General features: G+C 70.8%; 37 protein-coding genes (1 of these 37 only partly in view). 17 read left to right on the top strand and 20 right to left on the bottom strand.

Annotation, left to right across the window (positions count from 1 at the left end):
* Positions 1–1001: 1001 nt before the first annotated feature.
* Genes ABTZ59_RS26305 through pdhA (ABTZ59_RS26295) form a run of 3 tightly spaced genes read right to left on the bottom strand, consistent with a single transcriptional unit; the run spans position 1002 to position 4638 of the window.
* Positions 1002–2459, bottom strand: a complete 1458-nt coding sequence (locus ABTZ59_RS26305) for a dihydrolipoamide acetyltransferase family protein (RefSeq protein WP_351417024.1) — start codon at positions 2457–2459, stop codon at positions 1002–1004.
* A 14-nt stretch (positions 2460–2473) separates the two neighbouring features.
* Entirely contained in the window at positions 2474–3454 is a 981-nt protein-coding gene (locus ABTZ59_RS26300) for an alpha-ketoacid dehydrogenase subunit beta (RefSeq protein ID WP_351417019.1), read from the bottom strand.
* Positions 3455–3456: 2 nt separating this feature from the next.
* Complete coding sequence (pdhA, locus tag ABTZ59_RS26295; protein WP_351417016.1) at positions 3457–4638, bottom strand: pyruvate dehydrogenase (acetyl-transferring) E1 component subunit alpha; 1182 nt, start codon at positions 4636–4638, stop codon at positions 3457–3459.
* A 324-nt stretch (positions 4639–4962) separates the two neighbouring features.
* Here pdhA (ABTZ59_RS26295) and ABTZ59_RS26290 point away from each other — a divergent pair, with 324 nt between their 5' ends.
* From ABTZ59_RS26290 to ABTZ59_RS26280, 3 genes are all read left to right on the top strand, one after another.
* Positions 4963–5619 (top strand): response regulator, encoded by a 657-nt coding sequence (locus ABTZ59_RS26290; protein ID WP_351417062.1) that lies wholly within the window; start codon positions 4963–4965, stop codon positions 5617–5619.
* Positions 5620–5741: 122 nt separating this feature from the next.
* Complete coding sequence (locus ABTZ59_RS26285) at positions 5742–6158, top strand: pyridoxamine 5'-phosphate oxidase family protein (protein ID WP_351417012.1); 417 nt, start codon at positions 5742–5744, stop codon at positions 6156–6158.
* Positions 6159–6467: 309 nt separating this feature from the next.
* Complete coding sequence (locus tag ABTZ59_RS26280; RefSeq protein WP_351417057.1) at positions 6468–7487, top strand: phosphotransferase; 1020 nt, start codon at positions 6468–6470, stop codon at positions 7485–7487.
* A 26-nt stretch (positions 7488–7513) separates the two neighbouring features.
* On the opposite strand, the gene ABTZ59_RS26275 is transcribed toward ABTZ59_RS26280, so the two are convergent.
* On the bottom strand, positions 7514–9160 hold the full coding sequence (locus ABTZ59_RS26275) for a protein kinase domain-containing protein (protein ID WP_351417007.1): 1647 nt from the start codon (positions 9158–9160) through the stop codon (positions 7514–7516).
* Between the two features lie 424 nt (positions 9161–9584).
* Between ABTZ59_RS26275 and ABTZ59_RS26270 the strand changes: the two genes are divergently transcribed.
* The 6 genes from ABTZ59_RS26270 to ABTZ59_RS26245 all read left to right on the top strand — a co-directional run bounded on the left by ABTZ59_RS26270 (position 9585) and on the right by ABTZ59_RS26245 (position 17599).
* Positions 9585–11309 (top strand): protein kinase domain-containing protein, encoded by a 1725-nt coding sequence (locus ABTZ59_RS26270; protein WP_351417001.1) that lies wholly within the window; start codon positions 9585–9587, stop codon positions 11307–11309.
* Positions 11310–11458: 149 nt separating this feature from the next.
* Complete coding sequence (locus ABTZ59_RS26265) at positions 11459–12082, top strand: hypothetical protein (protein WP_351416994.1); 624 nt, start codon at positions 11459–11461, stop codon at positions 12080–12082.
* Between the two features lie 209 nt (positions 12083–12291).
* Positions 12292–12993 carry a PadR family transcriptional regulator gene (locus ABTZ59_RS26260; RefSeq protein WP_351416990.1) on the top strand — a complete coding sequence of 234 codons (702 nt, stop codon included), beginning with the start codon at positions 12292–12294 and terminating at the stop codon, positions 12991–12993.
* A 288-nt stretch (positions 12994–13281) separates the two neighbouring features.
* Entirely contained in the window at positions 13282–13998 is a 717-nt protein-coding gene (locus ABTZ59_RS26255) for an ABC transporter ATP-binding protein (protein WP_249951682.1), read from the top strand.
* Complete coding sequence (locus ABTZ59_RS26250) at positions 13995–16850, top strand: FtsX-like permease family protein (RefSeq protein WP_351416985.1); 2856 nt, start codon at positions 13995–13997, stop codon at positions 16848–16850. The genes ABTZ59_RS26255 and ABTZ59_RS26250 overlap by 4 nt, the downstream gene beginning before the upstream one ends.
* A gap of 206 nt (positions 16851–17056) precedes the next feature.
* Positions 17057–17599, top strand: coding sequence for a bacterial proteasome activator family protein (locus tag ABTZ59_RS26245; RefSeq protein ID WP_283958873.1), 543 nt, complete (start codon positions 17057–17059; stop codon positions 17597–17599).
* A gap of 143 nt (positions 17600–17742) precedes the next feature.
* Here the strand turns inward: ABTZ59_RS26245 and ABTZ59_RS26240 are convergent, their stop codons facing one another.
* The 7 genes from ABTZ59_RS26240 to pdhA (ABTZ59_RS26210) all read right to left on the bottom strand — a co-directional run bounded on the left by ABTZ59_RS26240 (position 17743) and on the right by pdhA (ABTZ59_RS26210) (position 25933).
* Complete coding sequence (locus ABTZ59_RS26240; RefSeq protein WP_351416976.1) at positions 17743–18732, bottom strand: NAD(P)H-quinone oxidoreductase; 990 nt, start codon at positions 18730–18732, stop codon at positions 17743–17745.
* An 82-nt stretch (positions 18733–18814) separates the two neighbouring features.
* Positions 18815–19870, bottom strand: coding sequence for a potassium channel family protein (locus ABTZ59_RS26235; RefSeq protein ID WP_351416971.1), 1056 nt, complete (start codon positions 19868–19870; stop codon positions 18815–18817).
* A 20-nt stretch (positions 19871–19890) separates the two neighbouring features.
* Positions 19891–21354 carry a molybdopterin molybdotransferase MoeA gene (locus ABTZ59_RS26230; RefSeq protein WP_351416967.1) on the bottom strand — a complete coding sequence of 488 codons (1464 nt, stop codon included), beginning with the start codon at positions 21352–21354 and terminating at the stop codon, positions 19891–19893.
* The gene (locus ABTZ59_RS26225; protein ID WP_351416962.1) at positions 21351–22226 is read right to left on the bottom strand and encodes an NTP transferase domain-containing protein; all 876 of its coding nucleotides are present in this window, start codon (positions 22224–22226) and stop codon (positions 21351–21353) included. The genes ABTZ59_RS26230 and ABTZ59_RS26225 overlap by 4 nt, the downstream gene beginning before the upstream one ends.
* 70 nt (positions 22227–22296) lie before the next feature.
* Positions 22297–23718, bottom strand: a complete 1422-nt coding sequence (locus tag ABTZ59_RS26220) for a dihydrolipoamide acetyltransferase family protein (RefSeq protein WP_351416958.1) — start codon at positions 23716–23718, stop codon at positions 22297–22299.
* Complete coding sequence (locus ABTZ59_RS26215) at positions 23718–24722, bottom strand: alpha-ketoacid dehydrogenase subunit beta (protein ID WP_351416955.1); 1005 nt, start codon at positions 24720–24722, stop codon at positions 23718–23720. The genes ABTZ59_RS26220 and ABTZ59_RS26215 overlap by 1 nt, the downstream gene beginning before the upstream one ends.
* Entirely contained in the window at positions 24719–25933 is a 1215-nt protein-coding gene (pdhA, locus tag ABTZ59_RS26210) for a pyruvate dehydrogenase (acetyl-transferring) E1 component subunit alpha (protein WP_351416946.1), read from the bottom strand. The genes ABTZ59_RS26215 and pdhA (ABTZ59_RS26210) overlap by 4 nt, the downstream gene beginning before the upstream one ends.
* A 188-nt stretch (positions 25934–26121) precedes the next feature.
* Here pdhA (ABTZ59_RS26210) and ABTZ59_RS26205 point away from each other — a divergent pair, with 188 nt between their 5' ends.
* Entirely contained in the window at positions 26122–26661 is a 540-nt protein-coding gene (locus ABTZ59_RS26205) for an Lrp/AsnC family transcriptional regulator (RefSeq protein WP_503003678.1), read from the top strand.
* An 87-nt stretch (positions 26662–26748) separates the two neighbouring features.
* Here ABTZ59_RS26205 and ABTZ59_RS26200 read toward each other — a convergent pair whose 3' ends face one another.
* Positions 26749–27354: a TetR/AcrR family transcriptional regulator gene (locus ABTZ59_RS26200; protein ID WP_351416941.1), complete on the bottom strand. Its 606-nt coding sequence runs from the start codon at positions 27352–27354 to the stop codon at positions 26749–26751.
* Positions 27351–28871, bottom strand: coding sequence for a 3-hydroxyacyl-CoA dehydrogenase (locus ABTZ59_RS26195; RefSeq protein ID WP_351416937.1), 1521 nt, complete (start codon positions 28869–28871; stop codon positions 27351–27353). Before ABTZ59_RS26195 ends, ABTZ59_RS26200 begins: the two co-directional genes overlap by 4 nt.
* A gap of 247 nt (positions 28872–29118) precedes the next feature.
* Between ABTZ59_RS26195 and paaN the strand changes: the two genes are divergently transcribed.
* Entirely contained in the window at positions 29119–30852 is a 1734-nt protein-coding gene (gene paaN, locus ABTZ59_RS26190) for a phenylacetic acid degradation protein PaaN (RefSeq protein WP_351416934.1), read from the top strand.
* 77 nt (positions 30853–30929) lie between these two features.
* Here the strand turns inward: paaN and ABTZ59_RS26185 are convergent, their stop codons facing one another.
* From ABTZ59_RS26185 to ABTZ59_RS26175, 3 genes are read right to left on the bottom strand one after another with little or no spacing between them, the layout of a single operon-like run.
* The gene (locus ABTZ59_RS26185; RefSeq protein ID WP_351416927.1) at positions 30930–31718 is read right to left on the bottom strand and encodes a TrmH family RNA methyltransferase; all 789 of its coding nucleotides are present in this window, start codon (positions 31716–31718) and stop codon (positions 30930–30932) included.
* A gap of 51 nt (positions 31719–31769) precedes the next feature.
* Positions 31770–33071: an HTTM domain-containing protein gene (locus ABTZ59_RS26180; RefSeq protein ID WP_351417045.1), complete on the bottom strand. Its 1302-nt coding sequence runs from the start codon at positions 33069–33071 to the stop codon at positions 31770–31772.
* A 35-nt stretch (positions 33072–33106) separates the two neighbouring features.
* Positions 33107–33889, bottom strand: a complete 783-nt coding sequence (locus ABTZ59_RS26175; protein ID WP_503003675.1) for a DUF5819 family protein — start codon at positions 33887–33889, stop codon at positions 33107–33109.
* A 41-nt stretch (positions 33890–33930) separates the two neighbouring features.
* On the opposite strand from ABTZ59_RS26175, the gene paaA reads away from it, so the two are divergent.
* Genes paaA through ABTZ59_RS26150 form a run of 5 tightly spaced genes read left to right on the top strand, consistent with a single transcriptional unit; the run spans position 33931 to position 37620 of the window.
* Complete coding sequence (gene paaA, locus ABTZ59_RS26170; RefSeq protein WP_503003673.1) at positions 33931–34953, top strand: 1,2-phenylacetyl-CoA epoxidase subunit PaaA; 1023 nt, start codon at positions 33931–33933, stop codon at positions 34951–34953.
* Positions 34950–35240: a 1,2-phenylacetyl-CoA epoxidase subunit PaaB gene (gene paaB / locus ABTZ59_RS26165; protein WP_249951422.1), complete on the top strand. Its 291-nt coding sequence runs from the start codon at positions 34950–34952 to the stop codon at positions 35238–35240. Before paaA ends, paaB begins: the two co-directional genes overlap by 4 nt.
* Positions 35237–35983 carry a 1,2-phenylacetyl-CoA epoxidase subunit PaaC gene (gene paaC, locus ABTZ59_RS26160; protein ID WP_351416912.1) on the top strand — a complete coding sequence of 249 codons (747 nt, stop codon included), beginning with the start codon at positions 35237–35239 and terminating at the stop codon, positions 35981–35983. Before paaB ends, paaC begins: the two co-directional genes overlap by 4 nt.
* On the top strand, positions 35977–36555 hold the full coding sequence (paaD, locus tag ABTZ59_RS26155) for a 1,2-phenylacetyl-CoA epoxidase subunit PaaD (RefSeq protein ID WP_351416906.1): 579 nt from the start codon (positions 35977–35979) through the stop codon (positions 36553–36555). Before paaC ends, paaD begins: the two co-directional genes overlap by 7 nt.
* The gene (locus ABTZ59_RS26150) at positions 36556–37620 is read left to right on the top strand and encodes a 2Fe-2S iron-sulfur cluster-binding protein (protein WP_351416903.1); all 1065 of its coding nucleotides are present in this window, start codon (positions 36556–36558) and stop codon (positions 37618–37620) included.
* 110 nt (positions 37621–37730) lie between these two features.
* Here the strand turns inward: ABTZ59_RS26150 and ABTZ59_RS26145 are convergent, their stop codons facing one another.
* The 4 genes from ABTZ59_RS26145 to ABTZ59_RS26130 all read right to left on the bottom strand — a co-directional run bounded on the left by ABTZ59_RS26145 (position 37731) and on the right by ABTZ59_RS26130 (position 41343).
* On the bottom strand, positions 37731–38075 hold the full coding sequence (locus tag ABTZ59_RS26145) for a rhodanese-like domain-containing protein (RefSeq protein ID WP_351416899.1): 345 nt from the start codon (positions 38073–38075) through the stop codon (positions 37731–37733).
* Between the two features lie 187 nt (positions 38076–38262).
* Positions 38263–39120, bottom strand: coding sequence for a J domain-containing protein (locus ABTZ59_RS26140; RefSeq protein WP_351416895.1), 858 nt, complete (start codon positions 39118–39120; stop codon positions 38263–38265).
* Between the two features lie 50 nt (positions 39121–39170).
* Complete coding sequence (locus ABTZ59_RS26135; protein ID WP_503003669.1) at positions 39171–40655, bottom strand: DUF2252 domain-containing protein; 1485 nt, start codon at positions 40653–40655, stop codon at positions 39171–39173.
* 340 nt (positions 40656–40995) lie between these two features.
* Positions 40996–41343, bottom strand: coding sequence for a winged helix-turn-helix transcriptional regulator (locus ABTZ59_RS26130; protein WP_351416890.1), 348 nt, complete (start codon positions 41341–41343; stop codon positions 40996–40998).
* 120 nt (positions 41344–41463) lie between these two features.
* On the opposite strand from ABTZ59_RS26130, the gene ABTZ59_RS26125 reads away from it, so the two are divergent.
* Positions 41464–41981, top strand: partial view of an FMN-dependent NADH-azoreductase gene (locus tag ABTZ59_RS26125; protein ID WP_351416883.1) — the 5' portion only. 100 nt of this gene lie beyond the right edge of the window; only the first 518 of its 618 coding nucleotides appear in the window; the start codon lies at positions 41464–41466; the stop codon falls past the right edge of the window.

Below are 41981 nucleotides of genomic sequence, written 5' to 3'. Positions count from 1 at the left end.
GACAGGTGCACCCGTCAACGGACTGTCACCAGCGGGGCATGAGTCCCCACCACCCACCCACATCAGCTCGCTGAGCCGGTGCCGGGCCGCCCCACTCCACTCCCGCGCAGCCCCGCAGGGCCCACCCACCCAAGGCCGGGACCCGGCCCCCGGAACAACGCAGCCCCTCCGGGGACCCCTCCCCCCGGGCCGCCCCCCTCAAAGCAGCACTTGCGGTGGAGGGTTGGGGGTCAAGGGTGACCGAAGGTCATCGGCTTGCCGACGCGACGAAGGAGCGCCCTTGACACCCAACCCGCAACCGCGAAACTGAAACCTAAGAGCGGCCCCCACCCGCCATCCAACGCACCGGCCCACCCCGACTACCCCTCGGCACGAACCCGCACCTCGCCCCCCACCACTGACCCGGAGGGGGCGATGCGTCCTGGGGCCCGGTTAACCGAACCCAGGACACATGACCCGCCGGAGCACTCCCCAAAGCCCCTTCCAAAATGGGACATTGGGGGCAGGTGGCAGGCTCGTCCGCCCCAGTCGACAGGTGCACCCGTCAACGGACCGTCACCAGCGGGGCATGAATCCCCACCACCCACCCACATCAGCTCGCTGAGCCGGTGCCGGGCCGCCCCACTCCACTGCCGCGCAGCCCCGCAGGGCCCACCGACCTGCGGTCGGCAACAGACCCCGACGGAAAGGAAGCCCCTCCGGGGACCCCTCCCCCCGGGCCGCCCCCCTCAAAGCAGCACTTGCGGTGGAGGGTTGGGAGTCAAGGGTGAAGCGAAGCGGAATCGGCGCAGCCGACGCGACGAAGGAGCGCCCTTGACGCCCGACCCGTAACCGCGAAACTGAAACCTAGGGGCGGCCCCCACCCGCCATCAAACGCACCGGCCCACCCCGACTACCCCTCGGCACGAACCCGCACCCAAGAGCACGCGAAGAACCCGAAGAGCCCCACAGCCATGTGCTCGCCGTGGGGCTCCGTCGTTCGGGCGCGCGGCCCTGGGGCGCTATCCCCAGGTGATCAGGCGCTTCGGCTGTTCCAGGATCGCGGCGATGTCCGCCAGGACCTGGGAGCCCAGTGCGCCGTCGACCAGGCGGTGGTCGAAGGAGAGCGCCAGCGTGGTGACCTGGCGGGGCTTCACCTGGCCCTTGTGGACCCACGGCTGGAGCTTGATCGCGCCGACCGCGAGGATCGCGGACTCGCCCGGGTTGAGGATCGGCGTACCGGTGTCGACGCCGAAGACGCCGACGTTGGTGATCGTCACCGTGCCGCCCTGCATGGCCGCCGGGGTCGTCTTCCCCTCGCGGGCCGTGGACACCAGCTCCCCCAGCGCTTCGGCCAGTTGAGGCAGCGTCTTGTCGTGCGCGTCCTTGATGTTCGGGACGATCAGACCGCGCGGGGTCGCCGCAGCGATGCCCAGGTTGACGTAGTGCTTGAGGACGATCTCCTGGTTCGCCTCGTCCCAGGCCGCGTTGACCTCGGGGTTCCGCTTGATCGCGACCAGCAGCGCCTTGACGACGAGGAGCAGCGGGTTGACCCGCAGGCCCGCCATGTCCTTGTCGGACTTCAGCTCCTCGACCAGCTTCATCGTGCGCGTCACATCGACGGTGATGAACTCCGTGACATGCGGCGCGGTGAACGCGCTGCCCACCATGGCCGCCGCCGTGGCCTTCCGTACGCCCTTGATCGGGATACGGGTCTCCCGGCCGGTCGCCACACCGACCGCCTGGGCCGTCGCCGGCTCGGCAACTGGCGTCGGAGCGACGGCGGCGGGCGCCGGGGCGATCGCCGGTGCGGTGGCCGTGGCCGGAGCCGTCGCCGCGTGGACGTCCTCGCGCGTGATGATCCCGCCGGGACCTGTCGGCGTGATCGTCGCCAGGTCCACACCGAGGTCCTTGGCGAGCTTGCGTACCGGGGGCTTGGCCAGTGGACGGGACTGCGCGGGCGCGGACATGGGCGGGGCCGCGTGCCCGTTCATCTCCGCCTGAATGGCCGCGCCGGCCGTCTCCGCGGCCGTCGCCTGCTCCGGCACCGAGGCACCCGGAGCGCCCCTGCGGGCGCGCCGCTTCGTGGACGCCTCGGCGACCCCGTAGCCGACGAGTACCGGCGTACGCGTCGCCGGTTCGGCGGGCTCGGCCGGTTCCTCGGCGACGACAGCGGCGGCGGCAGCGGCGGGAGCGGCAGGCGCCGGTTCCGCGCTGCCCGGTGCCACGTCCACCGTGATGATGGACGCGCCGACGTCGACCGTCGTGCCCTCCTCGAAGCGCAGTTCGTGCACCACCCCGTTGTACGGAATGGGCAGTTCCACAGCCGCCTTCGCGGTCTCGACCTCGCACACCACCTGGCCGTCCACGACGGAATCGCCCGGCTGTACGTACCACTTGAGGATCTCGGCCTCGGTGAGCCCCTCGCCCACGTCGGGCATCTTGAATTCGCGGTAGCGAGTGGAAGTGTCAGCAGTCATGGTCACGGCACTCCTCAGTACGCGAGCGAGCGGTCGACGGCGTCGAGCACCCGGTCCAGGCCCGGGAGGTACTCGTCCTCCAGCCGGGCCGGCGGGTACGGCGCGTGGTAGCCGCCGACCCGCAGTACCGGGGCCTCCAGGTGGTAGAAGCACCGCTCCGTGAGGCGCGCGGCGATCTCCGCGCCGGAGCCGTAGAAGACCGGCGCCTCGTGCACCACGACCAGTCGGCGCGTCTTCTCCACCGACGTCTGGATCGTGTCGAAGTCGATCGGGGACATCGAGCGGAGATCGACGACCTCCAGCGACTTGCCCTCCTCCTCGGCCGCCGCGGCGGCCTCCAGACAGACCTTCACCATCGGGCCGTACGCCGCGAGCGTCAGGTCCGTACCCTCCCTGGCGACCCGCGCGCCGTGCAGCGGACCTGGGATGGCCTCGGTGTTGACCTCGCCCTTGTCCCAGTAGCGCCGCTTGGGCTCGAAGAAGATCACCGGGTCGTCGCTCTGGATGGCCTGCTGCATCATCCAGTACGCGTCCGACGCCGTGGACGGCGAGACGATCTTCAGCCCCGCGACATGCGCGAAGAGCGCCTCGGGGGACTCGCTGTGGTGCTCGACCGCGCCGATGCCGCCGCCGTACGGGATACGGACCACGACGGGCATCTTGATCTTGCCCAGCGCGCGGGCGTGCATCTTCGCGAGCTGGGTGACGATCTGGTCGTAGGCGGGGAAGACGAAACCGTCGAACTGGATCTCCACCACCGGCCGGTAGCCGCGCAGCGCGAGACCGATGGCCGTGCCGACGATGCCCGACTCGGCGAGCGGGGTGTCGATGACGCGGTCCTCGCCGAAGTCCTTCTGGAGTCCGTCCGTGACCCGGAAGACGCCGCCGAGCTTGCCGACGTCCTCGCCCATGATCAGGACCTTGGGGTCGGTCTCCAGCGCCTTGCGGAGCGACTCGTTGATCGCCTTGGCGATCGGGAGCTTCTGTACGGCCATGGCTACTTGCCCTCCCCGGCGGAACCACTCTGGGTGTCCTCGAACGACGCCTGGTACGCGGCGAACTGCGCGCGCTCCTCGTCGACGAGCGCGTGCCCGTCGGCGTAGACATGGTCGAAGATCGCCATGGGATCGGGGTCGGGCATGGCCCGCACTACCTCTCGTACCCGCTTTCCGAGCGTCTCGCTCTCCTCGTCCAGAGCCGCGAAGAACGCCTCGTCGGCATGGCCCTCCCGCTCCAGATACCGGCGCAGCCGCAGGATCGGGTCCTTGGCCTCCCAGGCCTCCCGCTCCTCGTCCGCGCGGTACTTGGTCGGGTCGTCGGAGGTGGTGTGCGCGCCCATCCGGTAGGTGAAGGCCTCGACCAGCATGGGCCCCTCGCCCCGGCGGGCCCGCTCCAGCGCGGCACGGGTCACGGCGAGACAGGCCAGTACGTCATTGCCGTCGACCCGGACGCCGGGGAAGCCGTACCCCTGCGCGCGCTGGTAGAGCGGCACCCGGGTCTGCTTCTCGGTCGGTTCGGAGATGGCCCACTGGTTGTTCTGGCAGAAGAAGACCACCGGCGCGTTGTAGACCGCGGCGAAGGTGAACGACTCGGCGACATCGCCCTGGCTGGAGGCGCCGTCCCCGAAGTACGCGATCACGGCCGAGTCCGCGCCGTCCTTGGCGACGCCCATGGCGTAGCCGGTGGCGTGCAGGGTCTGGGAGCCGATGACGATGGTGTAGAGGTGGAAGTTGTTGCTGCTGGGGTCCCAGCCTCCGTTGTTCACACCACGGAACATGCCCAGCAGATTCGTCGGGTCGACGCCGCGGCACCAGGCCACGCCGTGCTCACGGTAGGTGGGGAAGACATAGTCGTCGTCGCGCAGGGCGCGACCCGAGCCGATCTGCGCGGCCTCCTGGCCGAGCAGTGATGCCCACAGTCCCAGCTCGCCCTGGCGCTGGAGCGCCGTGGCCTCGGCGTCGAAGCGGCGGGTCAGGACCATGTCGCGGTACAGCCCGCGCAACTCCTCCGGGGTCAGATCGATCCCGTAGTCCGGGTGCTCGACCCGCTCGCCCTCGGGGCTGAGCAGTTGTACGAGCTGGGGCTCAGAACTCTGGGGCTGCGGCGTCCTTTTGGCGCTTGCGCGCTTGGTGCCGCTGCTGCGTCGCGGTTTGCGCGCGGCAGTGCTCTCCACGGTCACGTGCTTGCTCCTCCGTCTGTCCGGCTCCCGGGATCCGCCGGGTACCAGTGCGGCTCGCCTGCTTCCGCAGCGTGCACGGGGTGGGTGCGACGCGTCCGGGACAGGCGTGACAGGTGCCCCGGCGAGCGCCCTGTCACAGGCACGTTACCCAGTGGGGGGCACTCCTGCGAAACCCCTTCTGACCTGCAATTTTGCTTGGATTTCCAAGTAAATCGCCAAAGCCTGGAACAACCACTGGTCACAGCCTTGCAGGCCGCCGGAACAACGGCACGTTATCCCGCTGATCTGCGGCAGGGAAGGGGTGAATGTGTGAGACTGGATTCTGTGTACAAGGACGGAAAAATTACTGTATTCCTTGTTGATGACCATGAAGTCGTCCGCAGGGGCGTCTTTGAGCTTCTTTCCGTCGAAGACGACATCGAGGTCGTCGGGGAGGCCGGCACGGCGGCGGACGCCACGGCCAGAATCCCGGCCACCCGACCCGATGTGGCGGTGCTCGATGTCCGGCTGCCGGACGGCAGCGGTGTGGAGGTCTGCCGGGAGATCCGCTCGCGGGACGAGTCGATCAAGTGCCTGATGCTCACCTCGTTCGCCGACGACGAGGCGCTCTTCGACGCGATCATGGCCGGGGCCTCGGGTTATGTGCTGAAGGCGATCCGCGGCAATGAGCTGCTGACGGCGGTACGGGACGTGGCGGCGGGACGGTCGCTGCTCGACCCGGAGGCGACGGCGCGGGTGCTGGAGCGGCTGCGTACGGGCAACCCCCCGAAGGATGACAAACTGGCCGGCCTCACCGACCAGGAGCGCAGGATCCTGAATCTGATCGGCGAGGGCATGACCAACCGCGCGATCGGCGAGCAACTGCATCTCGCCGAGAAGACGATCAAGAACTATGTCTCCAGCCTGCTCTCCAAGCTGGGGATGGAGCGCCGGTCGCAGGCGGCGGCGTACGTGGCGCGGCTCCAGGCGGAGAAGCCCTGACGTACCGCGTCGGACCCGGTCGACGTACCGCGTCGGACCCGGTCCTAATCGGGACCTACGTCCCCTTCATCCGGGGCCGCCTCCTCTGTTGGCGGGGTCTTCGGTAACGCACAGTGGACACCATGTTCACCGAGGAACTCCGAGCCATCGATCTGCTCAGCCGGGTGTCGTACGGGCGGGTGGCGACGAGTATGCGCGCGATGCCGTTTGTGGCGCCCGCCCGCCATGTCGTGGCCGGCGGATCCGTGCTGCTGTGCATGCACGCGGGCCTCGGCTACCACCGGGCGTGTGGCGGCGGCGTGGTGGCGTACGGAGCGGACAACTTCAGCAGCGACGAGATGGACCAGTGGTCGGTCGAGTTCACCGGCACCGCCGAGATCATCGAACCGACGGCCCCTGAGCTGGAAATGTTCGGCACGGGCCCCCACCGCGTGGACGGTGAGCCATTCGATCCGGTCTATATGCGACTTACGCCCCAGTTCGTCACCGTACATACGCTCGACTATTCCTTGGAGCGACGAAGCGAACACGTTGCGTGATCTAACATCTGACAAGTGCCGCGCTCATATGAATTCGCCGCACCTGCTGCGACCGCCGTGATCCCCATCCCCGCGCCTGCCGCCGCTCGTGCACCTCGTACCGTGCTCCCTCCCGCGCTTCCTCCCGTGCATCCCTCCGCACCACCACCGCAACGCTCCGCACCACCGCACCCCTCCGCACCACCGCACCCCTCCGCACCACCGCACCCCTCCGCACCACCGCACCCCTCCGCACCACCGCACCCCTCCGCCCCGCTTCACCCGTCAGGCCCGCCACACCCGTCAGCCCCGCCGCACCCCTCCGCCCCACTGCACTCCACCCTCCCGCTCCACGCCGCCGCTCCGCCCGTCCGGACCCTGCTCCGCCGCTACCGGAACGCGGGCGAGCCGCTCTCCTGCGAGCCCGTCGCCCAAGGGCTCCTCAACCGCGGCTACCGGCTCCGCACCACCCGGGGCGCCTACTTCCTCAAGCACCATCTGGACGGCGACCGCGACATCATCACCCGCCAGCACCGCGCCACCCAGCGGCTCCAGACGCTCGGCGTGCCCGTCGCCCCGCCCGTCGAGAACGCCGACGGCGACACCGTCGCGGTCATCGGCGGCCACTGCTACGCCCTGCACCCGTGGATCGACGGACGCCATCGCGACGGCTCGCAGCTCACCACCGGCGGGTCGGGACACCTCGGAACGCTCCTCGGGCTGGTGCACACCTGTCTGGAGCGGGTGATGGAGCCGGATCCACCGACGCTCGCGTATGTCAGCCCCGACCCCGCCGACACCTTCGACCTCATCGAGGAACTGCTCGCCCTGGCCCGCGGCCGTACCCGCAGGGACGTCTTCGACGCGCTGGCAGAACACCGCCTCCTGGAACGCCGGGACCTGCTGGAACTCCACGCCCATCGCCGACCGCCCCCCGGCGCGGAACCGGCCACGGGCTGGGTGCACGGCGACTTCCACCCGCTGAACCTGCTCTACCGCGGCGACGAACCGGTCGCGATCATCGACTGGGACCGGCTCGGCGTACAGCCGCGCGCCGAGGAGGCGGTACGGGCCGCGGCGATCTTCTTCGTCCGGCCGACGGGCGAGCTGGAGCTGACGAAGGTACGGGCGTACGCGCGCGCCTACCGCCGGGCCGCCGGAGCCCGCGCCTCCGAACTCGCCGCGGCCGTGCACCGGGTGTGGTGGGAGCGGCTCAACGACTTCTGGATACTGCGCTGGCGCTACCAGCTGGACGACCGAAGGGCCGACCCGCTGTTCGCTGCGGTGTCGGCCCTCGCGGTGTGGTGGACGCGGGAGTACGAGGCGGTACGCGAGGCCTTCGCCGGCTGATTCCGGCTCAGGGAGCTGCCCGCCGGTCAGGGAGTGGTGCCTCCGGCGGCGTCGGCGCCGGTGATGGTGCCGCCGGGGACACCACCACCCGTGGTCGTGCCGCCGTCGGAGGTCCCTCCGTCGGTCGTGCCGCCGTCGGCGGTGCCTCCATCGGTCGTACCACCGTCGGTCGTGCCGCCGTCCGTCGTACCGCCGTCGGAGGTGCCGCCGTCCGAAGTGCCGGTACTCGTCCCACTGCTGGAGCCGGTCGAACCCGTCTCCGAGGGGGGCGTCGACGGGTCACTCGACGATTCGGAGTCGCTCGGCGACTCCGACGGCGTATCGCTCGGCTTGTAGCTGGGCCAGTGGTCGTCGCCTCCGGTGGAGGTGTCCGTCTCCGAGGTGTCCTCGCTCGGGGAGTCCGAGGGCGAGGGCGAATCGCTCGGCGTTGTTTCGCTCGTGCTGACCGACGGCTTGTTCTCCGACTTGTCGCCGTTGCCCGTATCGCCGATGCCCTGAAGCGCGTAGGCCGCTCCCGCCACGATCGCGATCACCGCGAGCGCCACGAAGAGCCACATCTTGCCGCGACCGCGGCCGTTCCGCTGCCCGCCGTCGTATCCGCCGTCGTCCGGATTCCGCGGCGGGAGGATCGGGCCCTGTGAGGTGTCGCCGTGCGGCGGGTGCCCCAGCGCGGTCGTCGCGGCCATGCCCATCGCCGGGGTGTTGCCGCCCATGTGGGGCTCGACAGCCCCGGTGTTCCACGTGCCCGTATGGCTGCCCTGCTGCTGGAGCATCTGCAGGCCGTACTGGATCAGCCCGCGCATCTCCTCGGCGCTCTGGAACCGGTCGTCCGGCTCCTTCGCGAGCGCGCGCATGACCAGGCCGTCCAGCTCCGGCGGCGCCACGTCCGAGACCTCGGACGGCGGGACCGGGATGTCCTGGACATGCTGGTAGACGACCGAGAGCGGGGTCTCACCGGTGAAGGGGGGCCGCAGGGCGAGCAGTTCGTAGAGCAGACAGCCCGTGGCGTACAGGTCGCTGCGGTGGTCGACGGCCTTGCCCAGCGCCTGCTCGGGCGAGAGGTACTGCGGTGTGCCCATGACCATGCCGGTCTGGGTCATCGTCGACTGCGCGCCGTGCAGGGCGCGCGCGATGCCGAAGTCCATCACCTTCACCGCGCCGGCGTCCGTGATGATCACGTTCGCGGGCTTGATGTCCCGGTGCACAATGCCGTGCTGGTGCGAGTAGGCGAGCGCTTCGAGCACCCCGGAGACGATGATCAGCGCCTGCTCGGGCGGCGGGGCCTCCGCGCTGACCAGCAGATCACGGATGGTGCGTCCCTCGACCAGCTCCATCACGATGTACGGCACGGTCTGACCGTTGACCGTGTCCTCGCCCGAGTCGTACACCGCCACCACCGCGTGGTGGTTCAGCCCGGCGACCGACTGCGCCTCGCGGGTGAAGCGGGCCTTGGACACCGGGTCCTCGGCGAGATCGGCCCGGAGCAGCTTGACGGCGACGATGCGTCCGAGCCGTACGTCCTCGGCCGCGAACACCTCGGCCATGCCGCCACGACCCAGCCGGTGGGTCAGGCGGTAGCGGCCGTCGCCGACCATCTGGCCGACCAATCCGTTGTCGCCCCAGGAGTCCGCCGCATCCGGCACTCCGCCGCCTGCTTCGGGTTCGGGTGCCATCAGTCCTCGCCGTCGTTTCTGTCCGCGGAGTGGCCGCACGCGCGGTCCGCGGTATGTCTGTGTGTCTCAGGGGATGTCTCAGGAGTGGCTATGCCACATCACGCTACAGCCTCCATGTGACACGCCGGTCCAGGATGGACCGGTCATGAAACCCGTTCACTCGACGCCCACGCAAATTCCATGCGTTTCCTGTAACGCTTCCGAGACGCTTGTTGTGCGTACGGTCACGGAACGGGCACCCGGCTTGACGTGTCACTGCCCTGGGGCAGACTTGGCGCGTATTCGCGTCATCGCGGGATCTCCGACAACGCGGGATCCCGGACGACGGGATCTCCGATAAGGCGGGATCCTCGACAACGGGATCTTCGACAACGGGTCATCGCGTGGCACCACCGCGTCAGCGCGCCGAGGGGGAAGCACAGTCATGAGCCAGGACGGCGCACGGGGCCGCTATGCGGGCGGTTCGGTCGCGGGGGGCCGGTACCAGCTTCGCGACCTGCTCGGCGAAGGCGGCATGGCGTCCGTATATCTGGCGTACGACACGGCCCTGGACCGTCAGGTTGCGATCAAGACACTCCACACGGAGCTGGGGCGCGAGCAGTCCTTTCGCGAGCGCTTCCGCCGTGAGGCCCAGGCCGTGGCCAAGCTGTCGCACACCAATATCGTCTCCGTCTTCGACACCGGCGAGGACACGCTCCACGAGAGCGGCTCCGCCGCGGGCTCCGGCGCGCTGATGCCGTACATCGTCATGGAGTACGTCGAGGGGCAGCCGCTCGGCTCCGTACTCCAGGCGGACATCGCCCAGTACGGCGCGATGCCGGCCGACAAGGCGCTGAAGGTGACGGCCGATGTGCTGGCCGCGCTGGAGACCAGCCATGAGATGGGGCTGGTCCACCGGGACATCAAGCCCGGCAACGTGATGATGACCAAGCGCGGCATCGTCAAGGTCATGGACTTCGGCATCGCGCGCGCCATGCAGTCGGGTGTGACGTCGATGACACAGACCGGCATGGTCGTCGGGACGCCGCAGTACCTGTCGCCCGAGCAGGCGCTCGGGCGCGGTGTCGACGCGCGCTCCGACCTCTACTCGGTCGGCATCATGCTCTTCCAACTGCTGACGGGCCGACTGCCGTTCGAGGCGGACTCGCCGCTGGCGATCGCGTACGCGCATGTGCAGGAGGAGCCGGTCGCTCCGTCCAGCATCAACCGTTCGCTCACCCCCGCGATCGACGCCCTGGTCGCGCGGGCGCTGAAGAAGAACCCGAACGAGCGCTTCCCCAGCGCGGAGGCGATGCGCGACGAATGCGCGCGGGTGCTGCCCGGCGGACAGACGGGCGCGCCGGTGATCGTCCAGGGAATTCCGCAGAACAGCGGCGCGGGCGTGGGCTCCGCGGTCTTCCCGCCGGTGGACCAGTCGCCCCAGGGACCGCCGAGCGGGCAGGGCGTACAGACGCCGTACCAGCCGGGTCCTTACGGGCAGCCGACGCCCGCCCCGGCGCAGCAGCAGATGCAGCCGCCCGGGCCGATGCACACGCCGGCACCGGGACCCGGTACCGGCCCGGGCGCCGTGGCCGGCTACGGCTATCCGCAGAACCCGCAGCCCGCGTACCAGTCCCCGTCGCCGGCTCCGCGGCCGTACACGGGCTCGCCCCAGCCCCAGACGACCCCCGGTTACGGGGGGCATGGCGGGGACGGCCGGCGCGACGGCCGACGCAACACGCCGGTCATCGTGGGCTCGATCGCGGTCGCGGTCCTCGCGATCGGCGGGCTGATCCTCGCGCTGTCGATGAACAAGGGCTCGGACGACAACACGAACGCGGATCCGGGCACCAGCGACTCCGCGGCGCCGGTCGCGGGCCACCGGGACCCCGAACGGAACCGCACCATCGACGCGACGAAGTGCTCGGACGCCTCGGAGGACGGCCTCGACCCGACCAAGGTGGTGGTCCCCGACCTGCGGTACAAGGACATCCTCTCGGTGAAGGACTGCCTCCGCGCGGCCGGCTGGACCTGGTCGGAGCCGAAGAAGCAGAACGACGGCACGCAGGCCGAGGACATCGTGATCGGCCAGTACCCGCGCCCGGGTGCCGCCGTGCTGCCCGAGGAGCAGGAGTTCGAGCTGACGATCTCCACGGGCGACCCGGAGTAGTACCCGCTCCACGGGGGGATCGGAGTAGTACCCGCCGCACGGGGGGATCGGAGTAGTACCCGCTCCACGGGGGATCCGGAGTAGTACTCACGACGGATGGACTGACCGTCCGGGATGCCGGAGTTGTCCCCCCATGTGACGCTGGATCGGTGACTCCAAGGTTCCGCACCTCTTGCGCGATCGCGGTCGCGTCCCTGTTGCTGACCGCACCCGCCGTGTACGCCGAGGAGTCCGCCCCGCCCCCGCCGCACGCGTCCGTCGCCCCGGAGCCCGAAGCTTCCTCGCTGGCCGGGCGTCTCGCGGGGGAGGGGAAGATCCGCCCGGGCAGGCCGCCGGAGCCGGATGCCGAGGCCGCGACGCCCGAGGACGTGGACCCGAGCGCGAGTACGCAGAGCGCGGAGAGCGCGGACCCCGCGCGACCAGACCGGCCGTCCTCACCGGCGAAGCCGCCCGCCCCCTCCCGTAAGCCGTCACCCTCCTCCAAACCCGCGAAGCCGTCCGCCTCCGCCCCCGCGCGTACGGACGAGGAGACGGCGGATGAGTGGGACACGGCCGACGCGCCGGGGGAGGGCCTGCGGCCACCGGAGGAGCAGGCGAATACGGGAGAGCCGACGGCAGCCGACTCCGCGCCCCCCACCGATCCCCGCAGACCGGACGCGACGGCACTCGACAGATCGGCCACGCGGCCGGTGCCCGTACTGACCCTGGGCGCCGGAATCACGCTGCTCGGCCTGGGGCTCGGCTTTCTCGGGCTGCGCCTCCGACGTCGCTGAAACCGCGTGCCGGTGGGTCTTGACGGCTCCCGACGCTCTCCCGGCGCTCCCCGGCAGTCCTCGGGCGGCCCGGCGGACCCCGGGCGGGGTCGCCGGACCTCGGCGGTGCCGCCGCCCTCGGACGATTCCGCGGTCCTCCTTATGGCGTACTTATGAAGTCCGTCTCAGGTCGCTTGCGGGCCACGACTTACGCGGTATACATACTGAGTATGTCCATTCGCCACGGGCTTCTCGCCCTCCTCGAACGCGGTCCGCGTTACGGCTCTCAGCTCCGTACGGAGTTCGAGTCGCGCACCGGTTCCACCTGGCCGCTCAACGTCGGCCAGGTCTATACGACCCTGAGCCGCCTGGAGCGCGATGGCATGGTCGCGCAGGAAGGCGAGGACAAGGCGGGTCACGCGCTCTACGTGATCACGGAGACGGGCCGCGCGGAGCTGCGGTCCTGGTTCCGTACGCCTGTCGACCGCGCCAGTCCCCCCCGTGACGAACTGGCGATCAAGCTCGCCATGGCGGTCGGGGCTCCAGGGGTCGACATCCGGGAGGTCATCCAGTCGCAGCGGCATCACACCATCCAGGCGATGCAGGACTACACGCGGCTGAAGGCACAGGCCCTGGAAGCCGTCCCGACCGACCGGGACGAGGTGGCCTGGCTCCTCGTTCTGGAACAGCTCATCTTCCAGACCGAGGCCGAGGCCCGCTGGCTCGACCACTGCGAGATCCGGCTGATCCGGCTCGCGATGGTGCCGGGGCGGAGCGGCGAGACCTCGAAGACGCCCTCGGGGAGTCCGGACGCCGGGTCCACGCCCGCGCCCACCCCAGCGCCCGCCCCCGCGTCCGCCTCGGCCTCGGCCTCGGCCTACGCCACACCGTCTTCCGTGTCCGAACCCTCCGTCGGCTCGACCGCCGACTGACCACGGCCGCGGGCATCACCGCCCGCGCGGCTCCGGCCCTCACCCGAACCACGTGGCCGGGGCCCGCGCGGCCTCCTGGGGCTGACCGCACCAACTCCCGCCCCACCTCGCTCGTCATACCGAACCGCTCGTACGTGCGCGTACGCCCAATGGGGGGACCTCATGGCTCGCAAATCACATCAGCCACAGCAGTCACAGGCGTCACATCCGGCGCCACAGCAGCATCAGTCGTCGCAGCAGCAGCCCCGGTCGTCGCAGCAGTCGCAGCAGCACTCGTCGCGGCGGCCCGTGCTTCAGCTCCAGGAGCTGACCCGGGTCCACGGCAGTGGAGCAACCGAGGTGCACGCGCTGCGCGGGATCAATCTCGATGTGTTCCCCGGCGAACTGGTCGCGGTCATGGGCCCGTCGGGCTCCGGCAAGTCCACGCTGCTCACCATCGCGGGCGGGCTCGACACCCCCACCTCGGGCCGGGTGATCGTCGAGGACACCGACATCACCACCGCCGACCGCAAGAAGCTCGCGGCCCTGCGCCGCCGCAGCATCGGTTATGTCTTCCAGGACTACAACCTGATCCCCGCGCTCACCGCCGCCGAGAACATCGCGCTGCCCCGCGAACTCGACGGAGTCTCCGCGCGCAAGGGACGTGTCGAGGCCCTGGCCGCGCTGCGGGAGATGGGTCTGGAGGAGCTTGCCGACCGGTTCCCCGACGAGATGTCCGGCGGCCAACAGCAGCGGGTGGCGATCGCCCGTGCCCTGGTCGGCGAACGGCGTCTGGTCCTCGCGGACGAGCCGACCGGCGCCCTGGACTCCGAGACCGGCGAGTCCGTACTCGCGCTGCTGCGCACGCGCTGTGACGCGGGCGCGGCCGGCATCCTGGTCACCCACGAGCCGCGCTTCGCGGCCTGGGCGGACCGCGTGATCTTCCTGCGGGACGGTGCGGTCGTCGACCAGACGCTGCGCAGCGAGGCGGACTCGCTGCTGACGGGCCAGGCGGCCGAGCTGTGAAGAACTGGTTCCACTCCTGGCGCGCCGCGGTACGGATAGCCCGCCGCGACGCCTGGCGCTTCAAGGGACGCAGCTTCCTCGTCCTCGCCATGATCGCGCTGCCCATCCTCGGGGTGAGCGCCTTTGATCTGACCGTGCGCAGCTCGGAACTCTCCACCACGGAGAGCCTGAGCCGTGACATCGGCCGGGCCGACGCGCGGATCACCGACCCCTCGTTCGCCGGTGAGCCCCTCAATCAGGACCCGACGGGCGAGCAGTACGCGCCGGTGGGCGATTTCGAGAACAAGCCGTGGCCCGATGGCCCCGCGGACGTCGAGAAGGCCGTCCCGGCGGGCGCGACCGTCCTGGAGGACACGGTCGGGTCCGGAAAGCTGCGCACCACACACGGGTTGCTGCACACCGAGATCCGTGAGCTCAAGGCATCGGACCCGATGGCCCGGGGCATCATGCGTCTCCTCGACGGCCGCTTCCCGGAGAAGGGCGGCGAGGTCGCCGCGACCACGCACTTCCTGGAGTCCAGCGGACTGCGGGTGGGCTCGAAGCTCACCGCCCGGGGGCTCGATGCCGACTACCGGATCGTCGGCGAGTACGAACTCCCCAGCTCCCTGGAGACCGACCAGGTCAACGCGCTTCCCGGCGCGTTGCTGGCTCCGCTCGACAAGGCGCTGAAGGCCGACGATCTGCCGGGCACCTCTCCGACCACGACACAACTGGTCGGCATCTCCGGTGGTTTCACGTGGAACATGGTGCGAGAGGCCAACGCCCAGGGTCTGACCGTCACCTCGCGTGCCGTACAGCTGAACCCGCCCGCCGACTCGGACGTCCCGCTCTATCAGCAGGACGGCTGGCAGAAGTACGAGGAGAGCACGGCGGCCAAGACCGCCGCGATGGCCGCGCTCGGCACCATCGTCGGTCTCGCGATGCTGGAGATCTGTCTGCTGGCGGGGCCGGCTTTCGCGGTCGGCGCCCGGCGCTCGCGCCGTCAGCTCGGCCTGGTCGGGGCGAACGGTGGCGAACGGCGTCATATCCGGGCCGTCGTGCTCGCCGGCGGTCTGGTGATCGGTGTCGCCTCGGCCGTCATCGGTACGGCCCTCGGTGTCGCCCTCACCTTCGCCCTGCGTCCGGTACTTGAGGACTACATGGGCCAGCGCTTCGGCGGCTTCGAGATCCAGCCGCTGGAGCTGATCGGCATCGCGGCACTCGCCGTGGTCACCGGTCTGCTGGCCGCGATCGTCCCGGCGGTCACCGCCTCCCGTCAGACCGTCCTGGCCTCGCTCACCGGCCGGCGCGGGGTGCGCAAGACCAGCAGGGTGCTGCCGATCCTCGGACTGATCGCGTTCGTGCTCGGTGCCGCGATCGCGCTGTACGGATCGACGATGACCGACCAGTTCGCGATCGTCGCGGGCGGCAGTGCCCTCGCCGAGCTGGGTGTGGTCGCGCTGACACCGGCCCTGGTGGGTCTGTTCGGCCGGATCGGCCGCTGGATGCCGCTCTCACCGCGGCTGGCGCTGCGCGACGCCGTACGCAACCGGGGCCGCACGGCCCCCGCCGTGGCCGCGGTACTCGCCGCGGTGGCGGGCACGGTCGCGGTCGCGACATACGCCGCAAGCATCGACGCACAGGGCCGGGCCGGGTACACGCCTCAGCTGCCCCACGGCGCGGTCTCCGCCATGCTCCTCGACGAGGGCGGCGGCCGGGATGTCCCGACCGTCCGTACGGCCGTCCAGAAGAATCTGCCCACGGAGATACGGGCCGATGTGGACCGGATCTCCGTCGGGAAGCCCGGCTGCTCGATGTACAGCAGCGGCGCGGAGGGCTGCGGCCGGTACGAGGTGGTCGTACCGAAGGCCAACCAGTGCCCGCTGTGGATGACCAGCGGGACCGAGGACCCCGCGGAGAAGTTCAGCAAGGCCGAGCGGCGCAAGCTCGCCAAGGACTGGCGCTGCCAGGAGAGCGAGGTCTACCTCAGCGTCGAAGGTGGTGTGCTGATCGGGGACGCCAAGCTGCTGAAGGTCCTCGGGATCAAGGACGCGGGCGCCGAGAAGGCGCTGGCGGACGGGCGGATCGTCTCCTTCGACAAGCGGAACATCGACACGAACGGCAAGATCGGCATCCGCCTGGTCACCGACATCGAGGCAGCCGACGCGGCCATCCAGAAGGGCGAGGATTCGCCGGGCGTCGTCAAGTCCGTCACGGCGCACCAGGTCGAGGGGTCGCCCCACGCGTACGGCGTCTCGATGATCCTGACCCCGGCCACCGCGAAGGCGGCGGGCTTCAGCACCGTCCCGCTCGGCGCGTACTACTCGACCAGCGCCACGCCGAGCGACGCCCAGAAGCAGAAGCTGGACAGTGAGCTCGCCAAGACCGGCAGCGATGTGAGCCTCCATATCGAGCGCGGCTACATCAGCGAGAACAACATCGTGCTGCTGGCGCTGACCGTCTTCGCCGGGCTGATCACCATCGGTGCCGCCGGTATCGCCACCGGTCTTGCCCAGGCCGACGCCGAGGCAGACCTCAAGACACTCGCCGCGGTCGGCGCCCCGGCGCGGGTCCGCAGGACGCTGAGCGGGTTCCAGTGCGGGGTGGTGGCCGTGATGGGTGTGCTGCTCGGCACGGCGGCCGGGGTGCTACCGGCCGTCGGGCTACGGCTGACGGACCGGCGCGGGCAGTGGAAGTGGTACGAGGAGGCGCTCGACGAGGGCTGGGGCGCCGTCAGCCCGCCCAACGTGCCGATCGTGATCCCGTGGGGGACGCTGGCCGCGCTGCTGATCGCCGTCCCGCTGGGCGCCGCGATCCTGGCGGCGCTGGTCACCCGCTCGCACCGGGTGCTCGGCCGCCGGGCGGCGACGTAACCCCACGGGCCCGCCCGCTGACCGTGTGATCACGCGCAGGCCCTGTTCCTCGCGTAGTCCGTGATCCCCGCGTAGTCCGTGATGCCGCGCGGGCCCTGGTCTCCGCGTGTCCGTGGTCCCCGTATCCGTGCCCCCGTACGAAGGTCATCCGCCTTCGTACGGGGGCACGCCATGTGGTGACGCACATGTGCGAGACAATGGGCCGCATGGAGATGCCGAGGAACGAACGGTCGCAGGAGAGCCCCCATGTCCTCGTGGTGGGACAGGACGGGATGGCGCTCGGCGGCGGTGGAACCGACGACGGCGCACGTGAGATGCCGGTGACGGAGATGGTCGAGCAGCCGGCGAAGGTCATGCGGATCGGCAGCATGATCAAGCAGCTTCTGGAGGAGGTGCGCGCGGCTCCCCTGGACGAGGCGAGCCGGGTACGGCTCAAGGAGATCCACGCCGGCTCGGTGAAGGAGCTGGAGGACGGCCTCGCCCCCGAACTGGTCGAGGAGTTGGAGCGGCTCTCGCTCCCCTTCACGGACGAGGCCATTCCCTCCGAGGCGGAGCTGCGTATCGCGCAGGCTCAGCTGGTGGGCTGGCTGGAGGGCCTTTTCCACGGAATCCAGACGGCGCTGTTCGCCCAGCAGATGGCGGCCAGGGCCCAGCTGGAGCAGATGCGCCGCGCGCTGCCGCCGGGCTCGGTCCAGGAGGACGACGGGGAGCAGGGGCACGGCGCGATCCGCTCGGGCCCGTACCTGTAGCTCTCCGGACCACTTAGGTCCGGACCCACTCAGGTCCGGACCGCTTAGGTCCTGTCCGGACCGCTCCAATAACTCTGTCCGGGGCGGCTGACCCTGTTCGGCGCGGCCCGGCGCACCGTGTGGTGTGCCGGGCCGCGGGCGTGTCAGGCGCTCGCCGATGTGAGCAGCAGGATCTTGCCGACGTGAGTGCTCGCCTCCAGGGCCCGGTGCGCCTCGGCCGCCTCCGACATCGGCAGGGTGCGGTCCACGATCGGCTTGACCTGGCCGTCGGCGATCAGCGGCCAGACATGCTCCCGTACGGCCGCGACGATCGCCGCCTTCTCGGCCAGCGGCCGGGCGCGCAGCGAGGTCGCCGTAATGGCCCCGCGCTTGCTCAGCAGGGCGCCGAGATTGAGCTCGGCCTTCACGCCGCCCTGGAGACCGATCACCGCCAGTCGGCCATTCACGGCCAGGGCCCGTACATTCCGTTCCAGATACTTCGCGCCGACGATATCGAGAATGACATCCGCGCCCGCGCCGTCCGTGGCCTTGCGGATCTCCTCCACGAAGTCCTGCTCGCGGTAGTCGATCAGGATGTCCGCGCCCAGTTCGGCGCAGCGCGCCAGCTTCTCGGGGCCGCCCGCCGTGACCGCGACACGCGCGCCCACCGCCTTGGCCAGCTGGATCGCCATCGTGCCGATCCCGCTCGCCCCGCCGTGCAGCAACACCGTCTCGCCCGGCCGCAGATGGGACACCATGAAGACGTTCGACCAGACCGTGCAGGTGACCTCGGGGAGCGCCGCGGCCGTGGTCAGGTCCAGGCCGCGCGGTACGGGAAGCAACTGCCCGGCCGGGACGGCGACCTTCTCCGCGTACCCCCCGCCGGCCAGCAGCGCGCACACCTCGTCGCCGACGGCCCAGCCCGAGACCCCGGCGCCGAGCGCGGCGACCGTGCCGGCGCACTCCAGGCCGGGGTACGGGGAGGAGCCTGGCGGGGGATCGTAGAAGCCCTGCCGTTGCAGCAGGTCCGCGCGGTTGACAGCGCTCGACGCCACCTCGACGAGCACCTCGCCCTCGCCGGGTACGGGATCGGGCACCTCGGCCCATACAAGCGCCTCGGGGCCACCGGGTTCCGGAATCGTGATCGCATGCATGGCCGCGAGGCTACTCCGGCGGACCGCCCAGTGGGCCACTACGCGTGGCGCCGAGCGGGCCGCGGGACGGCCCCGGGCGCGGTCAGTTCGAGGTGTCCGGCACCGAAGGGCTCTGCGCCCGGACGATGGTGATCAGACGGTCGGTCAGCTGGAGCGGGCTGGCGGCGGGGTCGTCGTACCCCAGCAGCCGATGGCCCCGCAGTACGCTCACCACCAGGTCTTCCGTCTCCCGTACATTCCGGCCCACCTCCGCCTTTATGACGGGGCGTTCGATGATGTCGAGACCGCTGCCCTGCTGGATCAGATCCTCCATCACCGTGCCCGCGCTCGGACTGAGCACGGACAGCCCCAGCAGCCGGCCGGCCGCGCTGGCGCTGGTGATGACCGCGTCGGCCCCGGACTGACGCAGGAGCGGTGCGTTCTCCTCCTCGCGCACCGCGGCGACAATCTTCGCGGCGCGATTGAGCTGACGTGCGGTCAGCGCCACCAGCACGGCGGTGTCGTCGCGCTGGGTGGCGATGACTATCTGACGCGCCCGCTGCAACTCGGCGCGGATCAGCACATCGCTCCGCGTCGCGTCGCCGATCACGCCCACGAACCCTTCCGCGTTCGCCGCGTCGATGACCTTGCTGGACGGATCGACGATAACGATCTGTTCCTTCTTGAGACCCGTGGCACAGAGGGTCTGCATCGCCGAGCGCCCCTTGGTGCCGAAGCCGACGATGATGGTGTGGTCACGCAAGTTGGACCTCCAGCGGTTCAGCCGCCACTCCTCCCGGGTGCGCTCCGTGAGCACTTCGAGAGTGGTACCGACCAGAATGATCAGGAAAAGCACCCGCAGCGGGGTCACCAGCAGCACATTGGCCAGCCGCGCGCTGTCGCTGTACGGAACGATGTCGCCGTACCCCGTCGTCGAGAGCGTGACGGTCGCGTAGTAGACGGAGTCGAGGAAGTCGACCGATTCGTCCGCGTTGTCGTGATAGCCCGTTCTATCGACATAGACGATAAAGACCGTCAGGGCGAGGACGAACAGCGCCATCAACAGGCGTCTGGTGACCTGACGCAGCGGCTGAACGGCGGTACGGCGCGGAAGCTTCACCCGCGCCGAGACGAGATGTTCGTCGGCATGCCTGGCCATCGCATCATGGCCGGGAAGTTTCACGTGAAACACCCTCCATCGACCGGTGCCGCCCACGGCAGGTCGAGAACTTCCAGTTCGTCTCCGGGCCGTGCGCCGCCCGGCGGCACGACCACGAGTCCATCGGCGGCGGCGATACCGCGCAGCATGGCGGGGCCGTTGAAATGTAGCGGTACAAGGCCCTCGTCATGGTGCACGAACGGCACCAGCCGGGTGTCATACGGATGGCCCTGCACCGCGTCCCGCAGCGGGGCGCGATACGAGGGCCGGGGCGCCCGTCCCGCGAGCGCGCGCAGCAGGGGCTCGGCGAGCGTCAGCAGCCCGGAGACCGCGGCGAGCGGGTTGCCGGGCAGCCCCACCAGATGCCCTCCCGACGGCAGCCGGGCCAGCAGCATGGGATGCCCGGGGCGTACGGCGACCCCGTCGACCAACAGCTCGGCACCCGTCTTGTGGAGGACCGGGTGGACATGGTCGACCGGTCCGCCGGCCGTACCGCCCGTGGTGAGGACGAGATCCGCCGTGGATCCGGTGATCGCGCGGCAGAGCGCTCCGGCGTCGTCGCGGATCCGGCGGGTGGCCATCACCTCCGCGCCGAGCGTACGGAGCCAAGGGGCGAGCATCGGCCCCAGCGCGTCGCGGATCAGCCCGTCGTGGGGCAGCCCCTCGGTCAGCAGCTCGTCACCGAGGACCAGTACCTCCACGCGCGGGCGCGGGACGGTGACCAACTCGTCATAGCCGGCCGCCGCCGCGAGTCCCAGCACGGCGGGCGTCACCACGGACCCGGCGGGCAGCAGCATGTCGTCAGTCCGGCACTCCTGGCCACGCGGCCTGATGTCCTGCCCGTGGATCACCTCGCGGTCGGCATGAAGATTGCCATGGCTGTCCGTGACGGCATGCTCGCTGCGGACCACCGCGGTCGTGTCGGCGGGGATACGGGCGCCGGTGGCGATCCGTACGGCCGTGCCGTCCTGGAGCGGCGCCGCCGTCCCCTGGCCGGCCAGAATGCCGAGGTCGCCGACGCCCGGGCTGCCGTGGTCGCCGGCCGTCGCCTTATCTCGTGGGGAGTCCTGGACGGGCCGCACGGTCCAGGGGCCCGGCCCCGAGACCGCCCAGCCGTCCATGGCCGAGGTGTCGAACGACGGGAGATCGGTGAGTGCCGTCAGCGGCTCGGCGAGCGCCCGGCCCACGGCCTGGTCGAGGGGTACGGAGACGGCACGGGTGGCCGGGACCGGCCCCGCGGAGCGAGCCGCGAGGGCACGGGCGGCTTCCCATGACTCGGCTGACTCGGCGTGGTGCCGAGCGGTCATGGCCGAGCCGGTGCCACGGCCGTGACCGGTGCCGCGACCCGGCGCGGCGCTGTGACCCGGCGCGGCGCCATGACCTGGTTCGGTGGCGCGGTGCGGCGGGCGCCCCGCGCCCTGCTCTCCGTGGACCAGAGCCAGGGCGTCGTCGAACCCGTCGACCTCGCGGTCCTGGGCCGTCATCCGGCGTCGGCCCCCTTGGCGTCCGGTCCGTCGGTGCCCTCCGTCTCGTCCGCCCAGCGCGCGGCGAGCGCCACGGCCTTGCGGGCGGCCTCGGCGACCGCTTCGGGACCGTCCCCGCCGGCCTTGGCCGCCGCGTAACCGACCAGGAAGGTCGTCAGTGGCGCGGCGGGCCTGGCGACGCCGTGCGCGGCGTCGCGGGCGAGATCGAGGAGTACACGGATGTCGACATCCAGCTCGATGCCGAGTTCGTCCTTGACTGCGGTGATCCATTCGTCCAGCACGGTCCCATGCTCTCTGATCCTGGCCCGCGCTGTGGAGATGTCTTCCCAGGTGTCGCAGTCGAAGGAGGCGAGCGGATCGGCGTCGAGCCGGGCGAGGTCGAGTTCCCCGACCAGCAGCCGGAGCGGCAGGCCGGGCAGACTGCCGTACTCCGTGGCGAGAAGGGCCAGTTCACGGCGGAGCGGTTCGGCGCGGTAGGCGGCGACCAGCGGCTGATCATGGCCTTCGGCGTCGGTGAGGAGCGCCCCCTCCCGGCCGGTTCTGTCCAGCGTCTCGATCAGGCGGCGCACCGTCGGCTCCCCCAGGAACGGCAGATCCGCGGAGAGTACGACCACGGTCTCCGCCTCGGCGCACCGCATCCCCGCGTCGAGCGCGGCGAGGGGCCCGCCGCCGGGCGGATCCTCCCGCGCCCAGCGCACCGGTCGCGCCGTGGGCCGCCTGCCGCCCACGACGACGGTGCGGGCGGCCCCTTCACAGGCCCCGAGCACCCGGTCGAGCAGCGGGCGGCCCCCGACGCGTACCCCTGGCTTGTCGGCGCCGCCGAGCCTCTTGGCGGCACCTCCGGCGAGCACGATGGCGTCATACGCGGTCATGGCTGAAGTATGGGCCGCGACCGTCCGCCCGAAGCACCCGAGGTGGCTGGTTCTTCGGGCGGACGCCTCACTACAGCGTGCGCAGCAGCACCGCCGGCTGTTCGACACAGTCCGCCACATAGCGCAGGAAGCCGCCCGCCGTACCGCCGTCGCAGACGCGGTGGTCAAAGGTGAGCGACAGTTGGACGACCTGACGGACGGCCAGCTCCCCCTCATGCACCCATGGCTTGGGCACGATCCTGCCGATCCCGAGCATCGCCGCCTCGGGGTGGTTGATGATCGGCGTCGAACCGTCGACCCCGAACACCCCGTAGTTGTTGAGGGTGAACGTCCCGCCGGTCAGCTCGCCCGGCGTGAGGGTGCCCGCCCGGCCCGCCTCGGTCAGCCGCGCGAACTCGGCGCTCAGCGACTCCGCCGAGCGCGCGTGCGCGTCCCGTACGACGGGGACGACCAGGCCGCGGTCGGTTTGTGCGGCGAAGCCGAGATGCACCTCCGGCAGGCGCACGATCTCTCGGGCTGCCATGTCCACGGTGGAGTTGAGCTCGGGGTGGCGGGCGAGGGCCGCCGTGCAGATGCGGGCCATCAGGGCGAGCAGCGAGATCTTGGCCCCTCCGGCCGCGTTCATCGCCGTCCGCGCCGCCATCAGTTCCGTCGCGTCTGCGTCGACCCAGCAGGTCGCGTCCGGGATGTCATGGCGACTGCGGGTGAGTTTGTCCGCGACCGCGCCACGTACACCCCGCAGAGGCACCCTGGTGACGCCCGGCCGCGCGGACGCGGACGCCCCTACCGGAGTCGGAGACATGGCCGGGCCCCCGGCCGGAGCCGGAGCCGGTGCCGAAGCTGGGACTGGGGCTGGTGCCGGGACGGTGGACGGCTCCTGTGTGGCGCCCCGATTGATCGCCTGCTCGACATCGCACCGCAGGATCAGCCCGTCCCGCCCCGATCCCGTCAGCTCCCGCAGATCCAGGCCGTGCTCCCGCGCCAGCCTGCGTACCAGTGGGGACACGACCGGCACCGCACCGGCCGCGCCGTTCACCGGTTCACGAGCGGGGGCGGGGGCGACGGACCCGCCCAGCGGCGCCCGGCGGACCCGGCGCCGACGCGCCGCGGGCGCGCCCGTGCCGTACCCGACCAGCACATTGCCCGATGTCTCATGGCGGGCCGAAGCCGAAGTGGCGGCGGCAGGTGCGGGGGCCGGGGCCGGCGCCGGGGCAGCGGTCGTCGGCGGCGAATCGGCCGGTTCCGACGCCCCTACCGCCACGGTCAGCAGCGGCGCCCCGACCGGCAGCTCCGAGCCCTCTTCGCCAAAGCGCGCCGTCACCACACCCCCGTAGGGGCAGGGCACCTCCACCATCGCCTTGGCCGTCTCGACCTCGACCACCGGCTGATCGACGGCGACGACATCTCCGACCGACACCAGCCAGCGGACGATCTCGGCCTCGGTCAGCCCTTCCCCGAGGTCCGGCAGTTTGAATTCCAGCACCTGGGCCATCAGCTCTCCGTCTCCCACTGGAGTCGCGCGACCGCGTCCAGCACCCGGTCCACTCCCGGAAGATGGTGCCTCTCCAGCATGGGCGGCGGATAGGGAATGTCGAATCCGGCCACGCGCAGCACCGGCGCCTCCAGGTAGTGGAAGCAGCGCTCGGTGACCCGGGCGACGATCTCCCCGCCGGGGCCGCCGAAGCCGGTGGACTCGTGAACGACGACCGCGCGCCCCGTGCGCCGGACGGATGCCGCTACCGTCTCGTCGTCGAACGGCACCAATGAGCGCAGATCGACGACCTCCAGGTCCCAGCCCTCGGCGCGGGCTGCCTCCGCCGCCTCCAGACAGACCGGCACGGAGGGACCGTAGGTGATCAGCGTCGTGCTGCTGCCGCGACGCCGCACGACGGCCCGTCCGATCGGATCGACCTCCGCCGGCTCGTCCGGCGACCACTGGGCCTTCGACCAGTAGAGCCGCTTCGGCTCCAGGAAGATCACCGGATCGTCGGAGGCGATCGCGGCCCGCAGCAGCCCGTACGCGTCGTCGACCGTGGCGGGCGTGACGACATGGAGGCCAGGGGTCGCCATGTAGTACGCCTCCGAGGAGTCGCTGTGGTGCTCGACCCCGCCGATCCCGCCGCCATACGGCACCCGCACGGTGATGGGCAGGGGCATCGCGCCCCGCGTGCGGTTCCGCATCTTCGCCACATGGCTGATCAGCTGCTCGAACGACGGATAGGCGAAGGCGTCGAACTGCATCTCCACGACGGGCCGCAGCCCGTACATCGCCATCCCGACGGCCGTCCCCAGGACGCCGGCCTCGGCGAGCGGCGTGTCCGTACAGCGGTCGTCACCGAACTCGGCCGCGAGCCCGTCGGTGATACGGAAGACCCCGCCGAGCGTGCCGACGTCCTCACCGAGGACATGGACGGAGGGATCCTCGGCCATCGCGTCGCGCAGCGCGCGCCGCAGGGCCTCCGCCATGGTGGCGGGCTTCACCGCGACAGTGGTCATCGCGCCTCACCGGATCCTTCCGCGCGTCCGTCCCCGGAGCCCTCCCAAGAGCCCTCCCCGGGGCCTTCCTCGGCCGATGCCTCCAGCTCGGCGCGGAGCTGGGCCGCCTGCTCGCGCAGCTGGGCGGTCTGATGGGCGTAGACATGCGCGAAGAGGTCCATGGGATCGAGCACCGGCTCGGCGTTCATCCGGTCACGCAGCCGAGCGGCCATCGTCTCGGCTGCCTCGGCGGCCTTGCCGATGCCGTCCTCGTCGAGCACCCCGCGCGCGGTCAGCTCGTGTTCGAGCAGCCGGACCGGGTCGTGCGCACGCCAGATCTCGACCTCGTCGCCCGCCCGGTAGCGCGTGGCGTCGTCGGCGTTCGTATGGGCGTCGATGCGGTAGGTCAGCGCCTCCACCAGCGTCGGCCCCTCGCCGCGCCTCGCGCGTGCCAGGGCCTCGCCGAGGACCGTGTGCACCGCGACCACGTCATTGCCGTCGACCAGCCGCCCCGGCATGCCGTACCCGACGGCCTTGTGGGCCAGCGAGGGCGCCGCGCTCTGCTTGGAGAGGGGCACGGAGATCGCGAAGCCGTTGTTCTGGACGAGGAAGACGACCGGAACCCGCCACACGGCGGCGAAGTTCAGCGCCTCGTGGAAGTCGCCCTCGCTGGTGCCGCCGTCGCCCACGAGGGCGAGCGCGACCACGTCGTCCCCCTTGAGCCTGGCCGCGTGCGCCAGGCCGACGGCGTGCGGCAGCTGAGTGGCCAGCGGTGTCGACAGCGGCGCGATCCGGTGCTCGTGCGGGTCGTAGCCGGTGTGCCAGTCACCGCGCAGCAGCGTCAGCGCCTGTACGGGGTCCAGTCCGCGCGCCACGGCCGCGAGAGTGTCGCGGTAGCTGGGGAAGAGCCAGTCCTGCTCCCGCAGGACCAGCGCGGCGGCGATCTGGCACGCCTCCTGGCCGGTGCTCGACGGGTAGACGGCGAGCCTGCCCTGCTTGGTGAGCGCCGTGGCCTGCGTGTTGTACCTGCGCCCGCGGACCAGCTCGGCGTAGAGCCGGAGCAGCAGGGCGGGGTCGGCCCCGGCCGCGGCGTCCGTACCCAGCACGCGGTACGGCTCGGGGTCGGGCAGCAGCGGGGCGGGGTCGGTACGCGGCCGCCACGCCGGGGGCGGGTGCGGCAGGTGGCCCGCGGCACCGGGCAGTTCCTGGACCGACGTACTGCTCTTCTTCACGCGTGCACCTCCTCGTGGGAGTGGGCGAACGGGTGCCAAAATGTGGCACGCCTCACCTACCGATTGTTCGGTCGTCAGGGCATTTTGGCTACACGCGGCTCCAGCCTGTGGACAAACGGTTCTCCACAGCTTGGGATGGACGCAGGCCGTCCACGGCGCGGAGGCGAGCAGACAGGGGAGCTGAACAAATGGCCGACGGCATCGACCGGGACATCGACGGGGTGGGGGTCGGACCCGGCACCGAAAGAGACGGCGGCAGTACGGAATCCATGCTTCCGGCGCGCCCGCTGGACGCCATCGATCAGGATATTCTGCGCATCCTGCGAGCCGACGGCCGCGCCTCGATACGGTCGGTGGCCGAGCGCGTCCATGTCTCACGCGCCAACGCGTACGCCCGTATCAACCGGCTGATCGACGACGGCGTGATCCGCGGTTTCAGCGCCAGCGTCAACCATGAGCGCGCCGGCCAGGGCGCGTCCGCGTACATCACGCTGAAGATCGTGCAGAACTCCTGGCGCACAGTGCGCGAACAGCTCCAGGAGCTGCCCGGGGCCACCCATATCGCGCTGGTCAGCGGTGACTTCGACGTCCTGCTGCTGGTGCACGCTCCGGACAACCGCTCCCTGCGGGAGCTGGTCCTGACCAGGCTCCAGTCCATCCCCGAGGTGCTCTCGACCCGCACGCTGCTGGTCTTCGAGGAGACGGACCTGAATGGGCCCCCTCCGTAGATGAATAAGCCCCCTCCATAAAAAACGGCCCCCTCTTCAAGAGGAGGCCGTCAACGGGTGCGGGGCTCAAAATTCGGAGCGGGACCGCTACGGACCCAGCTGGAGGTCGGTCCGCAGCCCGTCGAAGGCGAGCCGAACGACCGCCTCCGCCACCTGGTCGCGGTCGTAGCCACCGGGTGCGTGCGGCCGGTACCACTCCACCAGCGAGTTGACCATGCCGAAGAGCAGCCGGGTCGCCAGCCTGATGTCCATGTCGGCGCGCAGATCGCCGTCCGCGGCGGCGGCCTTCAGCAGATCGGCGACCCGCTGATCGAACTCTCGGCGCCGCTCCATCGCCCAGCGCTCGGTCTGGGTATTGCCCCTGACCCGCAGCAGCAGCGTCACATAGGGCAGCTCGGCGATCAGCACCTCGACCGTACGGCGGGTCACGTACTCCACCCGCCCGATGGCCCGTCCGCGCGTCGCTCCCTCCTCTTCGAGGATCCCGAAGAGGCCGTCCAGGGCGCGGCTGACCGCACGGCGCAGCAGTTCCTCCTTGCCCACGACGTGGTGGTATATCGAGGACTTGGAGATCCCGGCCGCCTTGGAGAGATGCTCCATGGAGGTGCCGTCGTACCCGCGCTCGTTGAAGACGCGGACAGCGACGGTCAACAAGGTCTCGGGCGTGTACGTGTCGCGCTTCGCGGTGGTCATGACGCGTCGTCCTCCTGGGCGGCGGCCAGGCGCCGCAGTGCCTGGGAGGGGGCGTAGCGGCCCGTGGGGTACTCCTCGTGCAGCGCCTCCAGCGTGTCGAGCACCCATCGGGCGCCGAGCCGGTCGCCCCAGTCGAGGGGGCCGCGCGGGTAGTTGACGCCGAGCCGCATCGCGAGGTCGATGTCCTCCGGGGCCGCCACCTGGCGCGCTGCCGCGTCAAGGGCGAAATCAACGAGCATCGCGACCGTACGGGCCACGATCAGGCCGGGGATGTCGCTGATCACGCTGACATCCTTGCCCAGCGCCTGGAAGAGGCCGATGGCCTCCTTGAGGGCCGTCCTGGCCACCCCGGCGGCGGGCGCGAGGGCGATCCGGGTCGCGTCCCGGTAGTCCAGCGCGAGATCGAAGTGAATGACCGGCATCCCCGCGTCGTCGGCGGCCGAGCCGTCCGCCAGGAAGAGACGCGTGCCGTCGGACAGTTCGATCCAGCCGGGATAACCGGGGACGGCGCCGTCGCCACGGGTGACGCCGATCCCCGCCTCCTCGATCAGTGCGGGCAGCGCGTCCGCCGCGAGCAGCTCGCCCCGCACCGTGATGGACGCGGGCGCCTTCTCGGGCTCCGCCGTGTGCGCGGCGGCCCCCGGCGCGTCCTCGCCGTACGCGTACCACCCCCGGCCCGACTTGCGGCCCAGGCGCCCCGACTCCACCAGCCGGCGCTGCGCGAGCGACGGCGTGAACTTCGGGTCCTGGAAGAAGGACTCCCAGACCGACCGGGTGACGGCCTCGTTGACGTCCTGGCCGATCAGGTCGGTCAGCTCGAAGGGGCCCATCCGGAAGCCACCGCATTCCCGCAGGACGGCGTCGATGGTCGCGGGGTCGGCGGCCCGCTCCTCGTACACGCGCAGCGCTTCCGCGTAGAAGGGGCGGGCGACCCGGTTGACGATGAAACCGGGGGTGTCGGCGCAGCGTACCGGTGTCTTTCCCCAGGCCAGCGCGGTCGCGTGGGCGCGCTCGGCGGCCGTCTCGGCGGTCGCGAAGCCGCTGACGACCTCCACGAGCGGCAGGAGCGGAGCCGGGTTGAAGAAGTGCAGTCCCACGAAGCGGCCGGGGTGGCGCAGCGCGCCCGCGACGGCGGTGACGGAGAGGGAGGAGGTGTTGGTGGCGAGCAGGCAGTCGTCGGCGACGATGTCCTCCAGCGCCGCGAACAGGTCCCGCTTGACGGAGAGCTCCTCCAGGACCGCTTCGGCCACGAGCGCGGCGTCGGCCAGCTCGGTGAGGTCCCGGGCCGGGTGCAGCCGGGAACACGCGGCGTCGCGCGCCGCGGCGTCGAGCCGGCCCTTCTCGACGAGCCGGTCCAGTCGCCCGGCGAGCGTGGTGGCGGCCTGCTCCGCACGGCCGGGCACGGCGTCGTAGAGCCGTACGGGATGGCCTGCGACCAGCGCCACCTGGGCTATGCCCTGCCCCATCGTGCCGGTGCCGACGACCGCGACGACGCGGCCGGGCTCGATTGCTGTCATGGACGCAATCCTCCCGTATGAGTGAGCCATTGAGTGAGCCAGTTGTCCGAGTCGAGCCAGTTGTCCACAGACGAGTTGTCCAGGACGGGTCACGGCCGCGTATGAACGAACGAGTACGGACGAGTTATGCACAGGTTCGCCGGACACCCTTGTCCCGACCGATCGTTCGGTTACTCTAACTCTGTCTGCCAGCTCATGTCCCTGTCCGTGTCCCTGATGCTCAGCCCGACCGAGGAGTGGGTCCGTCATGGCCGCCGCCCAGCTCAGTCCCCAGCAGCTCTCCGACAAGCACCGGTCCACGCTCGACCGGGCTCTCGACGCGATCACCACCCGCGCCTACTGGTCCCCGCATCCCGAGCACCCCAAGGGGTACGGGGAGACCGCGCCGGCGGACGGGCTCGCCGCCTTCCAGGCGCTGCGCGGGACCCGCTTCGAGCTGGACCAGCCAGGGACGGACGGCTGGACCGGTGGCGAGATCTCGCCGTACGGCCCGGCGCTGGAGGTCGAGTATCCGCACGCCGACCTGGATGTCCTGCTGCCCGCCATGCGCGCGGGCATGGGCGCGTGGCGCGAGGCGGGGCCCGAGACGCGCGCCCTGGTCTGTCTGGAGATCCTGGCCCGGATCAGCGCCCGTACGCACGAGTTCGCGCACGCGGTGATGCACACCAGCGGGCAGGCGTTCATGATGGCGTTCCAGGCGGGCGGGCCACATGCCCAGGACCGCGGCCTGGAGGCCGTGGCATACGCGTATCAGGAGCAGCTCCGTACGCCCGCCGCGGCCGACTGGTCCAAGCCGCAGGGCAAGCGCGACCCCCTTGAGCTGCGTAAGACCTTCACCCCGGCGGCGCGCGGGATCTCGCTGTTGGTCGGCTGCAACACCTTCCCGACGTGGAACGGCTACCCGGGCCTGTTCGCCTCCCTGGCCACCGGCAATCCCGTGCTCGTCAAGCCGCATCCGCGGGCGGTCCTGCCCCTCGCGCTGACGGTCCGGGTGGCCCGCGAGGTGCTGGCCGAGGCCGGCTTCGACCCGAATCTGGTCGCCCTGGCCGTGGAGCGGCCCGGCGAGGGCATCGCCAGGACCCTGGCCGTACGCCCCGAGATCCGGATCATCGACTACACCGGCTCCACCGCCTTCGGGGACTGGCTGGAGACCCACGCCCGTCAGGCGCAGGTGTACACGGAGAAGGCCGGCGTCAACACCGTCGTGATCGACTCCACCGACGACTACAAGGGCATGCTCTCCAACCTCGCGTTCTCGCTCTCGCTGTACAGCGGCCAGATGTGCACCACCCCGCAGAATCTGCTGATCCCCCGGGACGGCATCACGACGGACGCGGGCGAGAAGTCGTACGACGAGGTGGTGGCCGATCTCGCCGCCTCGGTGAGCGGGCTGCTGGGCGACGACGCCCGTGCCAACGCGCTGCTGGGCGCGCTGGTCAATCCCGAGGTGAAGGCCCGTCTCGACGCGGCGGGCGGGCTCGGGGACGTCGCGCTCGCCTCGCGCGAGATCACCAACCCGGACTTCCCGGACGCGGTGGTCCGCACCCCCGCGATCGTGAAGGCCGACGGCGCCCGCAAAGCCTGGGAGAAGGCATGGGAGGGCGCGGCCGAGGGCGGCGGCGCCACTGCCGCGGAGCTGCCGTATCTCGCGGAGTGCTTCGGCCCGGTGTCCTTCGCGGTCGCCGTGGACTCGACGGAGGACGCGCTGGAGCTGCTGCGGCACACGGTGCGCGACAAGGGCGCGATGACGGTCGGCGCGTACACGACGTCGAGTGAGACGGAGCGCGCGATCGAGGAGGTCTGCCTGGAGGAGTCCGCGCAGCTCTCGCTCAACCTCACGGGCGGGGTGTATGTGAACCAGACGGCGGCGTTCTCGGACTTCCACGGCTCCGGCGGCAACCCGGCGGCGAACGCGGCGCTGTGTGACGCCGCGTTCGTGGCGAACCGCTTCCGGGTGGTGGAGGTACGACGCCAGGCCTGAGGCGCGCTGACGCCTGAGGCCGAGGCCCCCGCCCGAGGGCCGAGGCCGAGGACTCAGGCCCGGGCGCCGTCCACCGGTCAGGGGGCGGGCGGCGCCGATGGCCCCTGCTGGGCCCCGGAGGGGCCTCCCCAGTGGAACAGCGTCATGGCCACGCTGGTGGCGAGGTTGTAGCTGGACACCTGCGGTCGCATCGGGAGCGACAGCAGCTTGGTGGCCCGGCTCCGGACGGCCGCCGAGAGCCCGTGCCGCTCGGAGCCGAAGGCGAGCAGCGCGTCATCGGGGATGGTCATGGACCGGATGTCGTCACCCTCCGGATCCAGGGCGTACAGCGGTCCCGGAGGGAAGTCATCGGGGGAAAGCCGCTCCACGGCGGTGGCGAAGTGGAGCCCGGCGCCGGCGCGTACGGCGTTCGCGTGCCAGGGGTCCATATCGCCGGTCGTGATCACACCGGTCGCCCCGAACCCGGCGGCGAGCCGGACGACGGCCCCGACATTTCCCAGATTGCGGGGGTTGTCGAGGACGACGACGGGTGACGGACGGGGCAGCGCCGACAGCGCGGCCAGGTTGGTCCCTCGATCGCGTCTGACCGCCAGCGCGGCGATCTGCGTGGCGTGCACGCGCGGCACCAGATCCCGCAGGGCGTGGGCCGGTATCTCAACGACCGATTCCTTGATCGCGTCGGTCACGTCGTCGGCGAGATCGGCCGCCAGGGCCAGCGCGGAATCCTTGTCGCTCGTGACCGCCGACCGTACCTCCGCCCCGAACCGGAGCGCGTGTTTCAGCGCATGGAAGCCGTCGAGCACCACCAGGTCGGGGCCGGCCTCGCGCCACTGCCGTACGGCGCGGGCGGCCTCAGCGTCGTTCATCGCCTCAGAGTACGGCGTGCCGCGGTGACCAGGCGGTTCGCGGGCCGTCGCTCATCCGACGAGGGTCCTCCTGGGCTGGTCAGCGCTGTCGCTCCGTTGCTCCGGCAGCGGTTTGCCCGTCCGAAGGAAGAACCGGCCCCACAGACCCGAGACCCGGCCGCCGAGCCAGCGCAGGAAGTTCGTCGGCAGGAACACCGCGTCGGCGGCGATCATCGCGAGCGAGAAGAACGGCAGTCCGAGCAGCACGGCGATGCCCGCGTGCTCCAGCATCATCGCGACCAGCAGCACATTCTTCACCCGGCGGTTGAAGAGCGTGAACGGGAAGGCGACCTGCACGATGACCGTGCCGTAGCTGAGCAGCATCACCATGACGCCGCTGGTGGCGAGCAGCCCGGAGAGATCCGGCAGGGGCGAGAAATAGTCGAGATTGAGCGGGTAGTACAGCGCCGTGCCGTCCTGCCAGCGCGAGCCCTGGATCTTGTACCAGCCGGCGGTGGCGTATACGAGACATACCTCCGCCATGATCACGGCGAGTCCGGCATTGTGGACAAGGTTGGCGACGACGTCGAGCAGGGCGCGGGGCTCGCCGTCCGGCGCGTACCGGTTCGCCGCCCACCACAGGCCCTGCGCGACCCAGAGGCCCCAGAACAGGATCAGCATCCACAGCTCTACATGGACCCGGTCCAGCGATGTGCCGACAAGGAGGAGTCCGCCGAAAACGACCCACAGGACCGGTCCGACGCGGTCCGCTACGGCGCGGTTCGGTACGGCGCTGTCCGGTCGGACACTGTCCGGTACGGCAGTGTCCGGTACGACGCTGTCCGGTACGGCACCGGGCGCCTTGCGGGCGGCCCGCCTGGCGCGCCTGGCGTCCAGCGACCAGACCTGACCGCACCGCGTCAGCACGAGATAGATCGCGATCAGATGAATGATGTTGTCGCCACCGTCGCCCATGAAGATGGAGCGGTTTTGCAGCGACAGCACGCCGAACATGAACACCACGGACATCGTGCGGGTGCGCCAGCCGACCATCAGCAGCGCGCTGGACAGCATGGCTATGGCGAACACGATCTCGAACCACACCGTGCTGTCCGACCACATCAGCGCGGTGAAGGCACCGTTCTTGGCGATCAGCTGCTGGGCGATCTCCCAGCCCCACGGGGCGTCGGGCCCGTACATCTCACGGCGGTGGGGCAGCTCGCGCAGCAGGAAGAACAGCCAGGTGCCGGCGAACCCGATCCGGACGACGGCGCTCTGGTACCGGCCGAGAGGACTCGCCGTGACGCGCTGGATACCGCCGACGACCCAGCGGTCGAAGGTGACCCGCTTCCCGGTCCTGCCGCCCGGCCCGATGGACCGGCTGCCCCGCTGATGCTCGAATCGCTCGCTCACTCGCCCGCCTCCGTACGGCCGTTCTGTACGCCGCCGGGAAGATCGGACGCGTTCACCGTCCACCAGGGGAAGACCCGGTAGAACGGCCGCGTATTGACCTTCTCCTTGCTCCAGGAGGGGGCCGCGATGGCGGTCGTGGCGGACCTGAGCTGGAGGCGCTCCACGGAACCGCCCAGGTCGTGGTCCGCCAGGCGCAGCATCACTATGCGGCGGATATAGCTCTCGGAGAGCTGCCCGCGCAGACCATTGGGACGGTTCTTGTTGTCGCGCGAGCCGACGAAGAAGTCCCAGCCGCGGCGCAGCTGGTTCTGGTCGACATGGCTGGGCAGGAGGTTGCCGCGGATGGTCGCTCCGTCCTCGGCGGAGAGGTTGATCCAGCCGGTGGTCTTGCGCGCGCCTTCGGGGGTCTCGACTTCCGCCCGTGCCTCGACGGCGACGTTCTGCTGGAGCGGGTTGGGTGCGAAGAGCTTCCAGTTCTGTTCGAACTCGGGATAGATCCAGCCGTCGACGGTCTCGCCGTGCTGCTTGGTGAGCGTGTTGGACGGGGCGACATGCAGGAACACCATGGCCACATGAGTGCAGGCCAGCACCCCGACGACCGCCAGGGCGACGGCGGCCACCAGCTGGTAGCGCAAGGAGAGGCCGGCTATTCCCGCGCCCGGCGGCGGCCCGGTCGGCACACCCTCGTCGTCGTACGAATCCATCCCGCCCCGATCCCCGTTGGTGCCACAGTCAGTTATCCACAGCGGTTGACACCCTACGGGCCGCCGACTCACCATTGAAGTCCATGAACCGAACGATCGGTCGGTAGGGGGTCCGGATGACGGCAGTGACCGCGGGGACAGCTGCGGAGGCGACGATGGAGACGACGGCGGAGGGGTTCGAGGCGGCGTTCGACGCCGCGGTGGCCGCCGAGGAGCGCATCGAGCCGCGCGACTGGATGCCCGAGGCGTACCGCGCCTCGCTGATCCGCCAGATCGCGCAGCACGCCCACTCCGAGATCATCGGCATGCAGCCGGAGGCGAACTGGATCTCGCGCGCGCCGTCGCTGCGCCGCAAGGCGATCCTGATGGCGAAGGTGCAGGACGAGGCGGGACACGGGCTGTATCTCTACAGCGCGGCCGAGACGCTGGGCATCGGCCGCGAAGAGCTGCTCGACAAGCTCCACGCCGGCCGCCAGAAGTACTCCTCGATCTTCAACTATCCCACGCTGACCTGGGCCGATGTCGGCGCGATCGGCTGGCTGGTGGATGGCGCCGCGATCACGAATCAGGTGCCGCTGTGCCGCTGCTCGTACGGCCCGTACGCCCGCGCGATGGTCCGGATCTGCAAGGAGGAGTCCTTCCACCAGCGGCAGGGCTACGAGCTGCTGCTCGCGCTCAGCAACGGGACCCCGGCGCAGCACGAGATGGCGCAGGACGCGGTGAACCGCTGGTGGTGGCCCTCGCTGATGATGTTCGGCCCGCCGGACGACGAGTCGGCCCACTCCGCGCAGTCCATGGCCTGGAAGATCAAGCGGCACTCCAACGACGAGCTGCGTCGGCGTTTCGTGGACATCTGCGTCCCGCAGGCCGAGGCCCTCGGGCTGGTCCTTCCCGACCCGGATCTCCGGTGGAACGAGGAGCGGGGCAGGCATGACTTCGGCGCCATCGACTGGTCCGAGTTCCGCGAGGTCCTCAAGGGGAACGGCCCCTGCAACGAACAGCGCCTCACCCAGCGCCGCCGGGCGCACGAAGAAGGCGCCTGGGTACGGGACGCGGCGGCGGCGTACGCGACGAAGCGCGACGCCGGCGGCGCCCCGGCCGACGACGACGGGGTCCGGATGATGGAGGCGACGGCATGAGCGAATCGACCGACTGGCCGCTGTGGGAAGTGTTCGTACGCTCCCGCCGCGGGCTGTCCCACACCCACGCGGGGAGCCTGCACGCGCCGGACGCGGAGATGGCTCTCCGCAACGCCCGCGATCTCTACACCCGGCGCAACGAAGGGGTGTCGATCTGGGTCGTCCCCTCCTCGGCGATCACCGCGTCCTCCCCCGACGAGAAGGACCCGTTCTTCGCGTCGGCCGCCGACAAGCCCTACCGGCACCCGACCTTCTACGAGATCCCGGAAGGGGTGAAGCACCTGTGAGCGACGCGACTGTGAGCGACGCACCGCTGACGGCCCCGTCCCGGACCGCGGCCCTCGCGCTCGGCGACGACGCGCTGGTGCTCTCGCACCGGCTGGGGGAGTGGGCGGGACACGCGCCCGTCCTGGAGGAGGAGGTCGCGCTCGCCAATATCGCGCTTGATCTGCTCGGACAGGCGCGGATCCTGCTCTCCCTCGTCGGGGACGAGGACGAGCTCGCCTATCTGCGCGAGGAGCGGGCCTTCCGCAATCTCCAGCTGGTCGAGCAGCCCAATGGCGACTTCGCGCACACGATCGCGCGCCAGCTCTACTTCTCCACCTACCAGCTCTTCCTGTACCAGCGGCTGGCCGCCGGGGACAGCGCCTTCACCGGCCTCGCGGCCAAGGCCGTCAAGGAGGTCGCGTACCACCAGGACCACGCCGAGCACTGGACACTGCGGCTCGGCGACGGCACGGCCGAGAGCCATGAGCGGATGGCGCGGGCCTGCGAGGCGCTGTGGCGGTTCACCGGCGAGATGTTCGAGCCGGTGGAGGGCCTGGATGTCGACTGGCCCGCTCTGGAGGCCAGTTGGCGCGAGTCCATCACCGGCGTGCTGGAGCGGGCGACGCTGACGCTGCCGGAGGGCCCCCGCTCCGGCGCCTGGCGGGCGGGCGCGGGCCGGCAGGGGCTGCACACGGAGCCGTTCGGGCCGATGCTCGCCGAGATGCAGCATCTGCACCGCAGCCACCCGGGGGCGTCATGGTGACCGGCACGGGCTCCCGGCCCACCCCCGCACCCGCCACCCCGTCGGCTTCGGGCGCTGAGCATGGACGGAGCGGGGGCGAGACGCACCCGACCGCGCTGGAGACCGAGCTGCGCGCGCTCGCCGGGGCGGTGCCCGACCCCGAGCTGCCGGTGCTGACGCTGGAGGAGCTGGGCGTCCTGCGCACGGTCGAGGTGCGGGGCCCCGGCAAGGTCCGGGTCGAGCTGACCCCGACCTATACGGGCTGCCCGGCGATCGAGACGATGTCCGAGGACATCGAGCGCGTCCTGCGTGAACGCGGAATACCGGACGTCTCGGTCGTCACGGTCCTGTCCCCTGCCTGGTCGACGGATGACATCAGCGCCGAGGGCCGGCGCAAGCTCGCGGAGTTCGGCATAGCCCCGCCCCGCCCGGTCGCCGCGGACGGGCCCGTACCGCTCTCGCTCTCGATCCGCTGCCCGCACTGCGGCTCCACCGACACCGAGCTGCTGAGCAGGTTCTCCTCCACCGCCTGCAAGGCGCTGCGCCGCTGCGCGGCCTGCCGTGAACCGTTCGACCACTTCAAGGAGTTGTAGATGTTCCATCCGCTCCGGGTCAGCGAGGTCGAGCCGCTCACGGACGACGCGGTGACCGTCACCTTCGCCGTCCCGCCCGAGCTGCGCGCGTCCTTCCGGCACACCCCCGGCCAGCACATCGCCCTGCGCCGTATCGACGCCCAGGGCGAGGAGATCCGGCGTACGTACTCGATCTGCGCGCCCGCCGGAGCCGAACCCGTACTGCGGGTGGGGATCCGGCTGGTCGAGGGAGGTGAGTTCTCGACGTACGCCCTCAAGGAACTCGCCGTGGGCGACGTGGTCGATGTCATGGAGCCGACAGGCCGTTTCACGCTGGAGCCGCGTGCCGGACACTTCGCGGCGGTCGTCGGCGGCAGCGGCATCACGCCCGTGCTGTCGATCGCGGCCACTCTGCTCGCTCGGGAGCCCGGTGCCCGGTTCTGTCTGGTCCGCAGTGACAGGACCGTCGCGTCGACGATGTTCCTGGAGGAGGTCGCCGACCTCAAGGACCGCTATCCGGATCGGTTTCAGCTGGTCAGCGTGGTCTCCCGGGAGGAGCAGCAGGCCGGTCTGCCGTCCGGCCGGCTGGACCGGGAGCGGCTGACCGGACTGCTGCCCGCGCTGCTGCCGGTCGCCGAGGTCGACGGATGGTTCCTCTGCGGCCCGATGGGTCTGGTGGTCGGCGCCGAACGGGCGCTGCGCGGTCTCGGGGTGGCCCGTGACCGTATCCACCAGGAAATCTTCCATGTCGACGACGCGGTGACCATGACCACCCCGGCGCCTGGCACGGCGAGCGCGCCGGTCCCCGCGCACAGCACGCTCACCGCGACTCTCGACGGCCGCTCGGGCAGGTGGCCGGTCAGGGACGGGGATTCCCTGCTGGAGACGGTGCTGCGCAGCCGCGCGGACGCGCCGTACGCGTGCAAGGGCGGGGTCTGCGGGACCTGCCGGGCGTTCCTCGTCTCGGGCGAGGTCAGGATGGACCGCAACTTCGCGCTCGAACCGGAAGAGACGGAAGCGGGCTATGTGCTGGCCTGCCAGTCCCATCCGGCCACCGCGGAAGTGGAGTTGGACTTCGACCGCTGAGCCATCGGTGACCGGCAGAGCCGGTCACCGGCTCGGCCCGGGCTCGCTCCCGGCCCGGGAAGGGGCCCTGAGGCCGGTCTCACGGCCTTGGAAGGGCCCTGAGGCGGGTCTCAGAGGACGAACGCCGGGTTGCCGTTGTCGGTGACCATCGGACGCCCGGCGCCGTCCCAGGCGAGCATCCCGCCGTCCACGTTCACCGCGTCGACGCCCTGCTGGACGAGATACTGGGTGACCTGGGCGGACCGGCCGCCGACCCGACACATGACATAGGCCCTGCGGCCCTCGGCGACCGCCTCGGTCACCTCTCCGAAGCGGGCCACGAAGTCGCTCATCGGGACATGCAGCGCGCCCTCGACATGGCCGGCCGACCACTCGTCGTCCTCCCGGACGTCCAGCACCAGGCCGTCGGCCGGGACCGCCGCGACGTCGACCGAGGGCAGCGGGGCGAAATTCATGGGTAGTGCCTTCTCTCGTTCGTGACCGGGGCGGGCGGAGCCCCGGATCGGGGCCAGGACCACGACCAGGACCAGCTCAGGACCGGCACCAGCTCAGGACCAGGACCAGGCCTGGGGCTGGAACCGACACCGGGCGGGCGGGCTCCCGACCGGATCGGCGGGCTCCCGACCGGAAGCTCCGAAAAACCTACTGCACGAGCCTGGCCAGTTCCGTCTCACGCTCGGAGACCTCCGCGAGCAGTTGCTCGGCGATCTCCTCCAGCAGCCGGTCCGGGTCGTCCGGCGCCATCCTGAGCATCGCGCCGATCGCGCTCTCCTCCAACTCCTTGGCGACCGCCGTCAGCATCTCCTTGCGCTGCGCCAGCCACTCCAGCCGGGCATAGAGCTCCTCGCTCTCGCTCAGCCGGGGCGCCCGCGTCTCCGGCCCCGCCGCCCATTCCGCCACGAGTTCCTGGAGCAGCGGCTCGTCCCCCCGCCCATAGGCGGCGTTGACGCGTGTGAGGAACTCCTCACGCCGTGCCCGCTCCTTCTCGTCCTGGGCCAGATCCGGATGCGCCTTGCGCACCAGTTCGCGATAGAGCTTGCGGGCCTCGTCGCTCGGCCTCACCCGCTTGGGCGGTCGCACCGGCTGATCCGTCAGCATGGCCGCGGCTTCCGGCGACAAGCCGTCGGAGTCGAGCCAGTCGTGGAACAGCTCCTCCACGCCCGGCATCGGCTGCACCAGCGCGCGGGCCTCGCGCGCCTTGCGCAGATCCTCGGGATCGCCGGTGCGCGCCGCACGGGCCTCGGCGATCATGGCGTCCAACTCGTCGAGCCGGGCATACATCGGGCCGAGCCGCTGGTGGTGCAGGCGGGAGAAGTTCTCCACCTCGATCCGGAAGGTCTCCAGCGCGATCTCGAACTCGATCAGCGCCTGCTCAGCGGCGCGCACGGCCGTCTCCAGCCGGGCCTCCGGACGCGGCGCCGCCCCCGCGTCCGGCGCGTCTCGTACGTCCTGCTCGTCGTCGTTTCGGATCGTCGGCTCCCCAGGGGCGTCGTGCATCACCCGTCCAGCGTAAGGGCGAACGGCGGCGGCCCCCGCCCCGTCCGGGGCCGTCACACCCCCAGCTCGGCCGCTATCCGCCCGCTCCTGACGGCCGCCAGCAGCTCGGCGTGATCCGCCTCCGTACGGTCCGCGTAGGCCATGGCGAATGCCGCCACGGCCGTGTCCAGCTCCTCGCTCTTGCCGCAGTACCCGGCGATCAGCCGCGGGTCCACGCTGTGCGCGTGGGCCCTGGCCAGCAGCGCGCCCGTCATCCGGCCGTAGTCGTCTATCTGGTCGGCCGGCAGCGCCGCCGGGTCCACGCTCCCCTTGCGGTTCCTGAACTGGCGCACCTGACAGGGCCTGCCCTGGACCGTCGTCCACCCCAGCAGGCTGTCGCTGACCACCTGCATCCGCTTCTGCCCGAGCACCACACGGCGGCCCTCGTGCACCACCTCCGGCGCCTCGAATCCGACGGCCGGCAGATGGGGCAGCAGCGCGGAGGGCCGCGCCTCTTTCACCTGGAGCACCAGCGGCTCGCCCCGATGGTCGAGGAGCAGCACCACATATGACCGCGTCCCGACGCTGCCGGTGCCGACTACCCGGAACGCCACATCGTGGATCGCGTAGCGCGCGAGCAGCGGCAGCCGGTCCTCCGAGAGCGTGCGCAGATACTCCTCCAGCGAGGCGGCGACCGCCGCGGCCTCCTCGTCGGACACCCGCCGCAGGACGGGCGGCGCGTCCACGAACCGCCGCCGCACGCCCCCTCCACCGCCTCCGTCCCCGTCGGGCACCGTCTCGGTGGACCTGGCCGCGAACCGCGCGCTCGTGTTGTTGCGCGCCTTCTCCGAGACGCGCTCCAGCGTGCCGGCCAGATCGCGCGCGTCCGCGTGCGAGACCAGCTCCTCGTCCGCGATGGCGTTCCACGCGTCGAGCGCGGGAAGCTTCGCCAGCAGTCGCATCGTGCGCCGATAGGCGCCCACCGCGTCGTGCGCCCCCTGCCGGCAGGTGTCCTCGTCCGCGCCCACCTCACGGCCGGCCAGCACCAGTGACGTGGCGAGCCGCTTGACGTCCCACTCCCAGGGGCCGACCACGGTCTCGTCGAAGTCATTGAGGTCGATGACGAGCCGCCCGCTCGCGTCCCCGTACAGACCGAAGTTCGCCGCATGCGCGTCCCCACAGATCTGCGCGCCGACCCCGGTGACCGGGGTGCCCGTCAGATCGTGGGCCATGAGCCCGGCGGAGCCTCGCAGAAAGGCGAACGGCGTCGCGGCCATCCGCCCCACCCGCAGCGGCGCCAGCTCGGGCACCCGGCCCCGGCTCGACTCCTCGACGGCGCGCACCGCGTCGGGCCGCACCGCAGTGAACACCACCGAGTCGTGCGCGGACCGAGGCACCCGTTCCCGCAGCGCCTTCCCGCGGCCCTTGGGCGATTTCGCCCCGCCCACGGCCGTACGCGGCGCGAAACCCGGCACCACCGGCATGCGCTCCACCCCGGAGACCGCGGAGTCCCCTGGAACCGCGCGCGGTCTCTCCACCGCCGATCCGACATCGCCCATGGCGTGCCGCCTCCCCCATACTCGTACTCGTGCTTGTACTCGTGCTCCTGCTCGCGCGAGATCAACCGCACACGACGGTACCGCCGGGTCCGACCGCCGTCTCCCCCTGTGGATAACCCCTCGCGACCCCTCGCAACCACCGGCAACGACCTGTGGACAACGCCGGTCCACTCACGCGACAGCCCGGGACGCGTCCCTGAGCACGGGCCATGAACACAGGCCCTGGGCACACGACATGACGGGCCGTCGGGGCACTGTCCGACGATTCCCGCCCGGCTCTCCGGGCGGACCGGGCTCGATGTGTCAGACAGGACCTAGGTCCTGTCCGGTCGGACAGGACCTAGCAGCCGCCCTCCGAGACCTCCAGGTGGGATTCGGCCCACCGTGACAGCTCCGTCAGCGCGGGCTCCATCGCCGCCCCCGCCTTCGTCAGCCGGTACGAGACCCGCAGCGGCGGCCCCTCATCCACCTCGCGCACGACCAGTCCCGCCGCGCCCAACTCCGTGAGCCGGTCCGAGAGCATGCGCTCGCTGATGCCGGGAATCGCCCGGCGCAGCTCCGCGAAGTAGACCGCTCGTTCCATCAGTACGGAAATGATCAGCCCGGTCCACCGCTTGCCGAGCAGCTCGAAGACCCGCGTGATGCCCACATCGACCCTCTTGCACGCGTCCTCACCGTGGTCCGCCATACGCACAGGGTACTGGCTCCCCAAGCAGAGATGAAAAAAAGTAAGTGGCTATGCTATCTATAGGAGCGAACGGAAGTTCCGTCCGTTCGTCGTTCTACGCCACCCCTCATGGAGACCACCATGGCCACGCTTCTGCACATCGACTCCGCCGTCTTCCCCGAAGGCTCCGCGTCGCGCGACATCACCGCCGCCTTCGTCCGGTCCTGGCGGGAGCAGCACCCCGAGGGCAAGGTCATCTACCGCGACCTCGCCGCCGCCCCGCTGCCCCATCTGACCGTCAGCGCCGCCGCCGCGGGCGCGGACGACGCGCTGCGCGCGGAACTCGCCGCCGAGCTGGCCGAGTCGGACGCCGTGCTGATCGGCGCGCCGATGTACAACTTCACGATCCCGTCCAGCCTGAAGGCATGGCTCGACCAGGTGATCATCGTCGGCCACAACGCGGGCCGCGGCGACTCCCCGCTGGCCACCACCCCGTTCACGATCGTCGCCAGCCGTGGCGGCTCGTACGCCGCCGGCACCCCGCGCGAGGACAGCGAGTTCGTCCAGAACTACCTGGAGAGGGTGCTGGCGAACATGTTCGGCACCACCCAGATCGACTTCATCGTCCCCGAGCTGACGCTGGCCCACAGCAACCCGGG

This window comes from Streptomyces sp. NPDC094034, from assembly GCF_040303865.1.
Taxonomy (GTDB): Bacteria; Actinomycetota; Actinomycetes; order Streptomycetales; family Streptomycetaceae; genus Streptomyces.
This window is presented reverse-complemented; position numbering and strand designations above follow the sequence as displayed.

Excerpts from the sequence above, each read along its gene's own strand:
- ABTZ59_RS26175 (WP_503003675.1), bottom strand. The coding sequence starts at position 33,889 with ATGGTGAGTCGGCGGCCCGTAGGGTGTCAACCGCTGTGGATAACTGAC.
- ABTZ59_RS26200 (WP_351416941.1), bottom strand. The coding sequence starts at position 27,354 with ATGACCACCGCGAAGCGCGACACGTACACGCCCGAGACCTTGTTGACC.
- ABTZ59_RS26195 (WP_351416937.1), bottom strand. The coding sequence starts at position 28,871 with ATGACAGCAATCGAGCCCGGCCGCGTCGTCGCGGTCGTCGGCACCGGC.
- ABTZ59_RS26220 (WP_351416958.1), bottom strand. The coding sequence starts at position 23,718 with ATGGCCCAGGTGCTGGAATTCAAACTGCCGGACCTCGGGGAAGGGCTG.
- ABTZ59_RS26305 (WP_351417024.1), bottom strand. The coding sequence starts at position 2,459 with ATGACTGCTGACACTTCCACTCGCTACCGCGAATTCAAGATGCCCGAC.
- ABTZ59_RS26225 (WP_351416962.1), bottom strand. The coding sequence starts at position 22,226 with ATGACCGCGTATGACGCCATCGTGCTCGCCGGAGGTGCCGCCAAGAGG.
- paaD (WP_351416906.1), top strand. The coding sequence starts at position 35,977 with ATGGTGACCGGCACGGGCTCCCGGCCCACCCCCGCACCCGCCACCCCG.
- ABTZ59_RS26270 (WP_351417001.1), top strand. The coding sequence starts at position 9,585 with ATGAGCCAGGACGGCGCACGGGGCCGCTATGCGGGCGGTTCGGTCGCG.
- paaA (WP_503003673.1), top strand. The coding sequence starts at position 33,931 with ATGACGGCAGTGACCGCGGGGACAGCTGCGGAGGCGACGATGGAGACG.
- ABTZ59_RS26230 (WP_351416967.1), bottom strand. The coding sequence starts at position 21,354 with ATGACGGCCCAGGACCGCGAGGTCGACGGGTTCGACGACGCCCTGGCT.
- paaB (WP_249951422.1), top strand. The coding sequence starts at position 34,950 with ATGAGCGAATCGACCGACTGGCCGCTGTGGGAAGTGTTCGTACGCTCC.
- ABTZ59_RS26150 (WP_351416903.1), top strand. The coding sequence starts at position 36,556 with ATGTTCCATCCGCTCCGGGTCAGCGAGGTCGAGCCGCTCACGGACGAC.
- ABTZ59_RS26185 (WP_351416927.1), bottom strand. The coding sequence starts at position 31,718 with ATGAACGACGCTGAGGCCGCCCGCGCCGTACGGCAGTGGCGCGAGGCC.
- ABTZ59_RS26235 (WP_351416971.1), bottom strand. The coding sequence starts at position 19,870 with ATGGCCAGGCATGCCGACGAACATCTCGTCTCGGCGCGGGTGAAGCTT.
- paaN (WP_351416934.1), top strand. The coding sequence starts at position 29,119 with ATGGCCGCCGCCCAGCTCAGTCCCCAGCAGCTCTCCGACAAGCACCGG.
- ABTZ59_RS26260 (WP_351416990.1), top strand. The coding sequence starts at position 12,292 with ATGTCCATTCGCCACGGGCTTCTCGCCCTCCTCGAACGCGGTCCGCGT.
- ABTZ59_RS26240 (WP_351416976.1), bottom strand. The coding sequence starts at position 18,732 with ATGCATGCGATCACGATTCCGGAACCCGGTGGCCCCGAGGCGCTTGTA.
- ABTZ59_RS26135 (WP_503003669.1), bottom strand. The coding sequence starts at position 40,655 with ATGGGCGATGTCGGATCGGCGGTGGAGAGACCGCGCGCGGTTCCAGGG.
- ABTZ59_RS26300 (WP_351417019.1), bottom strand. The coding sequence starts at position 3,454 with ATGGCCGTACAGAAGCTCCCGATCGCCAAGGCGATCAACGAGTCGCTC.
- ABTZ59_RS26245 (WP_283958873.1), top strand. The coding sequence starts at position 17,057 with ATGGAGATGCCGAGGAACGAACGGTCGCAGGAGAGCCCCCATGTCCTC.
- ABTZ59_RS26285 (WP_351417012.1), top strand. The coding sequence starts at position 5,742 with ATGTTCACCGAGGAACTCCGAGCCATCGATCTGCTCAGCCGGGTGTCG.
- ABTZ59_RS26145 (WP_351416899.1), bottom strand. The coding sequence starts at position 38,075 with ATGAATTTCGCCCCGCTGCCCTCGGTCGACGTCGCGGCGGTCCCGGCC.
- ABTZ59_RS26130 (WP_351416890.1), bottom strand. The coding sequence starts at position 41,343 with ATGGCGGACCACGGTGAGGACGCGTGCAAGAGGGTCGATGTGGGCATC.
- ABTZ59_RS26215 (WP_351416955.1), bottom strand. The coding sequence starts at position 24,722 with ATGACCACTGTCGCGGTGAAGCCCGCCACCATGGCGGAGGCCCTGCGG.
- ABTZ59_RS26275 (WP_351417007.1), bottom strand. The coding sequence starts at position 9,160 with ATGGCACCCGAACCCGAAGCAGGCGGCGGAGTGCCGGATGCGGCGGAC.
- ABTZ59_RS26205 (WP_503003678.1), top strand. The coding sequence starts at position 26,122 with ATGGCCGACGGCATCGACCGGGACATCGACGGGGTGGGGGTCGGACCC.